Genomic DNA, 55,886 nt, shown 5'->3' with positions numbered 1-55,886 from the left:
CCGTCCTGCCGTGGTCCATATTGCGGGGCGCGTCTATGCCGAGGCAACCCGCCCGGCCAGCGGCGAGCGGTTGCTGCTGCCGATTGCGGATGAAAAGACAGGCCGCGTCAGCCGGATATTGGGGGCGACTACCCACTCATGGGTGTCGCCGAACAACCCGTCCGGGCCGGTGCCGATCCGCCAGGTGCGGACCTATATCCCGCTCGACGGCACGGACTCCTGGAGCGAGACCAGCCTCTAGCCGCCGTTCCCGCTCCCCAGCGTCTTTTCCGCCAGATAGCGGAATTCGGCATCCAGCTCGCGCGGCGTCACATCGACGCCCTGGCCCAGCCTGCCGGCGATGATCTCCATGGCGGCCAGGCGCGAGAAGGGTTTGTCGTTGGACGGGATGACATGCCAGGGTGCGGCCTCGGTGGATGTCTTCTCCACCATCTCCTCGATGGCGGTGCGGTAGCCGTCCCACAGGGCGTGGTTGCGGAAATCCTCGTAGCTCAGCTTCCAGCGCTTCAGCGGGTTTTCCATCCGGTCGCGGAAGCGCTTCGCCTGTTCCTCGCGGCTGATGTGCAGGAACAGCTTCACCAGCCGCACGCCATCATCGACCAGCATGCGCTCGAAGGCGTTGATCTCCTCATAGGCGCGCTGCCAGGCCGGCTCCGGTGTCAGATTCTCGACCCGCTCCACCAGCACCCTTCCGTACCAGGACCGGTCGAACACGGTGATCTGGCCATGCAGCGGCAGCCTTTCCCAGAAACGCTGCAGGTAATGCTGGCGCGCCTCGATGGCGTTCGGGGCGGCGGTGGAATGGACCTTGAAGCTGCGTGGGTCGAAGGTCCAGCCCAGCCGGCGCACCAGCCCGCCCTTGCCGGCGGTGTCCCAGCCTTCCAGCACGACAACGGCGCGTTCCCGGCTGCCCAGATAGGCCTGCTGAAGGCGTTGCAGCGTTTCCTGCAGCGGCTTGATCCGCTTCTCGAAGGCCGCGTCGCTGACGTGATGGTCGTTCGCCAGCCGGTCCAGATCCGGCCTGCCGCGGATCAGGAAACCGCCGGCCTCCGGCTTGTCCTTTTTCTTGCTCATGGCTGTTCCAGCTCTGCTCCGGTCAGGGCGCCATGGTAACGCGTTCACTACATCTAGTGTGAATCTTTGATGAAGCCGCAATTTGATGCGGACATAACTGCTGCAGCGCGATATGATTCTTGCGGAAACGGAACGAAGGATGGATGGCCCATGCTTCCCTTGCCGGTAACAGCGGATCGTGCAGTCCCCCTCATGCTATCGAGGCGGAACAGGCCGGTTTCGCTATCGCCCGCAAGCCCGCTCGCCAGCCTTCCCAGAATGATCGATCTCCTGTGCCTCCCATTGGGAGGCATTTTCGTTTCCGGCTTTACCCGACATATCCCGTCTCTTACCTGAGGAGCTTGCAGTATGGCCAAGCGTTCCGCCCGTCAGGCACAGGTCCGCGAATCCCGAACCCGAGAAGCGAATGTAAGGGCACTCTTCCCTGGGGCGCCAGGCTGGCACCCGCTGGATGAAGGCTATGACGAGGCCAGCCGTGAGCAGCGTTACGTGAAGACGGTGCGCCCGATGGGCGAGAACCAGCAGTCGCTGATGGCGGCGATGGAGACGAAGCACATGGTGGTGGCGGTCGGGCCGGCCGGCACCGGCAAGACCTACCTCGCCATTGCCAAGGCGGTGGAGGCTTTCGAGCAGGGCAAGGTGGCGCGCATCCTGCTGACCCGCCCGGCGGTCGAGGCCGGCGAGAGCCTGGGCTATCTGCCAGGCAGCCTGGAGGACAAGCTGGCGCCGTATCTGCGCCCGCTCTACGACGCGCTGAACGAACGTCTGGGCGGCAAGCGACTGAAGACGCTGATGACCGATGGCTCCATCGAGATCGCGCCGGTCGCCTATATGCGCGGGCGCACGCTGAACAACGCCTTCATCGTCATCGACGAGGCGCAGAACTGCACCTATGGCCAGATCAAGATGCTGCTGACGCGGCTGGGCTGGAATTCCACCATGGTGCTGACCGGCGATCCGGACCAGACCGACCTGCTGCCGGAACTGTCGGGCCTTGCCGAGATTTCCCGCCGGCTGGAGGCGCTGGACGATGTCGCCGTTGTGCGCCTTCGCGAGCAGGACATTGTGCGCCATCCGCTAGTCGCCAGCATGCTGACGGTGCTGTAACCCCCACTTGCCGGCCTGATCCGCCTCGCCTAGTCTTCGCGTCCAAATCACAGGACGGGAGATAGGGCGATGGCGGAGAAGGTTGCGCTGGTTACGGCGGCGGGGCGCGGCATCGGGGCGGCGATTGCGACGGAACTGGCCGCACAGGGCTATAAGCCCGTGCTGCTGTCGCCCGGCGAGGCGGTGCTGGACCTGGCCGAAAAGCTGGGTGGCAAGGCGATCCGCGGCAGCGTGACCGAACCCGCCGATCTTGAGGCGCTGGTTGCCCTGGCGATGGAAAGCTATGGCCGCATCGACGTGCTGGTGAACAATACCGGCCATGCGCCGAAGGGGCCGCTGCTCGATATCAGCGATGCCGACTGGCACAAGGGCTTCGACATGGTGCTGCTGAACGTCATCCGCATGGCGCGGCTGGTGACGCCGATCATGCAGAATCAGGGCAAGGGCGCCATCGTCAACATCTCCTCCTACGCCGCGCTGGAGCCGGAGGCGGACTTCCCGATGAGCACGCTGCGCGCCGCGCTGAGTGCCTGGAGCAAGCTCTACGCCGACGAACATGCCGCCCTTGGCATCCGCATGAACTGCGTGCTGCCGGGCTTTGTGGACAGCCTGCCGGAAAAGGATGCGCGCCGTGCCCGCATCCCGATGCAGCGCTATGCCCATGCCTCGGAGATCGCCACCGCGACCGCCTTCCTGCTGTCGGACGGTGCCAGCTACATCACCGGGCAGAGCCTGCGCGTCGATGGCGGCGTGACCCGCTTCGTCTGACGCCGGGTCAGCGCAGCGCGCCGAACAGCACGAGGCAGATGGCGGTGGCGGCGATGATGCCGGCCAGATCGGCGGACAAGGCCGCTGCCAGCGTGTGGCGCAGCCGGCGGATATTCACCGCGCCGAAATAGACCGCCAGCACATAGAAGGTGGTCTCGGTCGAGCCCTGCAGGGTGGAGACGAGATAGCCGGTATAGCTGTCCGGCCCGATGGCGGGGTCGTTGATGATCGACGCCATGATGCCATAGGCGCCGGAACCGGAGAGCGGACGCAGCAGCGCCATCGGCAGCGCCTCCGGCGGCAGGCCGACCAGGTTGGTGATGGCGCCCAGCGGCGTGATCAGCATCTCCAGCGCGCCACTGGCCCGGAACATGGCGACCGCAACCAGGATTGCCACCAGATAGGGGATGATGCGGACCGCGACCTGGAAGCCGTCCTTGGCACCTTCCACGAATACCTCGTAGATCTTCACCCGCTTGATGGCGCCGAAGCCCAGCAGCAGCACCATCAGGCCGGGGATGATCCAGGGTGCTATGGTCCGGCCATGCAGGATGGTGACCGGCACCATGGCGAGGATGATGCCCAGCGCCAGCGCCGACACCCAGGCGGGATAGCCCTCACCCGCTGGGGCGTCGCTTTCCGGCAGTGGCACCGACACCGTTTCGGCCTCCGTTTTTTCTGGCGTGATCTGCAGATCGGCGGGATTGGCGCTCCAATAACGTTGCAGCAGCTTCGCCATGACGATGGCCACCGTGGTGGAGCAGATGGTGGCGAACAGGGTGGTCGGCAGGATGCCGGCGGGGTCGGTCGAGCCGGCCGCCGCGCGGATGGCGATGACGCCGGTCGGCAGCAGCGTGATGGAGGAGGTGTTGATCGCCAGGAACAGCGCCATCGCGTTGGTTGCCGTGCCCTTGTATGGGTTCAGCCTGTCCAGCTCCTGCATGGCGCGGATGCCGAACGGCGTGGCGGCATTGCCGAGGCCCAGCACGTTGGCCGAGAAATTCATGATCATGGCACCCATCGCCGGATGATCCGCCGGCACCTCGGGGAACAGCCGCACCATCAGCGGGCGCAGCAGCCGCGCCACGATGGTCAGCAGGCCGCCGGCCTCCGCCACCTTCATCAGTCCCAGGAACAGTGCCATCACGCCGATCAGGCCGAGGGCCAGCGTCACCGAGCCCTCGGCGGCCTTGATCATGCCCGCCCCCAGCAGCTCCATCGGCGACTGCCCGTCTCCGCTCCAGGCGAACTGCCGCATCGCGGCTACGAGGAAGGCAATCATCACGATGGCGAGGAAGATGATGTTCACGGGGCGCGTCCTGGTTTTGCCAAAGCCGGGTCCAATCTATAGGCTGGCGGCGAATATGGAACAGGCCGGTTGCGGCATCAGAGAGGCAGGCAATGAAGTTCGCGGATCAGATGGCGATTAAGCTGCTGGCCCATGCGGTCAACCAGCTCGGCACGGCAACGACGGAGGCGCTGTGCGCCACGCCGGACCGCCGCATGGTGCGCCTGATGGTCGAGCGCGTGAAGGGCGACCTCGACAGCTTCCTGGAGCATTACGATGAGATCGAGCCGGCGGACGAGAAGCAGGGTTAGGCGCTGACGGTTTTCCTCATATGTCATTCCCGGCCTTGTGCCGGGAATCCAGGGTTCAGCTTACTCGGGCGGGCATCCAGCAGGCGGAAGCCTGGCCCCCCGCAACAAGTGCGGGGGTGACGGTTGGAGGGTGATGGCAAGGATAGAGCGAAATAGTCACAGCCGGATCACCGCTTCAGATAGGCTCCGTTCACGCAGTTGCGCAGCTCACCGTCGCGCAGGAAGGCGATGGCTGTCTCTACCGCCTTGCGGCGGGCATCAGTCTGGCTCTCGATGCTGTACCAGGCGGCATGCGGGGTGACGACGAGGCGGCCCCTGATCCAGTCCGGCTGGTCATGGAAATCGCGCATCAGCGGATGATCGGCTTCCGGCGGTTCCTTCGGCAGTACGTCGAGGCCGGCGGCGGCGATGCGGTTCTCCTTCAGTGCTGCGTGCAGCGCGCCGAGGTCGATCAGCGCGCCCCGCGCCGTATTCACCAGCACGGCTTCGGGCTTCATGGCGGCCAGCGCCGCCGCATCGATGATGTGCCGCGTTTCCTCGGTCAGCGGCGCGTGCAGGCTGACGATATCGGCTTTGCCCAGCATGTCATGCAGGTCGGCCATCCTGGTGACGCCCAGCGCGATCTCCTGCCCCCAGGCGAGGCCGGGGTCGTAGGCCATCACCTCCAGCCCGAAGGCCTTGGCGCGCAGGGCCGTTGCCGTGCCGATGCGGCCGAGCCCGACAATGCCCAGTTTCTGGCCGCGGATGCGGCGGATGGTGGTGGCCGGGCCGCTCCAGTCGAAGCCGGCCACCGGGTCGGTGCGGATGCGGTCATTATACTGCACGATGTTCCGGCGCAGCGTCAGCATCAGGGCGATGGCGTGGTCCGCCACCTCGCTGGTGCCATAGTCGGGCACGTTGCAGACCGGGATGCCGGCTGCGCCCGTCGCCTTCAGCTCGACATGGTCGAAGCCGGCACCGCAGCGCACGATGATACGGCATTTCTTCAGCTTCGGCACCAGCGCCGGGGTGATCGGGCATTCGTGCCACAGCAGGATGGCCTCGGCCTGTTCCCATTCGGCATCGGGGATGGCCTCGGCGCCGCGCTCGCGCAGGGTGACGAGGTTCAGCTGGCCGGCTGCGGCCTCGCGCTCGACCAGCGCGTCGTCATGATACTGGGCGTCCGGCGTCAGGGTACGGAAGGGTGCGGTCATGGGTTCATCCTGAGACTGGGGGTCAGACGAGATATTCGGTGCCGGCATCGACATTCAGGCTCTGTCCGGTGACGTGCCGTCCGGCGTCGGAGCAGAGATAGAGCGCCATGCTGGCCACATCGGTCGCGGTCACGAATTCCTTCAGCGAGATCGGTGCCAGCATCTCGGCGCGCATCTCCTCCTCGCCGATGCCGCGCGCCTTGGCCTTGGCGGTCAGCACTTTCTCGATGCGCGGACCAGCGACCGAGCCGGGCAGGATGGCGTTCACCCGGATGCCGTACTCTCCAAGCTCGACCGACAGGGTGCGGGTGACACCGACCACACCCCATTTCGTCGCCGAATAGGGGCTGCGCATCGGGAAGGCGAAACGCCCGGCGGCGGAGGCCAGGTTCACGATGGAACCGCCGCCGGATTGCTTGAGGGCCGGCACGGCGCGGCGGGTGAAGAAGAACAGCCCGTTCAGATTCACATCCAGGGTGCGCTGCCACTCGTCCGGGTCGATCTCCTCGATGGGGCCGGTCGGTCCGGCGATGCCGGCATTGTTGATGAGGATGTCGAGGCCGTTCAGCTCCTTCAGCGCGGTGTCCATGAACTTGTCCACCTGCGCCCGGTCGGCGACGTCCACCACTATGCCGAAGCTGCCGGGCAGGGCGGCGATGGTCTCGTCCAGCGCCGTCTCGTCGATATCGCAGAGGAACAGCCGGGCGCCGGCCTGGTGGAACAGCTCGGCGATCCGCCTGCCGATGCCGCCGCCCGCCGCCGTGACGATGGCGTTGCGCCCGTTGAGGCTAAGATGCATGGGCTTCCTCCGCTGATCTTCTTGATTGGGGTCAAGATGTATCAGGGGAAGCGGATAGGGGGGAAGGGGAGCGTACTTACCGGCGGAAATATTTACAGCCGGTCAGGGTCGATCTGGTCCTTAGGGTCGCCATCCTTGCCGCCGACCATCAGCCCGCCGGCGATGAAGGCACCGGTCAGCAGCAGCGCGGTGACGGTCGCCAGCGTGCTCCAGGCGGCACCAAATTCCTGGCCGATCCAGACCACGCCGAACCAGAAGGCGAAGAAGGAGGCGACGGCGGCCAGCAGCATGAAGCCCAGCCGAAGCGCCAGATTGCCGATGCGCCGGGCCGACATCACCTCGCCGATGGCGGCGCGCAGTGCTGTATCGCGCAGCGCCTCGGCGATTTCCTGCTGCGCCAGCTTGCGCCAGTCGCGGTAGGACATGCCGCCGGCCTTCTCGCCGCCATCCTTGCGGCTCTCGATGGCGTCGCGCAGATGATCGACGATCTCCGCCGCCCGCTCGTCATGCGACATGTCGGCGCGCGGCTTCTTCGGGCGCGGGGCTTCCCGCGCCGGGGCGATCTTCAGCGGCGGCATGGGCACATGCCGGGGCGGACGGCCTGCCGGCGCGCCGCTTCGATAGGGAGATTGCGACATGTCTGCTCTGGCACCTGTTGCGTATCGGCTCATGTTCTGAGCCAAGCAAGGATCGCGCCAGACAATAGCGGATGCGGGGTGCGGCGTCGATCCTGCCGCCGTTTCAGCGTGCGGCCTTAGCGGACCACTTCAAGGCGGCGGTCGAAGGCGGCAAGAATTTCCTCCAGCGTGGAAGCGCGCTTCAGCTGCTGCTTGCCGCTGACCAGGAGATAGTCCACCGGGCGCTGCGGCCCTTTGTTGCATTTCAGGATGGCGAAGATCGGGCGTTCGTGGGTATGGCGGAAGATCGAGAAACTGGCGACCTGGCCGTCATGGTCGATGGCATAATCGCGCCATTCGCCCGAGGCGACGCGGCGGCTGTACACATCCAGTATCCTGCCCAGCTCGTACCGGCTGAAATAGGTGCCTCGGCGCTGTTTGCGATAGTCGGCCAGGTGGACGAACTGGTTCATAAGGCGGTCTCGGCACCTGTTCCGTCTGGGGATGATGTAACAGTTTTGCCAAATTTGCCGGCAGCGTAAAGGCCTAGGCTGTATCGACAGTCAGGTTTGGGCGCGGCGCGTGTCGAATTTTGATCCTGAACAGGCGCGAACCGCGCCGTGGTGCCGTCCACCACAAGCGGGGCGCAACGCATTCAGGGACAAAATTCGCCGCGTTTCGGAGAAATATTGCGCAAATCGCCCATTTTGGCGTCGCCAAAGCTTAGAAGGGGACGACCCTTCCTGCGCTTTGACTCCTGAAACTGAACGATTTGCGCTCAATACCGCGATCCAACCCTGACTGTCGATACAACCTAAGGCATGCGAACTCGCCGGTGCGGCACCGCTTCGCATTGCATTGCCGGGGCGCGGAGGCTACCTTACGCCGCTTTCGGACCGATCCGGTCCTCCCGTTAGCGAGAAGCTTGCCCGTGGCCGATATTTTTCGCGAAATCGACGAGGAACTTCGTCAGGACAATCTGAAGCGCGTCTGGTCGCGCTACCGGTACCTGATCGTGGGCGGCGTGGCGGCGCTGCTGCTGGGAACCGCCGGCTATGTCGGCTGGAAGGAATACCAGTCCCGCCAGCAGGCCGAAGCGGCGCAGAGCTATGCGGCGGCGGTGGCCCTCGTCGGTGAGCAGAATGACCAGGCGGCAGACCGGTTTGCCGCCTTGGCGCAGTCGGGCGGCTCCGGCTATGCCGCACTGGCTCGGCTGGAGCAGGCGGGCCTGCTGTGGCAGCAGGAAAAGCGCGCGGAGGCAATTGCATCCCTGGACGCGCTGGCCGGCGATGCCGCCGCTCCCCAGTCGCTGCGCGACCTGGCGCTGGTGCTGGGTGGTCAGCGCCGGCTGGAAGCGGGCGAGGCTGCCGCCGTGAAGGCGCACCTGGCGACCCTGGTCGAGGGCACCAGCCCCTGGCGCCATCTGGCGCGCGAACTGACGGCACTGGCGGCGGAATCCCAGGGCAACCGGGCGGAGGCACGCGCGCTGCTGCGCCAGGTGACCGACGATCTGGAAGCGCCGCAGGCTGCCCGCGCCCGCGCCGCCGAGCTGCTTCAGGCCCTGCCAGAATAGTCCCCAGATGACCAGATTTCGCGCCCTGACCCGCTGGACCCTGTCGGTTTCCGTTGCTGTCGCCTTTTCGGGCGCGCTTGCCGGCTGCGGCTGGTTTGGCACCAAGGAAGCGCCACCGCTGCCGGGCGAGCGCATGGCCGTGCTGCTGTTCGACAGCGAGCTGAAGGCCGATCCCCAGGTCGCCGAACTGGCGGTCCGCCTGCCGCGCCCGGTCGTCAATCCGGACTGGGCCATGGCCGGTGGGCGGTCCAATCACGCCATGCATCATCTGGCGCTTGGCGATGCGCCGGGCGTGGTCTGGCGCGCCGATGCCGGCGAAGGCTCCGGCGACGAAGCCGTGCTGATCGCGCCGCCCATCGTGGCAGCCGGCAAGGTCTTCACCATTGATGCCGAGGGCATGGTCAGCGCCTTCGATGCCCGGAACGGCAACCGGCTGTGGCAGGTCGAGACCGCGCCGGAGGGCGAGGACAGCGCCGTGGTCGGCGGCGGGCTGGGCTATGCCAATGGCCGGGTCTATGTCGGCAGTGGCTATGCTCAGGTGCTGGCGCTTTCGGCGGAGAATGGCGAACAGGTCTGGCGATCCAACATGCCGGCCCCGGTTCGTGCCGCGCCGAGCGTCTCGGACGGCCGGGTCTTCGTCATCACGCTGGACAATCAGATGATTGCGCTGAGCGCGGAAACCGGTGAGCGGCTGTGGGGCCATGCCGGCATCTCCGAGGTGGCGGGTCTTGTCGGCGGCGCCAGCCCGGCTGTGGAGCGCGACGTGGTCATCGCGCCTTTCTCCTCCGGTGAGATCTTCGCGCTGCGGGCGGAAAATGGCCGCCTGCTGTGGACCGACAATCTGACCGCCGTGCGCCGGGTCGATGCGATTTCCAGCCTGGCCGATATCCGCGGCCTGCCGGTGATCGACCGCGAGATCGTGCTGGCGATCAGCCATAGCGGCCGTATGGCAGCGGTTGACCGCCGGATTGGCGCGCGCCTGTGGGAAAAGGATATTGGCGGCACCCAGATGCCGTGGGTCGCGGGCGATTATGTGTTCGTCATCAGCAACGATGCCGAACTGGTGGCGCTGACCCGCAAGGAGGGTTTTATCCGCTGGATCACCCGGCTGCCGCGCTTCGAGGATGAGGAGGACCGGGAAGATCCGATCTTCTGGTCCGGGCCGGTGCTGGCCGGTGACAGGTTGATCGTCGCCGGTTCGCACGGCGAGGCGATCTCGGTCTCGCCCTATACCGGCGAGGTCCTTGGCCGCTTCGACCTGCCGGATGGTGTCTCAGTGACGCCGGTGGTTGCGGACAATACGCTGTACATCCTCACCGACGACGCCGAATTGCTGGCGTTGCGCTGAGCCCGACAAACATCAGGTTGGGACAGGTCATTTGAGCGACATGACTCGCTTTACCATTGCCATTGTCGGCCGGCCGAACGTCGGAAAATCGACTCTGTTCAACCGGCTGGCCGGCAAGCAGCTGGCCATCGTCGAGGACACGCCCGGCGTGACCCGCGACTGGCGCGAGGCTGCAGGCCAGCTCGGGCCGCTGCGCTTCCGGCTGATCGACACGGCCGGCTATGAGGACAGCTACGATGACAGCCTGCCCGCCCGGATGCGCCAGCAGACCGAGCGTGCCATTGAGGAGGCCGACCTCACCCTCATGGTGGTTGATGCGCGCGCCGGGCTGACGCCGCTGGACGAGACCTTCGCGCGGCTGCTGCGCAAGGGCAGCCGGCCGGTCGTGCTGGTTGCCAACAAATGCGAGGGCAGGGCGGGTGAACCCGGCCTGCTGGAGGCCTATGCGCTGGGGCTGGGCGACCCGATCCCGTTTTCCGCGCAGCATGGCATCGGCCTGTCCGACCTGTATGACGCCATCGTCGAACACATGCCGGAGGAAGAGCCGGAGGACGAGGAGCAGCCGCAGACGGAACCAGGGCTGACGGTGACCGGTGAGGATGGCGAGGAGGTGCTGGACGGCGACTTGCTGCCGGATGACGCGCCCCGGATCATCCAGATGGCGATTGTTGGCCGGCCGAATGCCGGCAAATCGACGCTGGTCAACCGGCTGCTGGGCGTGGAGCGCATGCTGACCGGTCCTGAGGCCGGCATCACCCGCGACGCCATCGCCACTGACTGGGAATATGAGGGGCGGCCGGTGCGGCTGGTCGATACCGCCGGCATGCGCCGCAAGGCACGGATTGACGAGAAGCTGGAGCAGTTGTCCGTGCAGGATACGCTGCGCTCCATCCGCTATGCCCATGTCGTGGTGCTGATGCTGGATGCCGAGCTGGGCATGGACAAGCAGGACCTGACCATCGCCCGCATGGTGGAGGAGGAGGGGCGCGCCCTCGTCATCGCCTTCAACAAGTGGGATGCGGTTGCCGACAAGGAAACCGCGCTGGCCGACCTGCGCGACCGGCTGGAGACGTCGCTCAGCCAGGTGAAGGGTGTGCCGGTGGTGACGCTGTCGGCGCTGAAGGGGCGCAACCTTGACCGGCTGATGGCCGCCGTCTTCCAGGTGTACGACACCTGGAACCGCCGTATCTCCACCGCGCAGCTGAACCGCTGGCTGGCCGGCCTGCTGGAAATGCATCCGCCGCCGCTGGTCGCCGGACGCCGGCTGAAGCTGCGCTACATGACGCAGATCAAGACCAGGCCGCCGACCTTCGCGATCTGGGCCAGCCGTCCGGAGGAACTGCCAGGCAGCTACCAGCGATATCTGGTGAACGGGCTGCGGCAGGATTTCGACATGCCGGGCGTGCCGGTGCGCGTGTATCTGCGCAAGGGCCGCAATCCCTACGCCGGGAAGAAGAAGTAACGCCTACTGCCGCTGCTCGCGCTGGAACTGCCGCCAGCGCCGCACATTGGCGTTGTGCTCGTCCAGCGTGCGGGCGAAGGCATGGCCGCCGCTGCCATCCGCCACGAAGTAGTATTCGTCGCTGGAAATCGGATTGAGGACCGCGCGCAGCGAGTCGCGACCGGGGTTGCAGATCGGCGCCGGCGGCAGCCCGTCGCGGGTATAGGTGTTGTAGGGGTGGTCCTTCTGCAGATCGACGCGCAGCAACGGCCGTTCCAGCACCCCCAGCCCATCGCTGAGACCGTAGATCACCGTCGGGTCGGATTGCAGCCGCATGCCCTTGCGCAGCCGGTTCACGAAGACGGCGGCGACGCGCGGGCGTTCTGCCGGGATCGCGGTCTCCCGCTCGACGATGGAGGCCAGCACCAGCGCTTCCTCCTTGGTGTCGAAGGGCAGGTCGGGCGCGCGCTGTTCCCACAGCCGGTCAAGCGTCTCGCGCATGGCATTGCGCATGCGGCGGAGAATTTCCGACCGCTCGTCACCATAGGAGAAATGATAGGTCTCGGGCAGCAGGCTGCCTTCCGGCGGCAGGTCGGCGGGATTCCCGTCCAGCCCTTCAACGGCGGCCAGCTGGCTGGCGATCTGGCGCACGGTCAGCCCTTCGGCGATGGTCAGGCGCCGCACCACGGTCTCGCCGCTCTGCAGCAGCGCCATCACCTCACGCGGGCTGATGCCGGGCTTGAAGGCGTATTCGCCGGCCTTCAGTGAGCCGGCAGTCCCCTTGATCTTCACCGCCACCATGAACAGTTCGGGATGCCGCAGGATGCCGGCCTGCTCCAGCCGACGGGCGATCGTCTCGACACCGCTGCCGCGCGGGATCACCAGCGCGGTCTGCGCCTGCAGCGGTCCGGGACGGGTGAACTGGGCATAGCCCCACGCGACCAGCCCGCCGCCGGCCAGCAGGCCCAGCAGCAGGAAGGTCAGCAGGCCGGAAATCAGGCGTCCCATCGGACGCCCGCTCAGGCAACCGAGGTGAAGATCAGCGAGGCGTTGGTGCCGCCGAACCCGAAGGAGTTGGAGAGGGCCGCGCGGACCTTCTTCTCCTTCGCCTTGTGCGGCACGAGGTCGATGCCCTGGCAGCTCTCGGACGGGTTGTCCAGGTTCAGCGTCGGCGGCACCAGGCTGTTGCGCATCGCCTGGATGCAGAAGATCGCCTCAACGCTGCCGGCAGCACCCAGCAGATGCCCGATGGCCGACTTGGTGGAGGACATGGAAATCGACTTCGCGGCATCGCCGAACAGCCGCTTTACGGCGCCCAGCTCGATCTCGTCACCCAGCGGCGTCGAGGTGCCGTGGGCGTTCACATAATCGATATCCTCGGGCGACATGCTGGCGCTGCGCAGGGCCGCGCGCATGGAGCGGAAGCCGCCATTGCCGTCATCCGCAGGGGCAGTGATGTGGTGGGCATCGCCCGACATGCCATAGCCGACGATCTCGGCATAGATCGTCGCGCCGCGCTTCTTGGCGTGCTCATATTCTTCCAGCACCACGACGCCGGCGCCTTCGCCCATGACGAAGCCGTCGCGGCCTTCGTCCCACGGGCGGGAGGCCTTTTCCGGCGTATCGTTATAGCTGGTGGAGAGCGCGCGGGCCGCCGCGAAGCCGGCAATGCCGATGCGGCTGACCGCGGCTTCCGCGCCGCCGGCAACCATCACGTCAGCATCGCCATGCATGATGAGGCGGGAGGCATCGCCGATTGCATGCGCGCCGGTCGAGCAGGCCGTCACCGGCGCATGGTTCGGACCGCGGAAGCCGTATTTGATCGAGACATGACCGGAGGCCAGGTTGATCAGCGCCGCCGGGATGAAGAACGGGGTGATCCGGCGCGGCCCCTGCTCCTTCAGCGTGATGGAGCCATTATAGATGGTCTCCAGCCCGCCGATGCCGGAGCCGATCATGACGCCGATACGCTCGCGTTCCTCGTCGCTGTCCGGGGTTAGGCCCGAATCAGCCACCGCCTGATCGGCCGCCGCCACCGCATAGACGATGAAGCGGTCCATCTTGCGCTGGTCTTTGGTGGACACCCACTCGTCGGCGGTGAACTTGCCTTCCGATGCGGGGCCGTCCGGCACCTGGCCGGCGATCTTCGCCGGCAGGTCCGAGACATCGAAATGCTGTACGCCAGTAATTCCGGATTGTCCGGCAACGAGGCGATCCCAGGTAGCGTTGACACCGCAACCCAGCGGTGTGACCAGACCCATCCCGGTGACGACGACACGTCTCATGCTCTGTACCGCTGTTCGTTACGTGAATCCGTGCATCCTGCGTACAGCACCGACAGGACAGCGACGCTTAGGAAGCGTTCTTCTCGATGAAGGTGATCGCGTCCTTCACGGTCTGGATCTTCTCCGCCGCGTCGTCCGGGATCTCGCAGCCGAACTCTTCCTCGAACGCCATCACCAGCTCGACGGTGTCTAGGCTGTCGGCGCCCAGATCGTCGATGAAGCTGGCATCCTCGGTAACCTTCGCCTCATCCACACCCAGGTGTTCGACGACGATCTTCTTCACCCGCTCGGCGACATCGCTCATGATTAGCAGTCCCTTGATTTATATTGAAAAAAACCTGTTTACCGAAGGCGCCGCCTGTGGCCGATACTTCCCTCGGACGGCAAGGTGGGGTTCTCTATCACACTTTGTTTTTTCAGGCCAGCCTTCGACAAATGCAACATGAAACCGCTTTTCGCAGCGGTTTCATACCCTAATAAGGGCCATTACAGCATCGCCATGCCGCCATTCACATGAATGGTGTGGCCGGTGACGTAGGCGGCCTCCTCACTTGCCAGATAGACGACCGAGGCGGCGATATCTTCCGGTGTGCCCAGCCGGCCGGCGGGAATCCGCTCCGACAGCTTGGCGCGCTGCTCTTCCGACAAGGCATCGGTCATGGCGGTGGCGATGAAGCCGGGGGCGACAATGTTTACCGTGATGCCGCGCGCCGCGACTTCGGCGGCCAGCGCCTTGGAGAAGCCGATCATGCCGGCCTTGGATGCGGCGTAGTTGGTCTGTCCCGGATTGCCTGTGGCGCCGACCACGGAGGATATGCCGACGATCCGGCCCCAGCGCTTCTTCATCATGCCGCGCAGGGCTGCGCGGGCCAGGCGCATGCCGGCGGTCAGGTTGACGTCCAGCACGGTCTGCCAGTCCTCGTCCTTCATGCGCAGCAGCAGGCCGTCGCGGGTCAGCCCGGCATTGTTCACCAGGATGTCCAGCCCGCCGGCCTGTTCCTCGACGGTCTTGATCAGCGCCTCGGTGGCGGCCGTGTCGGTGAGGTTCGCCGGGGTGACGACGGCGCGCTCACCCAGCTCGCCCGCCAGTTCCTCCAGCGGGCCGGTGCGGGTGCCGCTTAGCGCCACCGTGGCGCCCTGGGCGTGCAGGGCACGCGCGATGGCGCCGCCGATGCCGCCCGACGCGCCGGTGACAAGCGCGACCTTTCCCGTCAAATCGAACATGCGATACTCCCTATCCTTATAAAGCCGGTCCGGCTGTGGCTCAGCCGAGCGTCTCAGCGAAAGCCTCGATCGCCGCCGGCGCGCCGATGGCAACGCCTTCCAGGCGCGGATCGATGCGCTTGGCGAGGCCGGTCAGCACCTTGCCGGCGCCCAGCTCGACCAGTTGGGTCACACCCTGATCGGCGGCATGCACCATCGATTCGCGCCAGCGTACCATGCCGGTCACCTGCTGTACGAGAAGCTGGCGCAGGTTTGCCGGGTCGGTCTCGGCCTGGGCGGAGACGTTGGCGATCACCGGGATGGACGGCTTCTGCAGGCTGATTTCGGCCAGCGCCTGGCCCATCGCATCGGCGGCGGGCGCCATCAGCGTGCAGTGGAACGGCGCGCTGACCGGCAGCATGACGCTGCGCTTGACGCCCTTGGCTGTAGCGATGGCTACGGCGCGTTCCACCGCTGCCTTGTCGCCGCTCAGCACCACCTGGCCGCCGCCATTGTCGTTGGCGATATCGCAGACCTGATCTTCTGCTGCTTCCGCGGCGATCTCGCGGGCCAGCTCGATCTCGACGCCCAGCATGGCGCACATGGCGCCGGCGCCGACCGGCACGGCCTTCTGCATGGATTGGCCGCGCAGGCGCAGCAGGCGGGCGGCATCCTCCAGCTCCAGGGAGCGGGCGGCGGCCAGCGCCGAATATTCGCCCAGCGAGTGGCCGGCGACGAAGTGCCCCATCGCGGCCAGCTGCTTGCCGGTGACGCTTTCCAGCGCGCGCACGGCGGCGACGGAAACCGCCATCAGTGCCGGCTGCGCGTTCTCGGTCAGGGTCAGGGTTTCCAGCGGCCCGTCGAAGATCAGCGCGGAGAGCTTTTCGCCCAGCGCCTCGTCCACCATGTCGAAGACCTCGCGGGCGGCGGGGTAGGCCTCGGCCAGTTCCTTGCCCATGCCGACGGCCTGGGACCCCTGTCCGGGAAATACGAAGGTGCGTTTCATCATGCTCTTTCCGGCTCGCCGCGAAATGGCGGCAAGTGATAGCCTGCCAGCCCTGCCTGTCAAGTCCTGCCACACCATTCAGGGCAGGTTCGGCCAAATCTGTGCTTGAACCGGGCGCGCCTTCGTGTATAAGCGGCGCTTCGTTTTTCCCTTGCCGGCAATGGGGCCGGCTATGCCTGTGTCCGATTTTCCGGTTTTCGGAAGGTCCGGCGGGGGCCGATATAGCCAGAAGGGGTTATGAATGGCTTTGTATGAAAGCGTGTGGATCGCACGCCAGGACATTTCCACCACTCAGGTGGAAGCCCTGACCGAGCAGTTCTCGGAGATCATCAAGAATAATGGCGGCGAAGTGAAGTCCCTCGAGCAGTGGGGTCTGCGCAGCCTTGCCTACAAGATCAAGAAGAACCGCAAGGGCCACTACGTGATGTTCAACATCGACGCGCCGGCTGCCGCCGTCGCCGAGATGGAGCGCAACATGCGCCTGAACGAAGACGTGCTGCGCTGCCTGACCCTGCGGGTCGAGGCGCTGCAGGATGGCCAGTCGGTGATGCTGCAGCAGCGCAGCGAGCGTGGCGACCGTCCGGAGCGCGGTGATCGTGGCGACCGGGGTGATCGCGGCCCGCGCGGTGATCGTGGCGACCGAGGTGACCGGGGTCCGCGCAATTACGACCGCGGCGACTCGAACGAGAGCCGTAGCGAAGGAGACGTGGCATGAGCATCCGTCCTGGTGGTGGCCGGCGGCCCTTTACCCGTCGTCGCAAGTCCTGCCCGTTCTCCGGCCCGAATGCGCCGGTGATCGATTACAAGGACGTCCGTCTGCTCGGCCGTTTCATCTCCGAGCGCGGCAAGATCGTGCCGAGCCGTATCACGGCGGTGTCGACCAAGAAGCAGCGCGAGCTGGCCCAGGCCATCAAGCGCGCCCGCTTCCTGGCGCTGCTGCCCTACGTGCTGGACTAGGCTTGTCCGTTTTTAGGACGCAGAACCGGCGTTAATGACCAGCCGGGCCGCGGTGGGAGGACAATGACAGGCTATTGGGGATGGGCCGGTGCGGCCGGGCTGACAAGCGCGGCACTGTATCTGTCCGTGGTGTTGGGATCTCCCGGCGCCTTCCTGCTGGCCTATCTGGCGCCGCTGCCGCTGTTCCTGGCCGGTCTCGCGCTGGGGCTGACCGCCCTGCTGGTGGCGGGGGCTGCGGCCTTCGTTATCGTCGGGCTGGCCAGCGGCAGCCTGATGGCGGCGGGGCTCTATCTCGGGATCGAGGTGCTGCCCGTCGCGGTTCTGGTCCGCCAGGCCTTGCTCTCCCGGCCTGTCATGGCAGGCGAGGAGGGCAGCGGGATCGAATGGTACCCGCTGGGCCGGCTGACGGCCCTGCTGGCCGCCATGGCGGCCACGGTGCTGGTGATCATCTGGCTGGTCTTCGCAGGCAGCGAGGGCGGGCTGGAGGCAGCGGTCCGGACGTTCCTGAATGCCGGCCTGCAGGGAATGCTGCAGGCGGGCGGGGCGGAAACCGGAGAGATCACGCCGGCCATCGCGTTGATGGCGGCGCTGTTTCCGGGGATCGCGGCGGCCTCCTGGGTCGTGATGATCGCGGTCAACGGCGCGCTGGCGCAGGGGCTGGCCTCGCGCTTCGGGCGCAATCTCCGCCCGTCGCCGGACATGGCGACGCTGGAATTGCCCCGCGCGCTGCTGGTGGCCCTGGTCGTGGCGGCGGTGGTTGGGCTGGTGGCGCCTGGTGGTTTGGGGTATATCGGGCGCAATCTGCTGGTCGTGCTCGGCATGGCGTATTTGTTCGCCGGTCTGGCGGTGGTGCATGGCTTCATCCTGAAGCTCGCCGCAAGACAGGTGTTGTTGGTTGTTGTGTATGTGACGATGGTGCTGTTCGGCTGGCCGGTTCTGCTGGTGATGCTGCTCGGTATCGTCGATCAGCTTTTCGGGCTGCGGCGTCGGTTCGCCGGTCCGACCCAAGGCGAGGAGTGAAGAATATGGAAGTCATCCTGCTCGAGCGTGTCGAGAAGCTCGGCCAGATGGGCGACGTGGTCAAGGTTCGGCCCGGCTTTGCCCGTAATTTCCTGCTGCCGCAGAGCAAGGCGCTGCGGGCGACCAAGGGGAACCTGGAGCAGTTCCAGTCCCGCAAGACGCAGCTTGAGGCGGAGAACCTGCAGCGCAAGCAGGAGGCCGAGCAGGTCGCCGGCAAGCTGGACGGCATGAGCGTCGTCCTGGTTCGCCAGGCCAGCGAGATGGGCAACCTGTTCGGTTCCGTGACCGCGCGTGACGTTGCCGAGGCGGTGACCGAGGCCGGAGTGACCATCGACCGCCGCCAGGTGATCATCGACAAGCCGATCAAGACGCTGGGCCTGTTCGGCCTGCGCGTCGTGCTGCACCCGGAAGTCGCGGTGAGCATCACGGCGAACGTCGCCCGTTCGGCGGAAGAGGCCGAGACTCAGGCGAAGACCGGCGAAGCCTTCATGAGCAATGAGCCGGTTGACGAGATCGAGGAGCTCATCCAGGCCGCCGAGGATGCGGCTGCCGAAGGCTACGAGATGTCGTCGCGCGACTGATCTTTCGCGCTAGAAGATTTTTTCCGAGGAACGGCGCCCCTTCGCGGGGCGCCGTTTTTCTTTGTCCGGAAGCCTTTGTCCACGCAGTTAACAGGCTGTGGATAAAATCCATCCCCGTTTCCTTTTCCGGCGGCATCTTCCGATGCCGGGCCTGTGGGGATAGAGTGCGGACATGACCGACGGAAATCAGACCAGCGCGAAGATCACCAGCCTGCCGGACCGGGCGGAGCGCCCCGCAGAAGGGGTAACCGACCCGCAGAGCCCGCCCTACCGCATCCCGCCGCATAATCTGGAAGCGGAGCAGGCGCTGCTGGGCGCCATCCTGGTCAATAATGGCGCCTATGAGCGGGTGTCCGAATTCCTGCAGAAGGATCATTTCGCCGATCCGGTGAATGGCCGCATCTATGAGGCCTGCGGCAAGCTGATCGAGCGCGGCCAGATGGCCAACCCGATCACCCTGAAGAATTTCTTCGATCAGGACGGCTCGCTGGCCGATGTCGGCGGCGCGCAATATCTGGTGAAGCTGGCGGCCTCGGTCGTGACCGTGGTGAATGCGGAGGATTACGGCCGCACCGTCTATGACCTCTATCTGCGCCGGCAGCTGATCGATTTCGGCGAGACGGTGGTGAACGAGGCCTTCAAGCATGATCTCGACGCCACTGCCGAAAGCCAGATCGAGGCGGCGGAAGGGCGGTTGTTTGGCCTCGCCGAGACCGGGCGCAGCGAGCGCGGGTTCCAGACCTTCTCCAAGGCGATGGCGGATTCCATCGAGATGGCGGCCAGCGCCTACCGTCGTGAGGGCGGGCTGGCCGGTGTGCCTTCGGGTTTCACCGAACTCGACAAGATGCTGGGCGGTCTGCACTATTCGGACCTGCTGATCCTTGCCGGCCGTCCCGCCATGGGCAAGACGGCGCTGGCCACCAACATCGCCTTCCATGCCGCCACCCGGACGCTGGAACAGGATGACCGCTACGTCGTCGCCTTCTTCTCGCTGGAAATGTCGGCCGAACAGCTGGCCACCCGTATCCTCGCCGAGCAGACCGGCATCCCGTCGGAGAAAATCCGCAAGGGCGAGCTGAACGATCAGGATTTCCAGAAGCTGGTGCAGGCGACCCAGCGGCTGGAACGCACGCCGCTGTTCATCGACGATACGCCGGCCTTGCCGGTCTCCTCGCTTCGCACCCGCGCCCGGCGGCTGAAGCGCCAGCACGGGCTGCACATGATCGTGGTCGACTATCTGCAGCTGCTGCAGGCCCCCGCCGGCGCCCGGGCCGAGAACCGCGTGAACGAGATTTCCGAGATCACACGGAACCTGAAGGCCATCGCCAAGGAACTGCATGTGCCGGTGATCGCCCTGTCGCAGCTGTCGCGCGCCGTCGAGCAGCGCGAGGACAAGCGCCCGCAGCTGGCCGACCTGCGCGAATCCGGCTCCATCGAGCAGGACGCCGACGTCGTCATGTTCGTGTTCCGCGAGGAATATTATCTCGGCCGCGCGGAGCCGGTGCGCCGGCCCGACGAAGGCGACGAGAAGTTCCATGACCGGCACGAGCACTGGAAGTCGCTGTGCGAGAGCGCCTATGGCAAGGCCGAGGTGATCATCGGCAAGCAGCGCCACGGCCCGACCGGCAAGATCACCCTGCGTTTCGACGGCAACACGACGAAATTCTCGAACTACGTCGCGGACGATCACCTGCCCGATACGTATTGACCCCCGGCACCGGATGGGCGATGACCACGCCATGCAGACCGAGGCCGCCTGTTCCATCCTGACCATCGACCTGACCGCCGTAACCGACAATTGGCGTTTGCTGCGCGACCGCGCGGCGCCGGCCGCCTGCGCGGCGGTCGTGAAGGCGGATGCCTATGGGCTGGGGATCGACCCGGTTGCCCCCGCCCTGGCCGATGCCGGCTGCACGTTGTTCTTCGTGGCCACACTGGATGAGGGGCTGCGCCTGCGCGGACTGCTGCCGCAGGTCGAGGTCGCCGTGCTGGGCGGGCTGCTGCCGGGCACCGCGCCGATCTTCCTGCGCGACCGGCTGATCCCGGTGCTGAACGATTTGGGACAGGTCGAACGCTGGCGCGCGGAGACCGCGAAGGCCGGACAGGCCGCGCCGGCGATCCTGCATGTCGATACCGGCATGAACCGGCTGGGGCTCGACCCGCAGGAAACCGAAAAGCTCGCTGCCGATCCCGCATTGCTGGAGGGGATCGAGATCACCTATGTGATGACCCATATGGCCTGCCCGGACGAGCCGTCGCATCCGCTGAACGCGGCGCAGCTGACGCGCTTTCGCGTGGCGCTGGCTTCGCTGCCAGGCGCGAAGGGAAGCCTTGCCGCCTCCTCGGCCATCTTCCTCGGCCCCGACTATCATTTCGACCTGGTGCGGCCGGGGGCAGCACTCTATGGCGTGAACCCGACGCCGGGCGCGCCGAACCCGATGCGCCAGGCGGTGCGGCTGGAAGGCCGTGTCCTTCAGGTCCGTCACGTTGACAGGGGGGAGGGGGTTGGATACGGTGCCACGCGCCGGTGCGACAAGCCCTCCAAAATTGCAACTGTTGCAACAGGTTACGCGGACGGCTATCTGCGCGCTCTCAGCAATCGCGGGGTTGCCCGGATCGCGGGGCACGAGGTTCCGATGATCGGGCGGGTATCGATGGATCTGCTGACTTTCGACGTCACCGACCTGCCCGAGGGGCTGGTCTATCCGGGCGGGCTCATGGAGCTGCTGGGCGAGGGCTATACGCCCGATGATGCGGCACGGGACGCTGGCACGATCGGCTATGAAATTCTGACCTCGCTGGGCAGCCGTTATGCCCGGCACTATATCGGCGCGGGGGCGTGACCGCGCGATGATCGGTTTCCTTCGGACCATCGGCGCCGGCTTCCTGGAATTCATCGCCACAGCCGGGCGCATCACGATCTTCGCCCTGACGGCGGTGATGCACTGTTTCCGGCCGCCCTTCTATTTCCGGCTGATCGGCCGGCAGATGATCGATATCGGCTATTACTCGCTGCCGGTTGTCGGCATGACCACGCTGTTCAGCGGCATGGTGCTGGCGCTGCAGAGCTACAGCGGCTTTGCCCGCTTCTCCGCCGAAAGCGCGGTGGCGACCGTGGTGGTGCTGTCGATCACGCGCGAGCTGGCGCCGGTGCTGGCCGGGCTGATGGTGGCCGGGCGCGTCGGTGCGGCGATGGCGGCGGAGATCGGCACCATGCGGGTGACCGAGCAGATCGACGCTCTGACCACACTCTCCACCAACCCGTTCAAATATCTGATCGTGCCGCGTGTCCTGGCGGCGACGCTGATGCTGCCGGTGCTGGTGGCGGTCGGCGACGTGATCGGCGTGTTCGGCGGCTATGTCGTCTCGATCTATAATCTGGGCTTCAACCCGGCGGCCTATATCAAGAGCACAATCGAATATCTGGAACTGATCGACGTGGTCTCCGGTCTGGTGAAGGCGGCGGCCTTCGGCTTCCTGATCGCCCTGATGGGCTGTTATCATGGCTTCAGGTCGCGCGGCGGTGCGCAGGGCGTGGGGGCGGCGACGACGAATGCCGTGGTGTCGGCCTCGATCCTGATCCTGATCTTCAACTACATCATCACAACCTTGTTCTTTGCCAAATGAGCCAACCGCCGAAAATCCGCATTCGCGGCCTGAAGAAGCGCTTCGGCCCCAAGGTAGTGCTGAACGGCATCGATCTTGAGGTGGCGGAAGGCGAATCGCTGGTCATCATCGGCGGATCGGGCACCGGCAAGTCGGTGCTGCTGAAATGTATCCTTGGCCTCATCACCCCGGACGAGGGCTCCATCGAGATCGATGGCGAGGAAACCGTCGGCCTGTCGGGCGGCGAGCGCGACCGGGTGATGAGGAAGTTCGGCATGCTGTTCCAGGGCGGGGCGCTGTTCGATTCGCTGCCGGTCTGGGAGAATGTCGCCTTCGGCCTGATCCAGGGCGCCGGCACGCCGCGCGCGAAGGCGCGGGAGATCGCCATAGCCAAGCTGGCGCAGGTCGGCCTTGGCGAAGCTGTGGCCAGCCTGTCGCCCTCGGAGCTTTCGGGTGGCATGCAGAAGCGCGTGGCGCTGGCCCGCGCCATCGCCACCGAGCCGGATATCATCTTCTTCGACGAGCCGACCACCGGCCTCGACCCGATCATGGCCGACGTCATCAACGATTTGATCGTCGCCTGCGTGAAGGAGTTGGGGGCGACCACCCTGTCGATCACCCATGACATGGCGAGTGCCCGCAAGATCGCGCACCGGATCGCCATGATCTACGATGGGCAGATCATCTGGGACGGTCCGGTCGGCGAGATCGACCGGTCGGGCAATGCCTATGTGGACCAGTTCATCCATGGCAGCGCCGAGGGGCCGATCCAGATGCAGGTGCTGCGGCCATGACGGCAAGGGAAGGCTGAGAAGGGTGGCGAAACCGAAATCCCGCTTCGTGTGCCAGTCCTGCGGCGCGGTAACGGCCCGCTGGAGCGGCAAGTGCGATTCCTGCGGGGAATGGAACAGCATCGTCGAGGAATCGGTTGAGCCCGCCCTGCCGAAGGGGCAAAGCCGCACCGGCGGCCGCCGTATCGAGTTTGTCGGCCTGACCGGCGCCAGCGCGCCGCCGCCGCGCCGCACCACCGGCCTGGTCGAGCTGGATCGCGTGACCGGCGGCGGCCTCGTTCCCGGCTCCGCCATCCTGATCGGTGGCGATCCCGGCATCGGCAAATCCACCCTGCTGCTGCAGGCCACGGCCAGCCTGGCGCGGGGCGGTCGGGCAGCCTACATCTCCGGCGAGGAATCGGTCGATCAGATCCGTCTGCGCGCGCAGCGGCTGAATGTCGGCGATGCGCCGGTCATGCTGGCCTCGGCGACGGCGATGCGCGACATCCTGGCCTCACTGGATGGTGCGGACGCGCCGGATGTGGTGGTCATCGATTCGATCCAGACCATGTATGTCGATTCGCTGGAATCGGCCCCCGGCACGGTCGCCCAGGTGCGCGCCGCCGCGCAGGAGCTGATCCGGCTGGCCAAGCGCCGCGGCTTCACCCTCATCCTGGTCGGCCATGTCACCAAGGAAGGAGCCATCGCCGGGCCGAAGGTGCTGGAGCACATGGTCGATACGGTGCTGTATTTCGAGGGCGAACGCGGCCACCAGTTCCGCATCCTGCGCGCGGTGAAGAACCGCTATGGCGCCACCGACGAGATCGGCGTGTTCGAGATGACCGATGGCGGGCTGGCCGAAGTGTCGAACCCGTCAGAGCTGTTCCTCGCCGACCGCAAGCAGGACGTATCGGGGGCCGCTGTCTTCGCCGGCATCGAGGGCAGCCGCCCGGTGCTGGTCGAGGTGCAGGCGCTGGTCGCGCCATCGCCCTTTTCCACGCCGCGCCGCACCGTGGTCGGCTGGGACAGCGGGCGTCTCGCCATGGTGATGGCGGTTCTGGAGGCGCGCTGCGGCGTCGAGGTGGCGGGGGCGGACGTGTTCCTGAATGTCGCCGGCGGGCTGAAGATCGCCGAACCGGCGATGGACCTTGCGGTCGCGGCGGCGCTGGTCTCCTCGCTGACCGGCGTGCCGGTGCCGAAGGAGGCCGTGGTGTTCGGCGAGATCGGCCTGTCCGGCGAGGTGCGGGCGGTCAGCCAGATGGACACGCGGCTGAAGGAAGCGGCGAAGCTGGGCTTTGCCAAGGCGCTGATGCCGGCCCGGCGCAAGCGCGGCACCAAGGGGGATGGAAGAGGGGGCGAGGCCATCGAGATGATCGAGCTGTCGCGTCTTGGCGATCTGACCCTGCTGTTCGACGATGGCAGCCATGCACGGCGCCTGCCCCGTCAGGCCGCGCGCGGCCAGGGTTAGGAGACGGCGATGGACAATCTTCCGGTCAATGCCACCGACATCCTGGTCTTCGCGATCCTGCTGATTTCCGGCTTGCTGGCGTTTTTCCGCGGTTTCGTGCGCGAGGTGCTGTCGGTCGGCGCCTGGGTCGGCGCCGCCTTCGCCACGCTCTACGGCTTCCAGCATGTGCGCCCCTATGCCCGCGATCTGATCGGTATCGACATGGTTGCCGACATCGTGGCGGGGGCCGGGCTCTTTATAATCGCGCTGATCATCCTATCTGTGGTGAGCAATATGCTGGCCGGGCTGGTGAAGGGCAGCGCGCTGAACGCGGTGGACCGCTCGCTGGGCTTCCTGTTCGGCCTGGTGCGCGGTGCCGTTCTGGTCTGTCTCGCCTTCCTGGTGCTGGACTGGGCGGTGGCCGAGCAGGACCGGCCGGACTGGATCACCAACGCCAAGACGATGCCGCTGGTCGAGCGCGGGGCCGGCTTCATCATGACCCTCATCCCCTCGGATGCGCGCGAGGATGCCGCCGCCAAGGCGGAAGCGACGCGGCGCGAGACCGAACAGCGGATGCGCCGGGAGATTTATAACCAGCTCGTCAATCCGCCGGCCACGCCGGGAGAGAGGAAAGACGATGCACAGCCCCCGTCATCGGGGTATAAGACCGACGAACGGCAGGAGATGGATCGGTTGATCCAGAAGACGCAGTAGCGGTCCGATGGCGATACTCGACCGTACCGGGCGCCCGCGACGGCGCACAGCGAAGGCCAGGCAGGATACGATGATCACCACCCACCCGTTCCATTTGCCCGAAACGCCCGAAACCGAAGATGATGACCACCTGCGCGAGGAATGCGCGATCTTCGGCATTTACGGCACGCAGGACGCCGCCGCGCACACGGCGCTGGGGCTGCATGCGCTGCAGCACCGGGGGCAGGAGGCCAGCGGCATCGTCGCCTTCGATGGCAAGCGCTTCAACGCCCATCGCGGCCTCGGCCATGTCTCGGAAATCTTCGTCTCCCCCAATGTGATGGCGCGGCTGGAAGGCCATGCCGCGATTGGCCATAACCGCTATGCCACCACTGGCGAGACGCTGCTGCGCAACGTACAGCCGCTGTTCGCGGATTTCGAGTTCGGCGGCCTGGCCATCGGCCATAACGGCAACCTCACCAATGCGCTGAAGCTGCGCCGGCAGCTGGTGAAGCGCGGCTGCCTGTTCCAGTCCACCACCGATACCGAGGTCATCATCCACCTGATCGCCACCTCGCAGGGGGCGACCGTGCTGGACCGGCTGATCGATGCGCTGCGGCAGGTGGAAGGGGCCTATTCGCTGGTGGCGCTGACCGGCCACGGGCTGATCGGCGTGCGCGATCCCAACGGCGTGCGGCCGCTGGTGCTGGGGAAGCTGGGCGATGCCCATATCCTGGCCTCGGAGACCTGTGCCTTCGACATTATCGGCGCGGAATTCGTGCGCGATATTGAGCCGGGCGAAATCGTCGTGCTGAACGGCGACGGGGTTACCAGCCACCGTCCGTTCCCGCCCGGCCGCAAGCGGTTCTGCGTGTTCGAGTATATCTATTTCGCCCGGCCCGACAGCAATGTCGAAGGCCAGTCGGTCTATGAGGCGCGCAAGAATATCGGCATGGAGCTGGCGCGCGAGAGCCATGTCGATGCCGATGTCATCGTGCCGGTGCCGGATTCCGGCGTGCCGGCGGCTATCGGCTATGCCGCGGAATCGGGCCTGCCCTTCGAGCTGGGGATCATCCGCAACCACTATGTCGGCCGTACCTTCATCCAGCCGACCGATCAGATCCGCCACTATGACGTGAAGCGCAAGCACAACGCCAACCGCATGCAGATCGAAGGCAAGCGCGTGGTGCTGGTGGACGATTCCATCGTACGTGGCACCACCTCTAAGAAGATCGTCGAGATGGTGCGCAATGCCGGGGCGACCGAGGTGCATATGCGCATCGCCAGCCCGCCGACCACGAACGCCTGCTTCTACGGTGTAGATACGCCGCAGAAGGAAAAGCTGCTGGCGCATAATTACGACATCGAGGGCATGGCCAAGGTGATCGGCGTGGACAGCCTCGCCTTCATCTCCATCGACGGGCTGTACCGGGCGATGGGCCTGCCGGCGCGCAACGACGCCATGCCGCAATATTGCGATGCCTGCTTCACCGGCGATTACCCGATCTCGCTGACGGATTTCGACGATGGCGGCGATCCGGCGCAACTCTCCCTGCTGACCGAACAGCCGGCGGCTTGATTTTCCGTATCCGACGAGACAGCACATCATGACTCAGACCGGACGTCTTTCCGGCCGTATCGCCCTGATTACCGGCGCCAGCCGTGGCATCGGCGCCGCCATCGCCAAGCGCTATGCCGCCGAGGGCGCGCATCTGGTGCTGACCGCCCGCACCGAGGGCGCGCTGGAGGAGATCGACGACGCCGTGCGTGCCGCCGGCGGTAGTGCGACGCTGGTGCCGCTGGATTTGCGCCAGCTCGACCAGATCGACCAATTGGGGGCGGCGCTCGTCGAACGCTTTGGCCGGCTGGATGTGCTGGTCGGCAATGCCGGCCTGCTGGGTGACCTGACGCCGGTGCCGCATATCGCGCAGCGCCAGTGGGACCAGGTGATGACGGTGAATGTGACGGCGAATTACCGGCTGATCCGCTCGATGGACCCGTTGCTGCGCCGCTCCGAGTCGGGCCGGGCGATCTTTGTCAGCTCCGGCGCTGCCAAGGGCAAGGCCTTCTGGGGCCTGTACGGCGCCACCAAGGCGGCGCTGAACACGCTGGTCATGTCCTATGCCGATGAGATGGAGAATACGGCGCTGCGCGTGAACCTGGTCAATCCGGGGCCGATCCGCACCGCGATGCGCGCGCAGGCAATGCCGGGCGAGGACCCGATGACGCTGCGCACGCCGGAGGAGATCACCGACTGCTTCGTCGATCTGGCCGCCGCCGACTGCACCCGCAATGGCGAGCTTGTGCAGGCCTATTAAAGAAGGTCCATCAGCGCCTTCGCGACGCCGATCAGCCCGGTCACCAGCAGCACGCCCAGCACGATCCGGCGGAACAGGTTCGGGTTCATGCGGCTGAAGGCCGTCTGCCCGAGGACCGAGCCGATAAGCATGGCCGGCGTCAGCCACAGCGCCCAGAGCAGCGTGTCCCAGGTGAACAGCCCGTTCCAGGCGGCAACGCCAATCCCCATGATGTCGGTCACGGTGAAATAGGCGATCAGCGTCGCCCGGCTCACCGAATCGGCCGCCGGCGTCGCCAGGTAGAACAGCACCACCGGCGGGCCGGGGATGCCGGCGGCGCCGTTCAGCGCGCCGGAGACAGTGCCGGTGGCGAAGCTGGCCAGCGGTCCCGGCCGGTTGCGGAAACGCAGCCCGCGCGCCATCAGCAGCGCTGCCGCCACGACAATGAGGCCGATGGCGAGGCGCAGCGCCTCCGCCGAGGCGATCAGCAGCACATAGCCGCCAATCGGGGTGGCCAGCAGTGCGCCGGGCAACAGCCAGCGCAAGCCACGGAAATCCACCTCGTGCCAAAGGCGCGGCAGCAGCGTGATGCTGATCACCAGCTCCAGCAGGAAGATGAAGGGGATCACCTGTGCCGGCGGCAGGATCAGCACCAGCACCGGGATGGCCAGCAGGGCGAAGCCGAAGCCGGTGAAGGCGCGGATCACGGCGGCCACGACCACCACCGCGAAGATCGCGGCGAAGGCAAGCGGGTCGAGGGAAGCGGGCAGCAGCGCGGACATGGCGGAAACTCAGAAGGAGGAGGCGATGCCGGCGGCACCGGTCACGAACAGCAGGCCGACCGCGACAGTGCGGAACAGCGCCGGGTCGGCGCGGCGGAAACCGGCGCTGCCCAACCAGGAACCCAGCAGCATGGCCGGGCCAAGGGTGGCGGCCCAGACGATGGCGTGCAGGTCGAAGGCTCCCTTCAGCGCCAGCGTACCGACCGCCAGGATGTTGAGGATCAGGAAGAAGCCGTTCAGCGAGGCGCGCGTCGAGGCGTGGTTGCCGGGGGCGGACAGGTAGAACAGGATCACCGGCGGGCCGGGGATCGCCGCCAGCCCGCCAAGGAAGCCGGCACTGGCGCCGGCCAGGAAGCTGCCGACGGGGCCCGGGGCCTTTTTCAGGCGGAAGCCGCGCCACAGCGCCAGCGCGATCACCATGACGATGGCGCAGATCGCCAGCTTCAACAGCGTCGGATCGACGATGGCCAGTGTCAGCGCGCCGACCGGTGTCAGCAGCAGCCCGCCCGGCAGCAGCAGGCGCAGGGAGCGCCAGTCCATCTCCTTCCGGGTCGAGGGCACCATCGCGGCGGCGGCACCCAGCTGCAGCAGCATGGCGATCGGCACGGCGGCGACCGGCGGCATCAGCAGCATCAGGCCGGGGACGGCCAGCAGCGCGAAGCCGAAGCCGGTGAAGGCGCGCAGGAACGACGCCGCCAGGATCAGGACGAAGGCGAAACCATAGGCAGCGACGGTCAGATCGTCGGGGATCGGCACGGCGGAAATCCTGGCGGCGGGTTGGCTTTTGCCCGCCATTTAGGCAGTGGCGTCAGCCGGCGTCGACGCTTTTCGAGGGCAGAACACGCATGAGGGGGTCGATCAAACCGGGGGGCAGCGCCTGCAGCAGCCACACCGCCGCCAGCATCGGCCACGGGAAGGCGATGCGCGCCTTGTTGCGGGCCAGCCGGTCGCGGATCAGCCGCGCTGCCTTGTCAGCGTCCATCAGGAAGGGCATGGGGAAGCCGTTGCGGTCGGTCATCGGTGTGCGGACATAGCCGGGGCAAACCACGGAGACCTCGACGCCGCTGCCGGCCAGCACGCCCCGCAGCCCCTCGCCATAGACCTTCACGGCGGCCTTGCTGCCGCAATAGGCCGGCGCGCCGGGGAAGCCCCGGAAGCCCGCCAGCGAGGCCATCAGCGCGATCTGCCCGCGCTGTCGCGCCTGCATCCGGGGGATCAGCGGCAGCACCGTGTTCATCACCCCATCGACATTCACCGCGAAGATGCGGCGCACCTGCTCCACCGGCTCGGTATCGCCGCCGGTGCCGGCCGAGATGCCGGCATTGGCGATGGCAAGGTCGATGGGCTGGGCATCGTCGCGCGCCAGCATCCAGCCTTCCAGCGCCGCCGCATCGGTCACGTCCAGCACCGCCGTCTCAACGGTCGCACCCTGCGCGCGGCACTGCTCCGCCACCGCCTCCAGCCGCGCCGTGTCGCGCCCGGTCAGCGCCAGGGTCATGCCGGGGCCAGCATAGGTGCGGGCCAGTTCGGCGCCGAGGCCGCTGCTGGCGCCGGTGATGAGGATATGCTTCGGGTCGCGCATGTGCCTGTCCGGTTGCTGGTGCGGTGTCGCGGGGATATAGTGCCGCCTCCCGCCGATACCCTACAAGATACAGAGGCAAATCCCCGTGAAACCTGGTGCATCACCTCTTTCCAGCATGACCGGGTTCGCCCGCGCCGAGGGCCAGCATGACGGGCTCGGCTGGGCCTGGGAGCTGAAATCGGTGAACGGGCGCGGCCTCGATATCCGCACCCGCGTGCCGCAGGGCTTCGAGAGCCTGGAGCCGCTGGCCCGGCAGAAGCTGGGCGAGGCGCTGAAGCGCGGCAATGTGAATGTCTCGCTGGTGGTGGAGCGGCGTACTGGTGAGGCCGGTATCCGCATCAACCGCGCGGTGCTGGATCAGGTGCTGGCGCTGCAGGCGGAACTGGCCGGCAAGGTGGATGCCGCCCCGCCCCGGCTGGAAGCTCTGCTCGCCGTACGCGGCGTGGTCGAGGCCGGCGAGGAGGAGGCGGATGAGGAGGCGCGCGCCGCCCGTGATGCCGATATCCTGGCCGGACTGGAACAGGCGGTTAAGGCGATGGTCGCCTCCCGGCTGGAGGAGGGGGCGCGGCTGGCCGCCATCCTGACCGGCCATCTCGATCGCATCGAGGAGCTGACCGCGCAGGCCAAGACACTGGGCGCCGTGCAGCCGGAGGCCCTGAAGGCGCGGCTGCGCCAGCAGGTGACGGAACTGCTGGAAGCCTCCCCGGCGCTGAACGAGGACCGGCTGGCGCAGGAAGCCGCGCTGCTTGCCACCAAGGCCGACATCCGCGAGGAGCTGGACCGGCTGGCCGCCCATATCGCCGCCGCGCGGGAACTGATGCAGGCCGGCAGCCAGATCGGCCGGCGCTTCGACTTCCTGTGCCAGGAATTCAACCGCGAGGCCAACACGCTGTGCTCCAAGTCCGGCGATGCCGAGCTGACGCGCATCGGGCTGGAGCTGAAGGCGGTGATCGATCAGCTGAAGGAACAGGTGCAGAATGTCGAGTGAGGTGGCGGCTCGGCCGGAAGGCAAGGGTGCTGATATCCAGCGGCGCGGCCTGATGCTGGTGCTGTCCTCGCCGTCCGGGGCCGGTAAGACCAGCATCTCCCGCCGCCTGCTGCAGGATGAGGGCCGGCTTGCCATGTCGGTCTCGGTCACGACACGGCCGCCGCGTCCGGGCGAGGTGGATGGCCGGGACTATCACTTCATCGATCTGACGCGCTTCGAGGCGATGGTGAAGGCGGACGAGCTGCTGGAGCATGCCCGCGTGTTCGGCAATTGCTACGGCACGCCGCGCGCGGCGGTGGAGGCGGCGTTGTCCGCCGGCAACGATATCCTGTTCGACGTCGATTGGCAGGGCACGCAGCAACTGAACGAGAAGGTGCCGCAGGACGTGGTCAGCGTCTTCATCCTGCCGCCCTCGCAGGAGGAGCTGGAGCGCCGGCTGCGCAGCCGCGCGCAGGATTCCGAGGAGGTGGTGATCGGCCGCATGCGCAAGGCGGCGGACGAGATCAGCCACTGGTCGGAATATGACTATGTGATCGTGAACGAGGATCTGGAGCGCAGCGTCGCCGATGTGCGCGCCATCCTGCGCAGCGAGCGGCTGAAGCGCGAACGCCAGACCGGAATCGGCGATTTCGTGCGCCGGATCGTCGCCTCCGCGCCGGAGTGAGGGTCTTTCCATGCCTGTGATTCTGCCGGTTTCCCGGCGCACCCTGCTGATCGGCTCGGCGGCGGGTGCCGCCCTGCTGGCGCGCCCGGCGATGCTGCTCGCCGCCGAGATGCGGTTCGAGGATGATCCCTTCACGCTGGGCGTCGCTTCGGGCTGCCCGCGACCCGACAGCGTGGTGCTGTGGACCCGCCTCGCGCCAAAGGCGGAGGAGGCGGGCGGCAGCCTGTTCGCCGCACCGCCGCCGGTGCTGGAAGGGCCGGTGGAGGTCGCCTGGGAGCTGGCGCATGACGAGGGTTTCCAGCGCCTCGCCGCGAAAGGCACCGTGCTGGCCACCGACGAGTGGGGCCATTCCGTCCATGTCGAGGCGACAGGGCTGGAGCCGGGGCGCTGGTATTTCTACCGCTTCACCGCCGGCGGGCAGCAGAGCCCGGTGGGCCGCACCCGCACCGCGCCGGCGCTGGGCGCGGCAACGGACAGGCTGCGCCTCGCCTTTGCCTCCTGCCAGCAATACGAGCATGGCTATTTCACCGCCTTCCGCCATATGGCGGCGCAGGATTTCGACCTCGTCGTGCATCTGGGCGATTACATCTACGAGATGTCCTGGGGCCGGAAATATGTCCGCCAGCACGGCACCGGCATCCCCACGCAGCTGTGGGAGTTCCGCGACCGCTACGCGCTCTACAAGTCCGATCCGGATTTGATGGCGGCGCATGCGGCGGCCCCCTGGCTGGCGATCTGGGACGATCACGAGGTTGCCAACAACTACGCCGACGATCATTCGCCAAAGACGGTGCAGCCGGACCAGTTCCTCGCGATCCGCGCCGCTGCCTATCAGGCCTGGTACGAGCATATGCCGGTGCCGCCCTCGATGGCGCCCAAGGGGCCGTCGCTCCGGATTTATGACCGCTACCGTTTTGGCGATCTGCTGGATATGACGCTGCTGGACGATCGGCAGTACCGCTCGCCGCATCCCTGCGGGATCAACAAGTCCGGCGGGGCCAATTGCGAGGAACGCTTTGATCCATCGCGCAGCCTGCTGGGGCGCGAGCAGGAAGCCTGGCTGGATAGCGCGCTGAAGGATGCGCAGGGGCGCTGGACGCTGGTCGCACAGCAGACGCTGGTGTCGGAGCTGGACCGCGAGCCCGGGCCGGGCAAGGCCTATGCGCTGGATGGCTGGGACGGCTATGTCGCCAGCCGCGACCGACTGCTCTCCGCCATCGAGACGCACCGGCCGGCCAACCCCCTGGTGATCGGCGGCGATGTGCACGCCTTCTGGGTGTCCGACCTGAAGAAGGATTTCCAGAACCCGGCCTCGCCGACGCTGGCGACCGAGGTGGTGTGCACTTCCGTCAGCTCGCAGGGGCCGAGCGCCAAGACCATGCAGGCGGGCCGTGAGGACAACCCGCATATCCGCTACGGGCGCGGCGACAAGCGCGGCTATGCCAGCCTGGAGCTTACGCCGAAACAGGCGCTGTTCGGGCTGGAGGCGGTCGATAGCGTGGAACGGCCGGACGGCACCGTCTCGCGCCTCGCCAGCTTCGCGGTCGAGCCCGGCAAGGCCGGCGCGGAACCGGCGTGATCGGAACCCGCCTTCGCGCCATTGGTTGACAACTCTCCGGCTGTCATTCCCGGGCTTGTCCCGGGAATCCAGGGTTCAGCTTACTCGACCATCGATCCAGCGGGCTGAAGCCTGGACCCCCGATGCGCCCATGGGCAACAAGTGCGGGGGTGACGGTTGGAGTGAGTGGAAACACCGGCATATTTGCTTACCCAACCACCTCCCGCACGAAGGCGGTTATCGCGTCCAGCACGGCGGCGCGCTGCTGGCGCTGGGGCTGGTGTGCGCAATCGGGGATCAGCAACGGCGTTGCTGGACCGCCCGCACCTTGGCAGATGGCGTGCACCTGTGCCGCAGTGGCGTATTCGTCCTCCGCCCCCTGGATGACCAGCAGCGGGCAGCCGATGCGCGCCGGGCAATCCTCGATGTTCCAGGGGCGGAATGCATCGGACGTCCAGGTCTCGGCCCAGGCGCGATAGAGCGCCTCGGTATTGGGGCCGTGATATTTCGCCAGCTTCTCGGGCAGGTCTGTGGTGCGCCAGGCCTCCATCGCCTCGTGGACGCCGGCCACGGTCACATCCTCGACGAAGACATGCGCCGCCAGCGTCACGGCGGCTAGGGTGCGTTCCGGGAAGGCGGCGGCGTGCAGCAGTGCGATGGAGCCGCCATCGCTGTGGCCGATGAGGATGGCGCGTTCGATACCGGCCTGCTCCAGCACGGCGGGCAGGGCCTGCTCAGCCTCGATGTGCAGATAATCCAGTCCGCGTGGCGCAGCGATCGGGTCGGCATCGCCATGGCCCTGCCGTTCATAGACCAGCGCTGGCAGTCCGGTCGCTGCGACCACGTCATCCGGGAAGTCGCGCCACAGCCGGATCGAGCCCAACGCCTCATGCAGGAAGACGAGGCAGGGCGCATCCGCCGGCGCCGGGTGCGGCGGGTCGATCCGCACGCCCGGCAGGCGCAGACCCTGCCAGCGGAAGGCCGTCTCTGTGCGGCGCAGACTCATCGGGATGGGGTCGTTCATGCGGGAAGCACAGAGCAAAACAGGCGCTACTGCAAGCGGCGCGTGAGCCCGATCAGCCTCTTATATAACAATAATATGCACGCCATGCGTTAACGGTATGGTGGTCATGCGCTGTGCTTGACCCTGGCCCGCGCTTGGATTACTGCTAATAGCACAAGAACAAAGCGCGCTGAATAATCAGCCCGGCGCAAGACCGGCAAAAAGTGCGCAAGACAGGGAGAAGCTCAGTGCTCGGTATTTGCTTTGCCGATGACAGGATTCGTCCGTCCGCCCGCCGAAAAAACAGGAGGGACTGGTGACGGCGACCTATCCCGATGCCGCCCGTTTCGATACCTGCCCGAAATTACTGGTTCATAACGCCCAGACCCGACCGGATGCGGTGGCGATGCGGGAAAAGGATTTCGGCATCTGGCGGGAAGTGACCTGGCGCGAGTATGCCGAGACCGTGAAGCTGATGGCGCTGGGCCTCGAATCGCTGGGCATCGGGCGCGGCGATGTGGTGGCGCTGATTGGCGACAACGACACCAACTGGGTCTGTGGCGAACTGGCGGCCCATTCTGTGCGGGCGATGAGCCTTGGCATCTATCGCGACGCGCTGGATGAGGAGGTGTTCTACCTGGCCGATTATGCCGGCGTGAAGGCGGTGCTGGCCGAGGATCAGGAGCAGGTGGACAAGTTCCTGAACCTGGGCGAGCGGCTGCCGGCGCTGCAGCACATCATCTATTGCGATACCCGCGGCATGGGCACGGTCACCGATCCGCGCGTGCTGTCGCTGGAAGCGCTGAAGGAGCTGGGGCGCAAGGCCGAGGCGCGCGAGCCGGCGCGGTTCAAGGCGCTGGTCGATGCGACCGAGGGCGATGACGTCGCCATCCTCTGCACGACCTCGGGCACCACCTCCAACCCGAAGCTGGCGATGCTGCAGGCGGGGCCGATGATCCGCCATGTGCATCGCTACCTGTCGGTCGATCCGAAGGACGGTACGGACGAATATGTCTCCGTCCTGCCGCTGCCCTGGATCATGGAGCAGATCTACTGCATCGGCTTTTCCCTGGTCGCGGGGATGAAGGTGAATTACCCGGAAAGCCAGGACACGATGATGCACGACCTGCGCGAGATCGGGCCGACCTTCTTCCTGATGGCGCCGCGCCTGTGGGAACAGCTGGCTGCCGATATGCGCGCCCGTGTCATGGATGCCTCGGCGCTGAACCGCTGGATATTCGACAAGGGCGTGAAGCTGGGGATCGAGGCGCTGGACCGTGGCGAGCGGTCGGGGCTGGCGGATGCGATGCTGTTCTCGGCATTGCGTGACCGGCTGGGCTTCTCCCGCGTGCGTTCCGCCGCGACCGGTGGGTCCGCGCTGGGGCCGGACACCTTCAAGCTGTTCCTCGCCATGGGCGTGCCGCTGCGCCAGCTCTATGGCCAGACCGAGCTGATGGGCGCCTACACGCTGCAGGATGGCAAGGATGTTGATTGCGACACGGTCGGGCCGCCCTTCCCAGGCACCGATGTGCGCATCGCCGACCCGGACGCAAGCGGCGTCGGGGAGATCGTCACCCGCCACGACAACATGTTCCTCGGCTACTACCGGAACGAGGAAGCGACGCGCGCCGACATGCGCGACGGCTGGATGTACACCGGCGATGCCGGCTATTTCGACGATAAGGGGCGGCTGATCGTCATCGACCGGCTGAAGGACATCGCGACGACCGCGCAGGGGCTGCGCTTCTCCCCACAATATATTGAAAACAAGCTGAAATTCTCCCCCTACATTGCCGAGGCGGTGATTCTGGGGGCGGGCCGCGATTATCTGACGGCCATCGTCTGCATCCGCTATTCCATCGTCTCGAAATGGGCGGAGAAGAAGCGCATCGCCTTTTCCTCCTACACCGACCTGTCGAACCAGCAACAGATCTATGACCTGATCGCCGGCGAGGTAGAGCAGGTGAACGCCAGCCTGCCCGAGGCCCAGCGCATCCGGAAATTCCTGCTGCTCTACAAGGAGCTGGATGCCGACGATGGCGAGCTGACCCGCACCCGCAAGGTGCGGCGCGGCGTCATTTCGGAGCGTTATGGCGACCTGATCGACGCGCTCTATACCGATGCCGATACCGCGCATCTCGACGCCGAAGTCACCTATGAGGATGGCCGCAAGAGCAAGGTGAAGGCCGACATGCGCATCATGATGGTGGATGGGGTGCATGAGTCCGCAACGATGAAGAAGGCGAGCTGAGTGATGGCGGAAGCGGATTCGGCACTGGCCCAGACCCTGGCCCCGGCACCCCAGCGCGGCGGCGCGCCGGTGCTGCGGCTGACCGATATCGAGCTGGGCTTCGGAGGCGTGAAGGCGATCAACAAGGTCAGCTTTGAGGTGCGCAAGGGCGAAATTCTGGCGATCATCGGCCCGAACGGCGCCGGCAAGTCCTCGATGCTGAATGTCATCAACGGCTTCTACAAGCCGCAGCTGGGCACCATCGAGTTCCAGGGCCGCACGCTGCGCGCCATGGACCCGAACACCGCCGCCAAGAACGGCATCGCCCGCACCTTCCAGAACATCGCGCTGTTCAAGGGCATGAGCACGCTGGACAATCTGATGACCGGGCGGCTCTTGAAGATGAAGCGCGGCCTGTTCTGGCAGGCGCTCTACTGGGGGCCGGCGCAGAAGGAAGAGCTGGAGCACCGCGAGGCGGTCGAGAAGATCATCGACTTCCTGGAAATCCAGGCGGTGCGCCGCACGCCGGTCGGCCGGCTGCCCTATGGCCTGCAGAAACGCGTGGAGCTGGGCCGGGCGCTGGCGATGGAGCCCGACATCCTGCTGCTCGACGAGCCGATGGCCGGCATGAATGTCGAGGAGAAGGAGGATATGTGCCGCTTCATCCTGGAAGTGAATCAGGAGTTCGGCACCACCATCGTGCTGATCGAGCATGACATGGGCGTCGTGATGGATATTTCCGACCGCGTGGTCGTGCTGGATTACGGCGTGAAGATCGCCGACGGCACGCCCGACGAGGTGCGCGCAAACCAGCGCGTCATCGACGCCTATCTCGGCGTCAGCCACTGACCGCGAAGGGGTAGCAAGGCATGTTCTTTTCCTGGCCGTTCTTCTTCGAGGTGCTGATCGGCGGGCTGCTGTCCGGCGTCATGTATTCGCTGGTGGCGCTGGGCTTCGTGCTGATCTTCAAGGCATCCGGCGTGTTCAACTTCGCGCAGGGGGCGATGGTGCTGTTCGCCGCCCTCACGCTGGTCGGCTTCATCAACATGGGCGTGCCGGTGCCGCTGGCCATCGTGATCGCCATCATTGTGATGATCCTGCTGGCCTATGCGGTGGAGCGCGCGGTGCTGAGACCGCTGGTGAACCAGCCACCGATCATCCTGTTCATGGCGACCATCGGCATCACCTTCTTCATCGACGGGTTCGGCCAGACGCTGTGGGGCTCGGACGTCTATGCGCTGGATATCGGCATCCCCAACCAGCCGCTGTTCTTTGGCGATATTCTGGTTAACAGCTTCGACCTTGTGGCCGCCGTGGTGGCCGGTGTGCTGGTCGCGGTGCTGGCGGTGTTCTTCCAGAAGACCCGCATCGGCCGCGCGCTGCGCGCCGTCGCCGACGATCATCAGGCCGCCATGTCGGTCGGCATTCCGCTGCGCGTCATCTGGGTCATCGTCTGGTCGGTGGCGGGGCTGGTGGCGCTGGTCGCCGGCATCATGTGGGGCTCCAAGCTGGGGGTGCAGTTCTCGCTGGCGCTGATCGCGCTGAAGGCGTTGCCGGTGCTGATCCTGGGCGGCTTCACCTCGATCCCCGGCGCCATCATCGGCGGCCTGATCATCGGGGCCGGCGAGAAGCTGGCGGAAGTGTTCATCGGCCCGTTCCTGGCCGGCGCCATTGAGGACTGGTTCGCCTACATGCTGGCCATGCTGGTGCTGCTGTTCCGGCCGCAGGGCCTGTTCGGCGAAAAGATCATCGAGAGGGTGTGACGCCGTGATTTACCGCGAGGCCGGACAATTCAAGACTTCCTATGCCGCCGACCAGGCGATCTTCCCGATCCGCCTGGACCGCTGGGGCATGCTGGTGACGCTGTTTGTCGCCTTCTTCGTCATCCCGGTGGTGGCCAATGAATACTGGCTGCTGTCGATCCTGGTGCCGTTCCTGGTGTTCTCGCTGGCGGCCATCGGGCTGAACATCCTGACCGGCTATGCCGGGCAGCTCAGCCTGGGGACCGGCGGCTTCATGGCCTGTGGCGCCTTTGCCGCCTACAAGCTGTCCACCGCCTTCCCGGAGCTGAACATCCTGATCGTCTTCCTGCTCTCGGGCGGGGTGGCGGCGGCGGTCGGCGTGCTGTTCGGTCTGCCGTCCTTGCGCATCAAGGGGTTCTACCTGGCAGTGGCGACGCTGGCGGCGCAGTTCTTCCTGATCTGGATGTTCAACAAGTTCGGCTGGTTCAACAATTACAGCCCGTCCGGCGTCATCTCGGCACCGCCGCGCGCGCTGTTCGGCGATTTCTATGTCACCGGGGCCTCCGCCTCGCCGGTCGCGAAATACCTGTTCCTGCTGGGCTTCGTGGCAGTGATGGCGCTGATCGCGAAGAACCTGACACGCTGCAAGATCGGCCGGTCCTGGATGGCGATCCGCGACATGGACATCGCCGCCGAGATCATCGGCATCCGGCCGCTGATGGCCAAGCTGTCGGCCTTCGCCATCTCCTCCTTCTTCATCGGCATCGCCGGGGCGATGTGGGCCTTCATCTATACCGGGTCGGTGGAGGCGCTGGCCTTCGACATCAACCGCTCCTTCCAGGTGCTGTTCATGATCATCATCGGCGGACTGGGCAGCATCCTGGGGTCCTTCCTCGGCGCGGCCTTCATCGTGCTGCTGCCGATCCTGCTGAACAACGTGCCGGGGCTGATTGGGTGGCAGATCCCGGTCGATATGATCGCGCATCTCGAATTCATGATCTTCGGGGCGCTCATCATCTTCTTCCTGATCGTGGAGCCGCACGGGCTTGCCCGGCTCTGGCAGATCGCGAAGGAGAAAATGCGGCTCTGGCCGTTCCCCTACTGACCAGGCGGCAAGCGACAGAAAAGCTTCGGGCAAGGAACCGCAAGAGTTCCGGCAACACGGAGAAAACCAAGGAACAGGGAGTGAAACCATGAACATCAGGAAGTTGCTTCTGACCGCCGCCAGTGCGGCGGTGGTTGCGGCCCCGCTGCTGGCGGCGCCGATCGTGGCCAAGGCGGAGCAGTTCATCCCGCTGCTGGTCTATCGCACGGGCCCCTACGCGCCGAGCGGCATCCCGCTGGCCAATGGCTTCGTCGATTATTTCGAGCTGATCAATGCCCGCGATGGCGGCGTGAACGGCGTGAAGATCAGCTGGGAAGAATGCGAGACCAGCTACAACAACGACCGCGGCGTCGAATGCTATGAGCGCCTGAAGAAGCAGGGGGCGACCGGTGCCTCGCTGGTGAACCCCTATTCGACGGGCATCACCTACGCGCTGATCGAGCGCGCGACCGCCGATAAGATCCCGGTCTTCTCCATGGGCTATGGCCGTGCGGACGCCACCATAGGCTCGGTCTTCCCCTATGTCTTCACCGCGCCGGCGACCTACTGGGCGGGGGCGGACGCCATCATCCAGTACATCCAGGCGCAGGAGAAGGGCAGCCTGAAGGGCAAGAAGATCGCGCTGGTCTATCATGACAGCGCCTATGGCAAGGAGCCGATTGCCACGCTGCAGGCGCTGGGCAAGCAGGAAGGCTACAGCCTGAACCTGTTCCCGGTCGCCCATCCGGGCCTGGAGCAGAAGGCGACCTGGCTGCAGATCGGCCGCCAGCTGCGGCCGGACTGGGTCATCATGTGGGGCTGGGGCGTGATGAACGCGACCGCCATCAAGGAAGCGGCTGCCGTCGGCTTCCCGATGGAGAAGTTCATCGGCATCTGGTGGTCGGGCTCCGAGGCTGACGTGAAGCCGGCTGGCGCTGCCGCCAAGGGCTACAAGTCGGCCCAGTTCACCGGCACCGGCACCGGCGCGCCGATCCACGCGCAGATCCGCGAGCAGCTCTATGCCAAGAACATGGGCATCGGCAAGGACACCTTCGGCGAGGTGCTCTACAACCGCGGCCTGGTGAATGCGGCGATCGCGGTCGAGGCGATCCGCACCGCGCAGGGCAAGTTCGGCAACAAGCCGCTGACCGGCGAGCAGGTGCAGTGGGGCTTCGAGAACCTGAACATGACCCAGGAAGTGATCGACAAGCTGGGCCTCACCGGCCTGATGTCGCCGATCAAGCTGTCCTGCAACGATCATGAGGGCGGCGGCGCCGTCGTCATCCAGCAGTGGGACGGCAAGAACTGGAACTATGTCTCCGACTTCATCAACCCGCGCCGCGAGATGCTGACCAAGATGTACGAGGCGTCGGCCATGCAGTACGCGAAGGAAAAGAACATCACCCCGCGCGACTGCAAGATGTAATCGGCTATTGGGGACCGTCCGTAGCGGGCGGTCCCCCTTTTCTTTCCCGAGGATGACGGAAGACGCCATGACCAGCGCAACCGCAGAAAGACTGGACGCCGCCACAGAACCGGCCGGGGCGCTGCTCTCGGTGAACAATATCGAGGTCATCTATGACCATGTGATCCTGGTGCTGAAGGGTGTCTCCCTCGAAGTGCCGCAGGGCGGCATCGTCGCGCTGTTGGGCGCCAACGGGGCGGGCAAGAGCACCACGCTGAAATCGATTTCCAACCTGCTGCGCGCGGAGCGCGGCGAGGTCACCAAGGGTTCCGTCCATTTCGACGGCACACGCATCGACGGGCTGACACCGGACGCGCTGGTGCGCATGGGCGTTATCCAGGTGATGGAAGGCCGCCACTGTTTCGAGCATCTGACGGTCGAGGAGAATCTGCTGACCGGCGCCTATACCCGCAAGGAAGGCAGGCAGGCCATCGCCGACGATCTGGAGCTGGTCTATCATTATTTCCCGCGCCTGAAGGAACGGCGGACCAGCCTGGCCGGCTATACGTCGGGCGGCGAGCAGCAGATGTGCGCCATCGGCCGCGCGCTGATGAGCCGGCCGAAGATCATCCTGCTCGATGAGCCGTCCATGGGCCTTGCGCCGCAGCTGGTCGAGCAGATTTTCGAGATCGTGAAGCAGCTGAACGAGAAGGAGGGCGTGTCCTTCCTGCTGGCCGAGCAGAATACCAATGTGGCGCTGCGCTACGCCCATTTTGGCTACATCCTGGAAAATGGCCGGATCGTGCTGGATGGCGCTGCCGATGCCCTGCGCAACAATGAGGATGTGAAGGAATTCTACCTCGGCCTGTCGGGTGCCGGCCGCAAGAGCTTCCGCGACGTGAAGCAGTATCGCCGGCGCAAGCGCTGGCTCGGCTAGAATGGCTGGGAAAGGCGAGATAGTGGCGTATTTCGATATTCTGGAGACCCGCGATCCGGCCCTGCGCGAGGCGCAGCTGCTGGACCGACTGCCGGCGATTGTCGCGCATGCGAAGAGCCATACCGATTATTTCGGCAAGCTGCTGGCCAGGGTCGATCCGGCAGGGGTGACCAGCCGGGAGGCGCTGGCGGCGCTGCCGGTCACCCGCAAGGGCGATCTGATCGCCCTGCAGCGGGAGGCCCCGCCCTTCGGCGGGCTGAACGCCAAGCGGCCCAGCGCGCTGGCGCGCATCTTCATGTCGCCGGGGCCGATCTATGATCCGGAAGGGCAGGGGCGGGACTATTGGCGCTTCGCCCGCGCGCTCTATGCCGCCGGGTTCCGGCCCTGCGATATCCTGCACAACAGCTTCTCCTACCATCTGACGCCGGCCGGATCGATGCTGGAGACGGCGGCCCACGCGCTGGGCTGTGCCGTGGTGCCGGCGGGCACCGGCCAGACCGAGTTGCAGCTGCGCGCGATAGAAGATATCCGCCCGTCCGGCTATGCCGGCACGCCGTCCTTCCTGAAGATCCTGTTCGAGAAGGCAGCGGAAACCGGGGCCGATATTTCCTGCCTGAAAAAGGCGCTGGTCTCGGGCGAGGCGCTTCCACCCTCGCTGCGCGCTGAGCTGTCGGGCCATGGTTGCCAGGTGCTGCAATGCTATGCGACCGCCGATCTGGGGCTGATCGCCTATGAATCCTCGGCGCAGGAGGGGATGATCCTGGATGAAGGCGTGATCGTGGAGATCGTGCGCCCCGGCACCGGCGACCCGGTGCCCGATGGCGAGGTAGGGGAGGTTGTCGTTACCACCCTGACGCCGGACTATCCGCTGATCCGCTTCGGCACCGGCGACATGTCCGCCATCCTGCCGGGGCTCAGCCCCTGCGGGCGGACCAACCGCCGCATCAAGGGCTGGATGGGCCGCGCCGACCAGACCACCAAGGTGAAGGGCATGTTCGTGCATCCCGGCCAGGTGGCCGAGGCCGCGAAACGCCATCCCGAGATCGCCCGCTTCCGCCTTGTGGTCGGCGGCAGCGCCGGCCGCGACGAGATGGTTCTGCGCTGTGAATCCACGACTCAGGACGCGGCGCTGGCCGCCCGCATCGCCGAGAGCCTGCAGGCCACCACCAAGCTGAAGGGCACGGTCGAGCTGGTCGCCCCCGGCAGCCTGCCGAATGACGGCAAGGTGATCGAGGACACCCGCAGCTACGAGTGATGCTATGCTGCCGCCATGACAGCGGCAGCGAACAGCAGGAAGCAGGAACAGGTACGGCGGCAGCGCCGCGCCTACCGGCTGCTGGCGCTGGGCAGCGCTGTCTGGATCGTCGGCGTCGCCATCGTCTGGCTCTATACATGGCCGCCGACAACACAGGTCTATGATGCGGCCTATTATGCCGGACAACGGGACTGCCGGGCGCGCTATGCCGGGAATTACGAGCGGGTGGAACGCTGTATCGCGCTGTTCAACCTGCAATATCTGCGCAGCCGCAACGGCCACGCCATCAGCGGGTTTCTGGTGGCGCTGTTCCCGCCTCTGCTGGGATGGTTTGCGCTGCACATTCGATATAAATTGAACAATTCGTGAATATTTTATAACCATATGTTATTGATTGATTATTAGGCTCTTTAGATTTGATCTAAATCAATGCTGCGGCGCTTAATCGGCATAGGCTCTTCCTGCTACCGGACATGGAGCAAAGGAGCCAGCCATGAAGAAGATTCTGGGCGTTCTGCTAGCTTCCGCTTTCGCTATGTCGGCTGCCGGGTCACCCACCCTGGCCGACCCGCTGCGCGATGCGGCGCTGGAAGTCTTCAAGCCCCTGCCATCGACCATCCCGGCCGTGAAGAACAACCGCATCACGCCGGAGAAGATCGACCTCGGCAAGGCACTGTTCTTCGACCCCAGGCTGTCCGCCTCAGGCGTGTTCAGCTGCAATTCCTGCCACAATCTGGCGACGGGCGGCGATGACAATCTGCCGACCTCGATCGGTCATGGCTGGCAGCGCGGCCCGCGCAACTCGCCGACCGTGTTCAACTCTGTGCTGAACGAGGCGCAGTTCTGGGATGGCCGCGCGGCGGACCTGAAGGAACAGGCGAAGGGCCCGATTCAGGCCGGCGTCGAAATGGCGAACACCCCGCCGGTGGTGATGGCGACCATCAAGAGCATGCCGCAATATGTTGACTGGTTCAAAAAGGCCTTCCCGGGCGAAAAGGACCCGGTCACCTTCGACAATCTGGCCAAGGCCATCGAGGCGTTCGAGGCAACCCTCATTACACCGGCGCCCTTTGATGCTTTCCTGAACGGCGATGACGAGGCACTGACGGCGGCGCAGAAGAAGGGGCTGGCCCTGTTCATGGACAAGGGCTGCTCGGCCTGCCACAGCGGCGTGAATGTCGGCGGCCATGGCTATTATCCGTTCGGCGTCATCGAAAAGCCGGGTGCTGAAATCCTGCCGCCGGACGACAAGGGCCGCTATGAGGTCACCAAGACGGCGGATGACGAATATGTCTATCGCGCCTCGCCGTTGCGCAACATTGCGGTGACCGCGCCCTATTTCCACTCCGGCATGGTGTGGGACCTGCAGGTGGCGGTGGCCATCATGGGCACCTCCCAGCTGGGCGAGGAGCTGAACAAGGAGGAGGTCCGGCTGATCACGGCCTTCCTGGAATCGCTGACGGGCACCGTGCCGCCGGTCACCTATCCGGTGCTGCCGCCGGAGACCGCCAAGACGCCGCGGCCCACCTCTGAGGTCATCAAGAAGTAGGTGAGGGGGGACGGTCCTTCGGGACCGTAAGCGACCGGGGTCGCGACTCTTCTGAGTTGCGGCCCCGTGTCCGCTGGACCGGAACCTGATCAACGACTAAGAAAGAGGCATGGACGATTTCAGCGGCAACGGCCTTGCCTGCCAGCGGGGCGACCGGCTTGTCTTTACCGGCGTCGATTTTGCGCTGCCGGCGGGCGGGGCATTGCTGCTGCGCGGCCCGAATGGCAGCGGCAAATCCAGCCTGCTGCGGATCATGGCCGGGTTGCTGCCGGCGGCAGCCGGAACGCTCATCCGCGCCGGGGCGCCGGTGGCGGCGGAGCCGGATGCGCACCGCGCCGACCTTTGCTATGTCGGCCATCTGGACGCGGTGAAGCCGACACTGACCGTTCTGGAGAACCTAGGCTTCTGGGCCGGCCTGCATGACGAGGACAATGCGGAGCGGGTGCAGGCCGCGCTGCGCCGGTTCGGCATTGCGCATCTGGCCGGCGCGCCGGGGCGCTGGCTATCGGCCGGGCAGAAGCGCCGGCTGGCCCTGTCGCGCCTGCTGGCAGCGGAAACCGGCCTGTGGCTGCTGGACGAGCCGACGGTGGCGCTGGATGTGGCCACCATCGCGGAGTTGGAGAAGATCATCGCCGAACATCGTGCCGAGGGCGGCATGGTGGTGCTGTCCACCCATGCGGAGATCGATTTGCCCGGTGCCGATGTGCTGGCGATGGATCGTTTCGCACCGTCCCGTTCCGCCACAAATAGCGAGGCGGCATGAGCGTGCTGGGGCTGGGCGGTTTCGGCGCGGTACTGGGGCGCGACCTTCGGCTGGCCGGACGGCAGGGCTCCGACGTGCTGCTGGTGGTCGGTTTCTTCGTGCTGGGCGCGGTGCTGTTTCCCTTTGCCGTGGGGCCTGATGCCAATGTCCTTGCCCGGATCGCCGGCGGCGTGATCTGGGTGATGGCGCTGCTGGCCGCCATGCTGTCGCTCGACCGACTGTTCCAGGCAGATTACGAGGATGGCTCGCTGGAACTGCTGGTGCTGTCGCCGCTGCCGCTGGGCTTCCTGGTGCTGGCCAAATGCCTGGCGCACTGGCTGACCACCGGCCTGCCGCTGCTGCTGGCGGCGCCGGTGCTGGCGATCCTGCTGAACCTGCCGCTGGACGGGTTCGCGGCGCTGGTCGCGGCGATGGCGCTGGGCACGCCGACGCTCAGCCTGCTGGGCGCGGTGGGGGCGGCGGTGTCGCTGGGTGCCAGGCGGTCGGGCGTGCTGGTATCGCTGCTGGTGCTGCCGCTGACGGTGCCGGTGCTGATCTTCGGGGTGGCCGCGGTCGATGCGGCGGTTGGCGGCTATCCCACCGCGCCCCATCTGATGTTGCTGGCGGCGCTGTTTCTGGCGGCGCTGCCGCTCTGTCCCTGGGCGGCGTCGGCCGCCCTGCGTCATGCGGTGGAATAGAGATGTCGAAACTGCATTATCTGGCGAATCCGGCCCGCTTCTCGCGGCTCAGTGCGCTCATCCTGCCCTGGCTGGCGCTGGCGACGATCCTGCTGATGGGGACAGGCCTCTATCTCGGCCTGCTCGACTCGCCGCCGGACTACCAGCAGGGCGAGACGGTGCGCATTATGTATGTGCATGTGCCCTCGGCCTGGATGGCGATGGGCTGTTACAGCTCGATGGCCATCGCCAGCGCCATGGCGCTGATCTGGCGGCATCCGCTGGCCGATCTGATCGCTCAGGAAAGCGCGCCCATCGGCGCCTGCTTCACCGCCATCGCGCTGGCGACCGGCGCGCTGTGGGGCCAGCCCATGTGGGGCACCTGGTGGGTGTGGGATGCCCGCCTGACCTCCGTGCTGGTGCTGTTCTTCCTGTATCTCGGCTATATCGCGCTGGTGAATGCCTTCGACGATCCGCAGCGCGGCGCGCGGGCGGGCGCGGTGCTGGCGCTGGTCGGCTGGATCAACATTCCGATCATCAAATTCTCGGTCGATTGGTGGAACACGCTGCATCAGCCGGCCAGCGTGTCGCGGCTGGATGCGCCGGCGATCCATCCGGACATGCTGACGCCGCTGCTGCTGATGGGGTTGGCCTTCCTGCTGCTCTATCTCGTTCTGCTGCTGCTGCGCGTGCGCAGCCGGCTGCTGGAGCGGCGTATTTTGGTTTTGCGCCAGCGAAAGATGGAGGAGTGGGGATCGTAAGGCGCACGAACGGAGACGAGATGCCGCAGCAATCCGCGTCGTTAGCCTCTGGCATCGCCGGCCGGAACCCCTATTCTTAGTAAACGAAGTGTCATGCCAGAGGATCGGGTGTCGATTTGAACGATCTTTCCAGCTATTTCGCGATGGGCGGCCATGGCGTCTATATCTGGTCGTCCTATGCGGTGGCGGCCACCGTGCTGGTCGTGCTGCTGGCGGTGAGCTTTGTAGGCTTGCGCCGGCGCGAGGCCGAACTGAGCCGGCTGGAGGCCGCCGATGAGTAACGCCCCCTCCGGCAAGGGCCGCATCAAGGCCGGCACACGCAAGAAGCGCCGGCTCTATATCGTCGGCCTCGGCATGCTGGCGCTCGCCTCGGCGACAGCACTGGTGCTGAATGCCTTCGAGGATAATCTGGTGTTCTTCTTCAGCCCCAGCGACCTTCAGGCCAAGCCGGTCGAGGATGGCCGCCCGTTCCGTCTTGGCGGGCTGGTCGAGGAGGGCAGCGTGCAGCGCCCCGAGAGCATGACCATCACCTTCCGCGTCACTGACACGGTGAACTCCCTGCCGGTGACCTATACCGGGATATTGCCCGACCTGTTCCGCGAAGGGCAGGGGGTGGTCGCCGAGGGCGAGCTGCGGCAGGGTGTGTTCGTTGCCCGCGAGGTGCTGGCGAAGCATGACGAGACTTACATGCCGCCTGAGGTCGCCGAGGCGCTGAAGCGGGCTGAGCACTGGCGCGAGGATGCGTCGCAGAGCGTCCGGAAATGAGTATCCGTCGATGATTGCTGAGATAGGCCATTACGCCCTGGTGCTGGCGCTGCTCGTCTCGGCGGTGCAGTCGCTGGTGCCGATGCTGGGGGCCACGCGCGGGTCGGCAGCGCTGATGGCGACCGGGCCGGCGGCGGCCGCCGCGCAGTTTGCGCTGGTGCTGGTGTCCTTCCTGGCGCTGACCTGGGCCTTCGTCACGTCCGACTTCTCTGTCTCGAACGTGATGCAGAATTCGCATTCGGCCAAGCCGATGCTCTACAAGATCACCGGCGTGTGGGGCAATCACGAGGGCTCCATGCTGCTCTGGTCGCTGATCCTGGCGCTGTTCGGGGCCATGGTCGGCGTATTCGGACGCAATTTGCCGCCCAGCCTGAAGGCCCGCGTGCTGTCGGTACAGGGCATGATCGGGGTCGGCTTCCTGCTGTTCATCCTGCTGACTTCCAACCCGTTCGAGCGCGTGTTTCCGCCGCCGCTGGACGGCAACGACCTGAATCCGCTGCTGCAGGACCCCGGCCTCGCCTTCCATCCGCCCTTCCTCTATCTCGGCTATGTCGGCTTCTCGGTCGCCTTCTCCTTCGCCGTGGCGGCGCTGATCGAGGGCCGGGTTGACCCCGCCTGGGCGCGCTGGGTCCGGCCCTGGACGCTGGCCGCCTGGACCGCGCTGACGCTGGGTATCGCGCTCGGCAGCTGGTGGGCCTATTACGAGCTGGGCTGGGGCGGCTGGTGGTTCTGGGACCCGGTGGAGAACGCCTCCTTCCTGCCCTGGCTGGCCGGCACGGCGCTGCTGCACTCCGCCATCGTGGTGGAAAAGCGCGACGCGCTGAAAAGCTGGACCATCCTGCTGGCGATTATCACCTTCGGGCTCAGCCTGATGGGCACTTTCCTGGTGCGTTCGGGTATCCTCACCTCGGTGCATGCCTTCGCCGTTGATCCGGACCGTGGCGCCTTCATTCTGGTGCTGCTGGTCCTCGCCGTCGGCGGCTCGCTGGTGCTCTACGCCCTGCGCGCGCCTTCCCTGCAGCCGGGCGGCCTTTTCCAGCCGGTCAGCCGCGAGGGCGGTCTCGTGCTGAACAATCTGCTGCTGGCGACGGCGACGGCGACGGTGCTGCTCGGCACGCTCTATCCGCTGCTGCTGGATGCGATGACCGGGGAGCGTGTTTCGGTCGGCCCGCCTTTCTTCAACGCCACCTTCATTCCGCTGATGGTGCCGCTGGTGCTGCTGATGGCGGCGGGGCCGATGCTGGCCTGGAAGCGTGCCGACCTTGCCGGCGTGCTGGGCCGGCTGCGGGTCGCCATCGGCGTGTCCGTCATCGTGGCGCTGGCGGTGTTCTATTTCGCGACGCGTGCGCCGGTGCTGTCGGCCTTTGGCTTCGCGCTTGCCACCTGGCTGCTGATGGGCGTGCTGACCGACTGGGCGGAGCGGGTGAAGCTGTTCCGCGTGCCGCTGGGCGATGCCCTGCGCCGGGCCGGCGGGCTGCCGCGGTCCGCCTATGGCATGTGGATCGCCCATGCCGGGATGGCGGTCGTGATCTATGGCATCACCGGCGACATTCTGTGGAAGACGGAATCGGTCAATGCGTCCCGCCCGGGTGAGACCCTGTCGATTGCCGGCTATGACCTGAGGTTCGATACTGTCCGCCGGGTACAGGGGCCGAACTATGTGGCCGAGCAGGGTGTGTTTACCGTCCGGCGGAACGGCGATTTCATCGCCGAACTGACGCCGGAGCGCCGGGTCTATCCGGTGACGCGCATGCCGACCACAGAGGCGGCGATCCGCTCCAACGGCCTCTCCGACCTCTATGTGGTGATCGGCGAGAGCAATGAGGGTGGACTGTGGACTGTCCGACTCTATCACAATCCGCTGGTGCCCTGGATCTGGTTCGGCGCCGTCATCATGGCGGCGGGTGGGCTGGTGTCGCTGGCCGACCGGCGGCTGCGCATCGGCGCCCCGGCGCGGCAGTCCCGCGATGCCGCCCTGCCGGTCCCGGCGGAGTAAAGGGCTTTCATGCGTCGTCTGCTCTATCTGCTGCCGGTTCTGCTGTTCGTTGCCGTGGCCGGCTATTTCGCGGTCGGCCTGACGCGCGATCCGCAGACCCTGCCCTCGGCAATGATCGACAAGCCGGTCCCGGCCTTCGCGCTGCCGCCGGCCATCGAGGGCGTGCCGGGCCTGTCCGCCGCCGACCTGAAGGGGCAGGTGGCGCTGGTCAATGTCTTTGCCTCCTGGTGCGCGCCCTGCCGGATCGAACATCCGCTACTGACCAGCCTGGCCCGCGAGGGGGTGACGATCTTCGGCATCAACCAGAAGGACAAGCCGCAGGCGGTGGCCCGCTTCCTGACCGAGCTGGGCAATCCCTATACACGGATCGGTGCCGACGCCGATGGCCGGGTGTCGATCGACTGGGGCGTCTATGGCGTGCCGGAAACCTATGTCGTGGATCGGGATGGCCATATCCGCTACCGCCATGTCGGCGTGCTGACGGCAAAGGATATCGAGCAGACGATCCGGCCGCTGCTGCGGGAAGTCGCGCGATGAGGCGGCTGGTCCTGGCGCTGCTCTTCGTCCTGCTGCTGCCGGTCTCGGCGCAGGCGGTGAAGCCGGACGAGATGCTGGCTGACCCGGCGCTGGAATCGCGGGCACGCGAGATCGGCAAGGAGCTGCGCTGCCTGGTCTGCCAGAATGAATCCATCGACGAATCGAATGCCGAGCTGGCGCGCGATCTGCGTCTGCTGGTGCGTGAGCGGCTGAAGCAGGGCGACAGCAACGATGATGTCCGCGAGTTCGTCGTGCAGCGCTATGGCGATTTCGTGCTGCTGAAGCCGCCGGTGAAGCCGTCCACCTGGATTCTCTGGTACGGGCCGGCGGGTATCCTGCTGCTGGGCGCCATCGGCGTGTTGTTCTACCTGCGCGGCAGCCGCAAGGCGGCGGATGCAGTGCCGGCAGGGGCCGTGCCGCTGGACCCCGATGAGCGCAAGCGGCTCGACGCGCTGATGGCCGAGGACGAGTCTAAATGATCATCTGGATTGCCATCGGCCTGCTGACGGCCGCGACCATTGCCGCGCTGGCCTGGCCGCTGCTGCGCGAAACAGGCCGCGCCGCGGACCGGCGCGATTACGGGCTGACCGTCTATCGGGCACAGCTGAAGGAGATCGAGCGCGATCTGGCCTCTGGCGTACTCAGCGAGGACCAGGCTGCCGCCGCGCGGGTCGAGATCCAGCGCCGCATGCTGGCCGAGGACCGTCAGCAGGGGGCTGTGGGGCCGGGCGCCGTGCCGCCGCATTACCGCGCTTTCGCGCTGGCGCTCGCCGCCGGCATCGTGCCGCTGGGGTCCGTCCTGATCTATCTGACGCTGGGCAGTCCCGGCGCGCCGGACATGCCGCTGGCCAGCCGGCAGGCGGAAATCCAGGCGGTGGCGCAGAGCAGTGCCGCGCTGACCGGCGAGGTGCAGGCCCTGCGTACGCGGCTTGAGGAAAACCCGGCCGACCGGCCCTCCTGGCTGCGCCTTGGCAATGCGCTGCGTCAGATGGAACGCTTCGAGGAGAGTGCCGAGGCCTATCGCCGTGCCGCCCATCTGGAGGCCGACCCGGAGAGTTTCGGCCTCTATGCCGAGATGCTGGTGCAGGCACAGCAAGGCATCGTCCCGGTCGAGGCGCGCACCGTGTTCGAGCATGTGCTGGCTTCCAGCCCCGGCGATCCGCGCTCGCTCTATTATCTGGGGCTGGCGGCGGAACAGGCGGGCCAGCCGCGCGCCGCGCTGGAGAATTGGGCCCGGCTGCAGGTGATCTCACCGCCGGATGCCCCCTGGATGACTATGCTGACGGCGAGGATGGAGTCGCTGGCGGCGGAGAATGGCATTGCCCTCGCGCCTCTGCGGGAGGCCGCGCGGCAGGAGATGGGCCAGATGGCCGGCCAGAGGGGCGGCGAGACTCCGGCAGCTGGCCCCAGCCGCGCCGATGTCGAGGCGGCGCAGCAGATGAGCCCGGAGGAGCGCGCGGCCTTCGTGCAGGGCATGGTGGAGCGGCTGGCCGAGCGGCTGAAGGACCAGCCGAAGGACGAGGATGGCTGGATCAGGCTGACGCGGGCCTATGGCGTTCAGGGCGAGCCGGAGAAGGCACGCGCCGCCTATGAGGAGGCGCTGACGCATTTCCCCGACAGCGTGCCGTTGCTGACCGGCTATGCGATGGCCCTGTTCCCGCCCGGCACGCCGGAGGCGGAGATGCCTGAGGAGTTCATGGCGGTGATGCGCAAGCTGAACGCGCTGGACGCCACCAACCCGCAGGCCTTGTTCTTCCTGGGCAACGAGGCCGCCCGCAAGGGCGACACGGCAACCGCGCGACGGCTGTGGACGGAGCTGCGCGAGATGGCGCCGGCGGACTCCCCCTTGCGCGAACAGATCGACCGCCGCATCGAGGCGCTGCCGAACTGAGGCAGCCGCTTGCCGCTGCCGCCGGGCTCTGCGAGACTTCCCGAAAAGAACAAGAATTTCGGGAGGAGTCATGAATCTGGCGGGCATGCTGGTGCGTGCGGCTCACCGGCTGGGCGACCATCCAGCGCTGGCGCAGGGACCGCGCACGGTGCTGGGCTTCCGCGACATGGCGCGCTCGGTAGCCAGCGTCGCTGGCGCGTTGCAGGCGATGGGTCTGCAACCGGGGGACCGGGTCGCGCTGGCGATGAAGAACTGCCCAGACTATGTGGTGCTGTTCTACGCCATCTGGTATGCCGGCCTCGCCGCCGTGCCGATCAACGGCAAGCTGCATGCGCGCGAGTTCCAGTACATCCTTGAGCATAGCGGTGCGCGGCTGTGTTTCGTGACATCCGACCTGGAACCGGTGATCGCCGGGCTGGCGGGCGAGTTGCCGGCGCTGGAGCGCATTATCTGCACCGGTACGCCAGAGCATCGGTGGATGCTACAGGCCGACCCGGTACCGATGGCGGCGGCGGGCGACGACGATCTCGCCTGGCTGTTCTACACCAGCGGCACCACTGGCCGGCCCAAGGGCGCGATGCTGAGCCATCGCAATCTGCGCGCCATGAGCCTCAGCTATTTCGTCGATATCGACGCCATCGCGCCCGGCGACTCCATTCTGCACGCGGCACCGCTGTCGCACGGCTCCGGCCTCTACATGCTGCCGCACATGATGATGGGGGCGACGCAGGTGATCCCGGACTCCGGTGGCTTCGACCCGGCGGAGATGGCGGACCTCATACCGCACCACCGGGGGCTGACGCTGTTTGCCGCGCCGACCATGGTGAAGCGGCTGGTCAATCATCCGGGCATTGGCGGCGCGGACCTGCGCAACCTGAAGACCATCGTCTATGGCGGCGCGCCGATGTATGTGGCCGATGTGAAGCAGGCGCTCGATGTGCTGGGGAACAAGCTCGCCCAGCTCTATGGCCAGGGCGAGAGCCCGATGACCATCACCGGCATGACCAAGGCGCAGTATGCGATGCGCGATCATCCGCGCTGGGAGCAGCGCATCGCGTCGGCCGGGCAGGCGCAGAGCGTGGTCGAGGTGCGCGTGGTCGATGCCGACGACAATACGCTGCCGCCGGGCGAGGTGGGGGAGATCATCTGCCGCGGCGATTCGGTCATGCTGGGCTACTGGAACAATCCCGAGGCGACAGCCAAGACGCTGGCCGGCGGCTGGCTTTATACCGGCGACATGGGCTCGTTCGACGAGGATGGCTATCTCAGCCTGCATGACCGCTCCAAGGACGTCATTATTTCCGGCGGCTCCAATATCTATCCGCGCGAGGTGGAGGAGGTGCTGCTGACCCACCCGCAGGTGGCCGAGGTCTCGGTGGTGGGATCGCCGCATGCCGACTGGGGCGAGGAAGTGGTGGCCTTCGTGGTAGCGCGGGAAGGGGGACGCGTGCCGGAGGCGGAGCTGGACGCGCTATGCCTGGACAATATCGCCCGCTTCAAGCGGCCGAAGCGCTACCGCTTCATCGCGGCGTTGCCGAAGAACAATTACGGCAAGATCCTGAAGACCGAGCTGCGCGCCCTGCTGGAGAAGGAAGGGGTGTAGGAGGGGAGTATAGCTTTGTCATTGCCGGGCTTGACCCGGCAATCCAGGGCCACAAGCACTGGGGTTAAGGGCTGGGCACCGCCCCTGGATGCCCGGATCAAGTCCGGGCATGACAGACCATAATAAAAGTCACCAACAGGGAGGAAACCATGGCCGGCAGGCTGAAGGACAAGGTGGCCATCGTCACCGGGGCTGGCTCGGTCGGGCCGGGCTGGGGCAATGGCAAGGCGGTCGCGGCGCTGTTCGCGCGGGAGGGCGCGCAGATCTTCGCCATCGACCGCAACAGCCAGGCGGTGGAGGAGACCCGCGCCATCGTCGCGGCCGAGGGTGGCACCATTGCCGCCCATACCTGCGACGTGACCGACAGCGCGCAGGTGAGGGCAATGGTGGAAGCCTGCCTCGACCGGTTCGGGCGCATCGATATCCTGCACAACAATGTCGGCATCATGGGGCTGGGCGGCCCGGTGGAGCTGGACGAGGCGGAATGGGACAAGGTGCTGCAGGTGAACCTGACCTCCCTGTATCTGACCTGCCGGCATGTGCTGCCGGTGATGGAACGCCAGGGCGGCGGCGCCATCGTCAATATCGGCTCGATTGCCGGCAATCGCTGGCTGGGCGTGCCCTATATCGTCTATTCCACGACCAAGGGCGCCATCGTGCCCTTCACCCGCTCGGTGGCGCTGCAATATGCGGCGAAGGGCATCCGCGCCAACACCATCCTGCCGGGCCTGATGAACACGCCGATGGTGCGCGAGGGGCTGACCGGCGCCTATGGCAAGCCGGGCGATGTGGAGGCGATGATCCGTGCGCGCGACGCGCAATGCCCGATGGGCCGCATGGGTGACGCCTGGGACGTGGCGCATGCGGCGCTGTTCCTCGCCTCCGACGAGGCGCGCTACATCACCGGCACGGAACTGGTGGTCGATGGCGGCCTGACCGCGAAATGCGTGTGATCTTCGCAAGTGCATGCATTTTTTGCACCTGCAGCTAATTTAGCAGGCAGTTGCTTAGTATATTCCAATATAAAGAATCTATTCCGTTGAGATAGCGCGATTTTTTCTCTGGCATGCGCCTTGTCTATAGCTGTGTTGCGTTGCAACAAAAAAACAGTGGAGGCGGCATGTTCCAAGATCCCTTTGATCCGAAAGCCCGGCTGGGCTGCTCGTGCGGCGAGCATGCCAGCCAGCATGATCACGATATCGCCGAACGGCAGAAGCTGGCCGCCGATGAGGAGGCGCGCGACAGCCGGGTGGTTGACGCGGCCATCGTCCGTGCGCTGTTCCCGCAGGATGCGACAAGGCGCGCCTTCCTGCAGGCGGTTGGCGCCGGTACGGCGCTGGCGGCGATCAACGAGTTCTTCCCGCTGGCGGCGGCGCGCGAGGCCTTTGCGCAGGGCACCGGCAAGCCGGAGAAGACCGATCTGAAGGTAGGCTTCATTCCGATCACCTGCGCCACGCCGATCATCATGGCGCATCCGATGGGCTTCTATTCCAAGCACGGACTGAATGTCGAGGTCATCAAGACCGCCGGCTGGGCCGTGGTGCGCGACAAGACGCTGAACAAGGAATATGACGCCGCGCACATGCTCTCCCCTATGCCGCTGGCGATCAGCCTGGGGGCCGGCTCCAACCCGATCCCCTACACCATGCCGGCGGTGGAGAACATCAACGGCCAGGCGATCACCCTGGCGATGAAGCATAAGGACAAGCGCGATCCGAAGAGTTGGAAAGGCTTCAAGTTCGCCGTGCCCTTCGACTATTCGATGCACAATTACCTGCTGCGTTATTACCTGGCGGAGCATGGAGTGGACCCCGACAAGGACGTGCAGATCCGCGCCGTGCCGCCGCCCGAGATGGTGGCCAATCTGCGTGCCGAAAACCTCGATGGCTTCCTGGCGCCCGACCCGGTGAACCAGCGCGCGGTCTATGACGGTGTTGGCTTCATCCATATCCTCTCCAAGGAAATCTGGGACGGCCACCCGTGCTGCGCTTTTGCCGCCAGCAAGGAATTCGTCACCACCATGCCGAACACCTACCGCGCGCTGCTGAAGGGCATCATCGACGCCACGGCCTTCGCGACCAAGCCGGAGAACCGCAAGCAGATCGCCGAGGCGATCGCGCCGGCCAATTACCTGAACCAGCCGGTAACGGTGGTAGAGCAGGTGCTGACCGGCACCTTCGCGGACGGCCTCGGCAAGGTGCAGAAGGTGCCCGACCGCATCGACTTCGCCCCCTTCCCGTGGGAGAGCTTCGCCGTCTGGATTCTGACCCAGATGAAGCGCTGGGGACAGATCACCGGCGAGATCGACTATGCCGGCGTCGCCAAGGAGGTGTTCCTCGCCACCGATGCCGCCAAGCTGATGGCAGAGGTAGGGCTGACGCCGCCGACGGCCACCACCAAGAGCTTCTCGGTCATGGGCAAGGCTTTCGATCCGGCCAAGCCGGAGGAGTATATCTCCAGCTTCGCGATCAAGAGGGTCTAGCGCATGCAGCTCTCCCTGGGATTGCGGGCGGCGTTGCTCTCGGTCCTGCTGTTCGTCCTGTTCATCGCCGCCTGGGAGGCGGCGGTGAGCGGCGGCGGCAAGGCGGCGGACCTCGACCCGGAATATGCCAAGCTGATGGGGGCGACGGCGGTGACCGGCGCCTCCGCCATGCCGGGGCCGGGGGAGATCGGCCTGAAGCTGTGGCAGCACGTCACCGACCCGTTCTACGACAACGGGCCGAACGATAAGGGCATCGGCATCCAGCTCGG

Annotated in this window: 59 protein-coding genes (2 of these 59 only partly in view); 44 read left to right on the top strand and 15 right to left on the bottom strand. The window is 66.1% G+C overall.

All coding sequences use genetic code 11. The features are described from left to right. Window positions 1–241: the final stretch of a PAS domain-containing protein gene (locus P24_RS04205; RefSeq protein WP_008943458.1), read on the top strand. Its footprint begins 314 nt before the window's first position; 241 of the gene's 555 nt are visible here — the last part of the coding sequence; the start codon falls outside the window, past its left edge; its stop codon occupies window positions 239–241. On the opposite strand, the gene P24_RS04200 is transcribed toward P24_RS04205, so the two are convergent. Further along, window positions 238–1,074, bottom strand: coding sequence for a polyphosphate kinase 2 family protein (locus tag P24_RS04200; RefSeq protein WP_008943457.1), 837 nt, complete (start codon window positions 1,072–1,074; stop codon window positions 238–240). The two genes, P24_RS04205 and P24_RS04200, sit on opposite strands and share 4 nt — an antisense overlap. A gap of 348 nt (window positions 1,075–1,422) precedes the next feature. Here P24_RS04200 and P24_RS04195 point away from each other — a divergent pair, with 348 nt between their 5' ends. Beyond that, the gene (locus P24_RS04195; protein WP_008943456.1) at window positions 1,423–2,181 is read left to right on the top strand and encodes a PhoH family protein; all 759 of its coding nucleotides are present in this window, start codon (window positions 1,423–1,425) and stop codon (window positions 2,179–2,181) included. Between the two features lie 69 nt (window positions 2,182–2,250). After that, complete coding sequence (locus P24_RS04190; protein ID WP_008943455.1) at window positions 2,251–2,949, top strand: SDR family oxidoreductase; 699 nt, start codon at window positions 2,251–2,253, stop codon at window positions 2,947–2,949. Between the two features lie 7 nt (window positions 2,950–2,956). Here the strand turns inward: P24_RS04190 and P24_RS04185 are convergent, their stop codons facing one another. Next, complete coding sequence (locus P24_RS04185; protein ID WP_008943454.1) at window positions 2,957–4,258, bottom strand: nucleoside recognition domain-containing protein; 1,302 nt, start codon at window positions 4,256–4,258, stop codon at window positions 2,957–2,959. Between the two features lie 92 nt (window positions 4,259–4,350). Between P24_RS04185 and P24_RS04180 the strand changes: the two genes are divergently transcribed. Then, window positions 4,351–4,548, top strand: a complete 198-nt coding sequence (locus P24_RS04180; protein ID WP_008943453.1) for a hypothetical protein — start codon at window positions 4,351–4,353, stop codon at window positions 4,546–4,548. A 167-nt stretch (window positions 4,549–4,715) separates the two neighbouring features. Here the strand turns inward: P24_RS04180 and P24_RS04175 are convergent, their stop codons facing one another. The 4 genes from P24_RS04175 to P24_RS04160 form a co-directional block, all read right to left on the bottom strand. After that, window positions 4,716–5,741: a C-terminal binding protein gene (locus P24_RS04175; protein WP_008943452.1), complete on the bottom strand. Its 1,026-nt coding sequence runs from the start codon at window positions 5,739–5,741 to the stop codon at window positions 4,716–4,718. A 22-nt stretch (window positions 5,742–5,763) separates the two neighbouring features. Continuing rightward, on the bottom strand, window positions 5,764–6,540 hold the full coding sequence (locus P24_RS04170; RefSeq protein WP_008943451.1) for an SDR family oxidoreductase: 777 nt from the start codon (window positions 6,538–6,540) through the stop codon (window positions 5,764–5,766). Window positions 6,541–6,632: 92 nt separating this feature from the next. Further along, window positions 6,633–7,118, bottom strand: coding sequence for a hypothetical protein (locus P24_RS04165; protein WP_008943450.1), 486 nt, complete (start codon window positions 7,116–7,118; stop codon window positions 6,633–6,635). Between the two features lie 176 nt (window positions 7,119–7,294). Beyond that, the gene (locus P24_RS04160) at window positions 7,295–7,630 is read right to left on the bottom strand and encodes a DUF2794 domain-containing protein (protein WP_008943449.1); all 336 of its coding nucleotides are present in this window, start codon (window positions 7,628–7,630) and stop codon (window positions 7,295–7,297) included. 458 nt (window positions 7,631–8,088) lie between these two features. On the opposite strand from P24_RS04160, the gene P24_RS04155 reads away from it, so the two are divergent. From P24_RS04155 to der, 3 genes are read left to right on the top strand one after another with little or no spacing between them, the layout of a single operon-like run. After that, on the top strand, window positions 8,089–8,730 hold the full coding sequence (locus P24_RS04155; protein WP_008943448.1) for a tetratricopeptide repeat protein: 642 nt from the start codon (window positions 8,089–8,091) through the stop codon (window positions 8,728–8,730). 7 nt (window positions 8,731–8,737) lie between these two features. Continuing rightward, window positions 8,738–10,078, top strand: coding sequence for an outer membrane protein assembly factor BamB family protein (locus tag P24_RS04150; RefSeq protein WP_008943447.1), 1,341 nt, complete (start codon window positions 8,738–8,740; stop codon window positions 10,076–10,078). Window positions 10,079–10,118: 40 nt separating this feature from the next. Further along, window positions 10,119–11,540: a ribosome biogenesis GTPase Der gene (der, locus tag P24_RS04145; protein WP_008943446.1), complete on the top strand. Its 1,422-nt coding sequence runs from the start codon at window positions 10,119–10,121 to the stop codon at window positions 11,538–11,540. Window positions 11,541–11,543: 3 nt separating this feature from the next. On the opposite strand, the gene mltG is transcribed toward der, so the two are convergent. From mltG to fabD, 5 genes are all read right to left on the bottom strand, one after another. Beyond that, the gene (gene mltG / locus P24_RS04140; protein ID WP_008943445.1) at window positions 11,544–12,527 is read right to left on the bottom strand and encodes an endolytic transglycosylase MltG; all 984 of its coding nucleotides are present in this window, start codon (window positions 12,525–12,527) and stop codon (window positions 11,544–11,546) included. A gap of 11 nt (window positions 12,528–12,538) precedes the next feature. Beyond that, a complete protein-coding gene (gene fabF, locus P24_RS04135; RefSeq protein WP_008943444.1) occupies window positions 12,539–13,804 on the bottom strand; it encodes a beta-ketoacyl-ACP synthase II in 1,266 nt (421 codons plus the stop codon). Between the two features lie 67 nt (window positions 13,805–13,871). Continuing rightward, entirely contained in the window at window positions 13,872–14,108 is a 237-nt protein-coding gene (locus tag P24_RS04130) for an acyl carrier protein (protein ID WP_008943443.1), read from the bottom strand. 182 nt (window positions 14,109–14,290) lie between these two features. After that, window positions 14,291–15,028 carry a 3-oxoacyl-[acyl-carrier-protein] reductase gene (gene fabG, locus P24_RS04125; RefSeq protein WP_008943442.1) on the bottom strand — a complete coding sequence of 246 codons (738 nt, stop codon included), beginning with the start codon at window positions 15,026–15,028 and terminating at the stop codon, window positions 14,291–14,293. Window positions 15,029–15,068: 40 nt separating this feature from the next. Continuing rightward, window positions 15,069–16,013 carry an ACP S-malonyltransferase gene (gene fabD / locus P24_RS04120; RefSeq protein ID WP_040706549.1) on the bottom strand — a complete coding sequence of 315 codons (945 nt, stop codon included), beginning with the start codon at window positions 16,011–16,013 and terminating at the stop codon, window positions 15,069–15,071. Between the two features lie 241 nt (window positions 16,014–16,254). Here fabD and rpsF point away from each other — a divergent pair, with 241 nt between their 5' ends. The 12 genes from rpsF (at window position 16,255) to P24_RS04060 (ending at window position 27,405) form a co-directional block, all read left to right on the top strand. Beyond that, on the top strand, window positions 16,255–16,728 hold the full coding sequence (rpsF, locus tag P24_RS04115; protein WP_008943440.1) for a 30S ribosomal protein S6: 474 nt from the start codon (window positions 16,255–16,257) through the stop codon (window positions 16,726–16,728). Next, window positions 16,725–16,970, top strand: a complete 246-nt coding sequence (gene rpsR, locus P24_RS04110) for a 30S ribosomal protein S18 (RefSeq protein ID WP_008943439.1) — start codon at window positions 16,725–16,727, stop codon at window positions 16,968–16,970. Before rpsF ends, rpsR begins: the two co-directional genes overlap by 4 nt. Before the next feature lie 63 nt (window positions 16,971–17,033). After that, complete coding sequence (locus P24_RS04105) at window positions 17,034–17,990, top strand: DUF2232 domain-containing protein (protein ID WP_008943438.1); 957 nt, start codon at window positions 17,034–17,036, stop codon at window positions 17,988–17,990. A 5-nt stretch (window positions 17,991–17,995) separates the two neighbouring features. After that, the gene (gene rplI, locus P24_RS04100) at window positions 17,996–18,571 is read left to right on the top strand and encodes a 50S ribosomal protein L9 (RefSeq protein WP_008943437.1); all 576 of its coding nucleotides are present in this window, start codon (window positions 17,996–17,998) and stop codon (window positions 18,569–18,571) included. A gap of 172 nt (window positions 18,572–18,743) precedes the next feature. Further along, the gene (locus P24_RS04095) at window positions 18,744–20,279 is read left to right on the top strand and encodes a replicative DNA helicase (RefSeq protein WP_008943436.1); all 1,536 of its coding nucleotides are present in this window, start codon (window positions 18,744–18,746) and stop codon (window positions 20,277–20,279) included. Window positions 20,280–20,292: 13 nt separating this feature from the next. Then, window positions 20,293–21,414, top strand: coding sequence for an alanine racemase (alr, locus tag P24_RS04090; RefSeq protein WP_008943435.1), 1,122 nt, complete (start codon window positions 20,293–20,295; stop codon window positions 21,412–21,414). 7 nt (window positions 21,415–21,421) lie between these two features. Beyond that, the gene (locus tag P24_RS04085; protein WP_008943434.1) at window positions 21,422–22,198 is read left to right on the top strand and encodes an MlaE family ABC transporter permease; all 777 of its coding nucleotides are present in this window, start codon (window positions 21,422–21,424) and stop codon (window positions 22,196–22,198) included. Beyond that, window positions 22,195–22,971 carry an ABC transporter ATP-binding protein gene (locus P24_RS04080; RefSeq protein WP_008943433.1) on the top strand — a complete coding sequence of 259 codons (777 nt, stop codon included), beginning with the start codon at window positions 22,195–22,197 and terminating at the stop codon, window positions 22,969–22,971. The genes P24_RS04085 and P24_RS04080 overlap by 4 nt, the downstream gene beginning before the upstream one ends. Before the next feature lie 22 nt (window positions 22,972–22,993). Continuing rightward, window positions 22,994–24,415, top strand: coding sequence for a DNA repair protein RadA (gene radA / locus P24_RS04075; protein WP_008943432.1), 1,422 nt, complete (start codon window positions 22,994–22,996; stop codon window positions 24,413–24,415). A gap of 9 nt (window positions 24,416–24,424) precedes the next feature. Continuing rightward, window positions 24,425–25,108: a CvpA family protein gene (locus P24_RS04070; protein ID WP_008943431.1), complete on the top strand. Its 684-nt coding sequence runs from the start codon at window positions 24,425–24,427 to the stop codon at window positions 25,106–25,108. Between the two features lie 70 nt (window positions 25,109–25,178). Further along, window positions 25,179–26,666 carry an amidophosphoribosyltransferase gene (purF, locus tag P24_RS04065; RefSeq protein ID WP_008943430.1) on the top strand — a complete coding sequence of 496 codons (1,488 nt, stop codon included), beginning with the start codon at window positions 25,179–25,181 and terminating at the stop codon, window positions 26,664–26,666. A 28-nt stretch (window positions 26,667–26,694) separates the two neighbouring features. Then, entirely contained in the window at window positions 26,695–27,405 is a 711-nt protein-coding gene (locus tag P24_RS04060) for an SDR family NAD(P)-dependent oxidoreductase (protein ID WP_008943429.1), read from the top strand. Here the strand turns inward: P24_RS04060 and P24_RS04055 are convergent. From P24_RS04055 to P24_RS04045, 3 genes are read right to left on the bottom strand one after another with little or no spacing between them, the layout of a single operon-like run. Beyond that, complete coding sequence (locus tag P24_RS04055) at window positions 27,402–28,166, bottom strand: sulfite exporter TauE/SafE family protein (protein ID WP_008943428.1); 765 nt, start codon at window positions 28,164–28,166, stop codon at window positions 27,402–27,404. The two genes, P24_RS04060 and P24_RS04055, sit on opposite strands and share 4 nt — an antisense overlap. A gap of 9 nt (window positions 28,167–28,175) precedes the next feature. Next, entirely contained in the window at window positions 28,176–28,922 is a 747-nt protein-coding gene (locus P24_RS04050) for a sulfite exporter TauE/SafE family protein (RefSeq protein ID WP_008943427.1), read from the bottom strand. A gap of 52 nt (window positions 28,923–28,974) precedes the next feature. Next, window positions 28,975–29,748, bottom strand: coding sequence for an SDR family NAD(P)-dependent oxidoreductase (locus tag P24_RS04045; protein ID WP_008943426.1), 774 nt, complete (start codon window positions 29,746–29,748; stop codon window positions 28,975–28,977). 115 nt (window positions 29,749–29,863) lie between these two features. Here P24_RS04045 and P24_RS04040 point away from each other — a divergent pair, with 115 nt between their 5' ends. Genes P24_RS04040 through P24_RS04030 form a run of 3 tightly spaced genes read left to right on the top strand, consistent with a single transcriptional unit; the run spans window position 29,864 to window position 32,979 of the window. Next, window positions 29,864–30,736 (top strand): YicC/YloC family endoribonuclease, encoded by an 873-nt coding sequence (locus tag P24_RS04040; RefSeq protein WP_008943425.1) that lies wholly within the window; start codon window positions 29,864–29,866, stop codon window positions 30,734–30,736. Beyond that, on the top strand, window positions 30,726–31,400 hold the full coding sequence (gene gmk / locus P24_RS04035; RefSeq protein ID WP_008943424.1) for a guanylate kinase: 675 nt from the start codon (window positions 30,726–30,728) through the stop codon (window positions 31,398–31,400). Before P24_RS04040 ends, gmk begins: the two co-directional genes overlap by 11 nt. A 10-nt stretch (window positions 31,401–31,410) precedes the next feature. Then, on the top strand, window positions 31,411–32,979 hold the full coding sequence (locus P24_RS04030; protein WP_008943423.1) for an alkaline phosphatase D family protein: 1,569 nt from the start codon (window positions 31,411–31,413) through the stop codon (window positions 32,977–32,979). A gap of 187 nt (window positions 32,980–33,166) precedes the next feature. On the opposite strand, the gene P24_RS04025 is transcribed toward P24_RS04030, so the two are convergent. Further along, a complete protein-coding gene (locus P24_RS04025; RefSeq protein WP_156816167.1) occupies window positions 33,167–33,982 on the bottom strand; it encodes an alpha/beta fold hydrolase in 816 nt (271 codons plus the stop codon). A 295-nt stretch (window positions 33,983–34,277) separates the two neighbouring features. Here P24_RS04025 and P24_RS04020 point away from each other — a divergent pair, with 295 nt between their 5' ends. The 22 genes from P24_RS04020 to ntrB form a co-directional block, all read left to right on the top strand. After that, entirely contained in the window at window positions 34,278–36,212 is a 1,935-nt protein-coding gene (locus P24_RS04020; RefSeq protein WP_008943421.1) for an AMP-binding protein, read from the top strand. Window positions 36,213–36,215: 3 nt separating this feature from the next. Further along, on the top strand, window positions 36,216–37,040 hold the full coding sequence (locus P24_RS04015) for an ABC transporter ATP-binding protein (RefSeq protein ID WP_008943420.1): 825 nt from the start codon (window positions 36,216–36,218) through the stop codon (window positions 37,038–37,040). A gap of 20 nt (window positions 37,041–37,060) precedes the next feature. Continuing rightward, the gene (locus tag P24_RS04010) at window positions 37,061–37,954 is read left to right on the top strand and encodes a branched-chain amino acid ABC transporter permease (protein WP_008943419.1); all 894 of its coding nucleotides are present in this window, start codon (window positions 37,061–37,063) and stop codon (window positions 37,952–37,954) included. A gap of 4 nt (window positions 37,955–37,958) precedes the next feature. Further along, window positions 37,959–39,038, top strand: a complete 1,080-nt coding sequence (locus P24_RS04005) for a branched-chain amino acid ABC transporter permease (RefSeq protein WP_008943418.1) — start codon at window positions 37,959–37,961, stop codon at window positions 39,036–39,038. Window positions 39,039–39,126: 88 nt separating this feature from the next. Further along, window positions 39,127–40,443 (top strand): ABC transporter substrate-binding protein, encoded by a 1,317-nt coding sequence (locus tag P24_RS04000; protein WP_008943417.1) that lies wholly within the window; start codon window positions 39,127–39,129, stop codon window positions 40,441–40,443. A 67-nt stretch (window positions 40,444–40,510) separates the two neighbouring features. Continuing rightward, entirely contained in the window at window positions 40,511–41,359 is an 849-nt protein-coding gene (locus tag P24_RS03995; RefSeq protein ID WP_008943416.1) for an ABC transporter ATP-binding protein, read from the top strand. A gap of 19 nt (window positions 41,360–41,378) precedes the next feature. Then, window positions 41,379–42,614 carry a phenylacetate--CoA ligase family protein gene (locus P24_RS03990; RefSeq protein ID WP_237740161.1) on the top strand — a complete coding sequence of 412 codons (1,236 nt, stop codon included), beginning with the start codon at window positions 41,379–41,381 and terminating at the stop codon, window positions 42,612–42,614. Between the two features lie 15 nt (window positions 42,615–42,629). Further along, window positions 42,630–42,983, top strand: coding sequence for a hypothetical protein (locus tag P24_RS03985; protein WP_008943414.1), 354 nt, complete (start codon window positions 42,630–42,632; stop codon window positions 42,981–42,983). Window positions 42,984–43,107: 124 nt separating this feature from the next. Next, on the top strand, window positions 43,108–44,163 hold the full coding sequence (locus tag P24_RS03980) for a cytochrome-c peroxidase (RefSeq protein WP_008943413.1): 1,056 nt from the start codon (window positions 43,108–43,110) through the stop codon (window positions 44,161–44,163). A gap of 109 nt (window positions 44,164–44,272) precedes the next feature. Next, window positions 44,273–44,926 (top strand): heme ABC exporter ATP-binding protein CcmA, encoded by a 654-nt coding sequence (gene ccmA / locus P24_RS03975; RefSeq protein ID WP_008943412.1) that lies wholly within the window; start codon window positions 44,273–44,275, stop codon window positions 44,924–44,926. Continuing rightward, entirely contained in the window at window positions 44,923–45,603 is a 681-nt protein-coding gene (gene ccmB, locus P24_RS03970) for a heme exporter protein CcmB (protein ID WP_008943411.1), read from the top strand. Before ccmA ends, ccmB begins: the two co-directional genes overlap by 4 nt. 2 nt (window positions 45,604–45,605) lie before the next feature. Continuing rightward, complete coding sequence (locus P24_RS03965; RefSeq protein ID WP_008943410.1) at window positions 45,606–46,343, top strand: heme ABC transporter permease; 738 nt, start codon at window positions 45,606–45,608, stop codon at window positions 46,341–46,343. 116 nt (window positions 46,344–46,459) lie between these two features. Further along, window positions 46,460–46,624 (top strand): heme exporter protein CcmD, encoded by a 165-nt coding sequence (gene ccmD / locus P24_RS03960; RefSeq protein ID WP_008943409.1) that lies wholly within the window; start codon window positions 46,460–46,462, stop codon window positions 46,622–46,624. Then, window positions 46,617–47,108 carry a cytochrome c maturation protein CcmE gene (gene ccmE, locus P24_RS03955; protein ID WP_008943408.1) on the top strand — a complete coding sequence of 164 codons (492 nt, stop codon included), beginning with the start codon at window positions 46,617–46,619 and terminating at the stop codon, window positions 47,106–47,108. The genes ccmD and ccmE overlap by 8 nt, the downstream gene beginning before the upstream one ends. Window positions 47,109–47,118: 10 nt before the next feature. After that, on the top strand, window positions 47,119–49,104 hold the full coding sequence (locus P24_RS03950; RefSeq protein WP_008943407.1) for a heme lyase CcmF/NrfE family subunit: 1,986 nt from the start codon (window positions 47,119–47,121) through the stop codon (window positions 49,102–49,104). Window positions 49,105–49,113: 9 nt separating this feature from the next. Then, on the top strand, window positions 49,114–49,641 hold the full coding sequence (locus P24_RS03945) for a DsbE family thiol:disulfide interchange protein (protein ID WP_008943406.1): 528 nt from the start codon (window positions 49,114–49,116) through the stop codon (window positions 49,639–49,641). Then, entirely contained in the window at window positions 49,638–50,120 is a 483-nt protein-coding gene (locus P24_RS03940; RefSeq protein WP_008943405.1) for a cytochrome c-type biogenesis protein, read from the top strand. Before P24_RS03945 ends, P24_RS03940 begins: the two co-directional genes overlap by 4 nt. After that, window positions 50,117–51,532, top strand: a complete 1,416-nt coding sequence (gene ccmI / locus P24_RS03935) for a c-type cytochrome biogenesis protein CcmI (protein WP_008943404.1) — start codon at window positions 50,117–50,119, stop codon at window positions 51,530–51,532. Before P24_RS03940 ends, ccmI begins: the two co-directional genes overlap by 4 nt. 70 nt (window positions 51,533–51,602) lie before the next feature. Then, on the top strand, window positions 51,603–53,135 hold the full coding sequence (locus P24_RS03930; protein WP_008943403.1) for an acyl-CoA synthetase: 1,533 nt from the start codon (window positions 51,603–51,605) through the stop codon (window positions 53,133–53,135). Between the two features lie 149 nt (window positions 53,136–53,284). Beyond that, entirely contained in the window at window positions 53,285–54,088 is an 804-nt protein-coding gene (locus P24_RS03925; RefSeq protein WP_008943402.1) for an SDR family NAD(P)-dependent oxidoreductase, read from the top strand. 167 nt (window positions 54,089–54,255) lie between these two features. Further along, complete coding sequence (locus tag P24_RS03920; RefSeq protein ID WP_008943401.1) at window positions 54,256–55,617, top strand: CmpA/NrtA family ABC transporter substrate-binding protein; 1,362 nt, start codon at window positions 54,256–54,258, stop codon at window positions 55,615–55,617. Window positions 55,618–55,620: 3 nt separating this feature from the next. Continuing rightward, on the top strand, window positions 55,621–55,886 hold the start of the coding sequence (gene ntrB, locus P24_RS03915) for a nitrate ABC transporter permease (RefSeq protein ID WP_008943400.1). Its footprint extends 574 nt past the window's final position; the window shows 266 of its 840 coding nt (coding positions 1–266); it begins with the start codon at window positions 55,621–55,623; its stop codon lies beyond the right edge, outside the window.

Source organism: Oceanibaculum indicum P24, assembly GCF_000299935.1.
Taxonomy (GTDB): Bacteria; Pseudomonadota; Alphaproteobacteria; order Oceanibaculales; family Oceanibaculaceae; genus Oceanibaculum; species Oceanibaculum indicum.
The sequence above is the reverse complement of the archived record's forward strand: the minus strand, read 5'-3'. Positions and strand labels throughout refer to the sequence as shown.

Coding starts and splice junctions, on each gene's coding strand:
- P24_RS04200 (WP_008943457.1), bottom strand. CDS start 1,074: ATGAGCAAGAAAAAGGACAAGCCGGAGGCCGGCGGTTTCCTGATCCGC.
- P24_RS04195 (WP_008943456.1), top strand. CDS start 1,423: ATGGCCAAGCGTTCCGCCCGTCAGGCACAGGTCCGCGAATCCCGAACC.
- P24_RS04190 (WP_008943455.1), top strand. CDS start 2,251: ATGGCGGAGAAGGTTGCGCTGGTTACGGCGGCGGGGCGCGGCATCGGG.
- P24_RS04180 (WP_008943453.1), top strand. CDS start 4,351: ATGAAGTTCGCGGATCAGATGGCGATTAAGCTGCTGGCCCATGCGGTC.
- P24_RS04175 (WP_008943452.1), bottom strand. CDS start 5,741: ATGACCGCACCCTTCCGTACCCTGACGCCGGACGCCCAGTATCATGAC.
- P24_RS04170 (WP_008943451.1), bottom strand. CDS start 6,540: ATGCATCTTAGCCTCAACGGGCGCAACGCCATCGTCACGGCGGCGGGC.
- P24_RS04165 (WP_008943450.1), bottom strand. CDS start 7,118: ATGCCGCCGCTGAAGATCGCCCCGGCGCGGGAAGCCCCGCGCCCGAAG.
- P24_RS04160 (WP_008943449.1), bottom strand. CDS start 7,630: ATGAACCAGTTCGTCCACCTGGCCGACTATCGCAAACAGCGCCGAGGC.
- P24_RS04150 (WP_008943447.1), top strand. CDS start 8,738: ATGACCAGATTTCGCGCCCTGACCCGCTGGACCCTGTCGGTTTCCGTT.
- der (WP_008943446.1), top strand. CDS start 10,119: ATGACTCGCTTTACCATTGCCATTGTCGGCCGGCCGAACGTCGGAAAA.
- mltG (WP_008943445.1), bottom strand. CDS start 12,527: ATGGGACGCCTGATTTCCGGCCTGCTGACCTTCCTGCTGCTGGGCCTG.
- fabF (WP_008943444.1), bottom strand. CDS start 13,804: ATGAGACGTGTCGTCGTCACCGGGATGGGTCTGGTCACACCGCTGGGT.
- P24_RS04130 (WP_008943443.1), bottom strand. CDS start 14,108: ATGAGCGATGTCGCCGAGCGGGTGAAGAAGATCGTCGTCGAACACCTG.
- fabG (WP_008943442.1), bottom strand. CDS start 15,028: ATGTTCGATTTGACGGGAAAGGTCGCGCTTGTCACCGGCGCGTCGGGC.
- fabD (WP_040706549.1), bottom strand. CDS start 16,013: ATGAAACGCACCTTCGTATTTCCCGGACAGGGGTCCCAGGCCGTCGGC.
- rpsF (WP_008943440.1), top strand. CDS start 16,255: ATGGCTTTGTATGAAAGCGTGTGGATCGCACGCCAGGACATTTCCACC.
- rpsR (WP_008943439.1), top strand. CDS start 16,725: ATGAGCATCCGTCCTGGTGGTGGCCGGCGGCCCTTTACCCGTCGTCGC.
- P24_RS04105 (WP_008943438.1), top strand. CDS start 17,034: ATGACAGGCTATTGGGGATGGGCCGGTGCGGCCGGGCTGACAAGCGCG.
- rplI (WP_008943437.1), top strand. CDS start 17,996: ATGGAAGTCATCCTGCTCGAGCGTGTCGAGAAGCTCGGCCAGATGGGC.
- P24_RS04095 (WP_008943436.1), top strand. CDS start 18,744: ATGACCGACGGAAATCAGACCAGCGCGAAGATCACCAGCCTGCCGGAC.
- alr (WP_008943435.1), top strand. CDS start 20,293: ATGGGCGATGACCACGCCATGCAGACCGAGGCCGCCTGTTCCATCCTG.
- P24_RS04085 (WP_008943434.1), top strand. CDS start 21,422: ATGATCGGTTTCCTTCGGACCATCGGCGCCGGCTTCCTGGAATTCATC.
- P24_RS04080 (WP_008943433.1), top strand. CDS start 22,195: ATGAGCCAACCGCCGAAAATCCGCATTCGCGGCCTGAAGAAGCGCTTC.
- P24_RS04070 (WP_008943431.1), top strand. CDS start 24,425: ATGGACAATCTTCCGGTCAATGCCACCGACATCCTGGTCTTCGCGATC.
- purF (WP_008943430.1), top strand. CDS start 25,179: ATGATCACCACCCACCCGTTCCATTTGCCCGAAACGCCCGAAACCGAA.
- P24_RS04060 (WP_008943429.1), top strand. CDS start 26,695: ATGACTCAGACCGGACGTCTTTCCGGCCGTATCGCCCTGATTACCGGC.
- P24_RS04055 (WP_008943428.1), bottom strand. CDS start 28,166: ATGTCCGCGCTGCTGCCCGCTTCCCTCGACCCGCTTGCCTTCGCCGCG.
- P24_RS04045 (WP_008943426.1), bottom strand. CDS start 29,748: ATGCGCGACCCGAAGCATATCCTCATCACCGGCGCCAGCAGCGGCCTC.
- P24_RS04040 (WP_008943425.1), top strand. CDS start 29,864: ATGACCGGGTTCGCCCGCGCCGAGGGCCAGCATGACGGGCTCGGCTGG.
- gmk (WP_008943424.1), top strand. CDS start 30,726: ATGTCGAGTGAGGTGGCGGCTCGGCCGGAAGGCAAGGGTGCTGATATC.
- P24_RS04030 (WP_008943423.1), top strand. CDS start 31,411: ATGCCTGTGATTCTGCCGGTTTCCCGGCGCACCCTGCTGATCGGCTCG.
- P24_RS04025 (WP_156816167.1), bottom strand. CDS start 33,982: ATGAACGACCCCATCCCGATGAGTCTGCGCCGCACAGAGACGGCCTTC.
- P24_RS04015 (WP_008943420.1), top strand. CDS start 36,216: ATGGCGGAAGCGGATTCGGCACTGGCCCAGACCCTGGCCCCGGCACCC.
- P24_RS04010 (WP_008943419.1), top strand. CDS start 37,061: ATGTTCTTTTCCTGGCCGTTCTTCTTCGAGGTGCTGATCGGCGGGCTG.
- P24_RS04000 (WP_008943417.1), top strand. CDS start 39,127: ATGAACATCAGGAAGTTGCTTCTGACCGCCGCCAGTGCGGCGGTGGTT.
- P24_RS03995 (WP_008943416.1), top strand. CDS start 40,511: ATGACCAGCGCAACCGCAGAAAGACTGGACGCCGCCACAGAACCGGCC.
- P24_RS03985 (WP_008943414.1), top strand. CDS start 42,630: ATGACAGCGGCAGCGAACAGCAGGAAGCAGGAACAGGTACGGCGGCAG.
- P24_RS03980 (WP_008943413.1), top strand. CDS start 43,108: ATGAAGAAGATTCTGGGCGTTCTGCTAGCTTCCGCTTTCGCTATGTCG.
- ccmA (WP_008943412.1), top strand. CDS start 44,273: ATGGACGATTTCAGCGGCAACGGCCTTGCCTGCCAGCGGGGCGACCGG.
- ccmB (WP_008943411.1), top strand. CDS start 44,923: ATGAGCGTGCTGGGGCTGGGCGGTTTCGGCGCGGTACTGGGGCGCGAC.
- P24_RS03965 (WP_008943410.1), top strand. CDS start 45,606: ATGTCGAAACTGCATTATCTGGCGAATCCGGCCCGCTTCTCGCGGCTC.
- ccmE (WP_008943408.1), top strand. CDS start 46,617: ATGAGTAACGCCCCCTCCGGCAAGGGCCGCATCAAGGCCGGCACACGC.
- P24_RS03950 (WP_008943407.1), top strand. CDS start 47,119: ATGATTGCTGAGATAGGCCATTACGCCCTGGTGCTGGCGCTGCTCGTC.
- P24_RS03945 (WP_008943406.1), top strand. CDS start 49,114: ATGCGTCGTCTGCTCTATCTGCTGCCGGTTCTGCTGTTCGTTGCCGTG.
- P24_RS03940 (WP_008943405.1), top strand. CDS start 49,638: ATGAGGCGGCTGGTCCTGGCGCTGCTCTTCGTCCTGCTGCTGCCGGTC.
- ccmI (WP_008943404.1), top strand. CDS start 50,117: ATGATCATCTGGATTGCCATCGGCCTGCTGACGGCCGCGACCATTGCC.
- P24_RS03930 (WP_008943403.1), top strand. CDS start 51,603: ATGAATCTGGCGGGCATGCTGGTGCGTGCGGCTCACCGGCTGGGCGAC.
- P24_RS03925 (WP_008943402.1), top strand. CDS start 53,285: ATGGCCGGCAGGCTGAAGGACAAGGTGGCCATCGTCACCGGGGCTGGC.
- P24_RS03920 (WP_008943401.1), top strand. CDS start 54,256: ATGTTCCAAGATCCCTTTGATCCGAAAGCCCGGCTGGGCTGCTCGTGC.